The sequence below is a fragment of the Methylobacterium sp. 174MFSha1.1 genome (assembly GCF_900116815.1).
Classification (GTDB): Bacteria; Pseudomonadota; Alphaproteobacteria; order Rhizobiales; family Beijerinckiaceae; genus Methylobacterium.
Window position 1 is genome coordinate 1 of the sequence record NZ_FPCB01000020.1, and the last position, 53,806, is coordinate 53,806.

Consider the following 53,806-nt stretch of genomic DNA (forward strand, 5'->3'; position numbering starts at 1 on the left):
ATCAGCAACTGCGTCGCGGTGTCGGTACCGATCTGGAACACGCCACCATCGTTCGTGCCAGTGAGCACGGCCTTGTTGCTGGCGATCGAGAAGACGACGCTCGATCCGGCGGCCTTGAGCTGGTTGTTGATGGAGGTCGTCAGCGCAGCGGGAGTGGCGTCGTCGATGCCCTTGGTCAGGGTGATGTTGACGCCGTCGAGGCTGACCGTGGTGGAGTTGCCACTGCCAAAGATCGCACCGATGTTGGCGGTGGTGTCCAGGGTGGCGGAGCCGGTGCCGGCGGTCAGCGTCATGGCGAGGTTGCCGGAGGCCGAGCCGATCGCACCATCACTGGTCGCCGAGGTCGGACCGACCGACAGGAGGTTGTTGGCGATGGCGCCGTTGAGCGAGGTCGAGGAGACGCTGGCCTTGGCGGTGAAGGCGTTGGAGGCGGACAGCGCCTGCTGGGCGACGGACTTGAGCTGGTCGGTCAGGCCGCGCAGCTTGGTGATGCCGGTATTGGCGGCCTGGATCGTCTGGATGCCGTTCGACACGCCGTCGAGCAGATACGTCAGGGACGAGGACCGCGAATTCAGGTTCTGGGCGGTGAAGTAGTTCACCGGGCCGTCGAGGGCGCTGTTGACCTTCTTGCCGGTCGAGAGGCGCGTCTGCGTGGTGGAGAGCAGCGCTGCCGTATCCTGGAGCGACAGGAGGTTCTGGCGGGTGGCGGCCGAGAGGGTGATGTCGGACATGGGGCGACCTTTTTGATCGTCGGGCGAGGCGTCTTTTTGACGACGCCGTCACCATCGCCGCGCGGGCCTTTCGTCTTCCTTAAGCCTAACGTTTTCGCCGACCTAGTCCGTCCTGCTATGGTTAATATTGGATAAATCTGTATCTGGGTGGTTTGTTTCGGGCTTCGCTACAGTGAATTCTTAATCGTCCGCACCCTAGCGTCGGCCCCATGTTCACCTATTCCCTCTCTTACGCCCCGCATCGAGGGCAGGCCCGCCGGCCGCTTCCATCTCCGGATGGTGCGGCTCCGGTCGTGCCGCCCACGTGGCGCGGCGGAGCGGCGAAGCGGGACGGACGGCGGGGGGCGGCGCGGTCTCCCGCCGATCCGTCGGGGTGACGGACCGGATGCAACCAGACTCGGAAGGCGCACCCTTCGCCAAGGCTTATACGGACAGACGCCCATGCCCCTGCGCATCCACCTGAAGCCGTTCGAGCGCCTGATCATCAACGGCGCGGCGCTCCGCAACGGCGAGCGCTCGACCAACCTGCTGATCGAGAACACCTGCAAGTTCCTGCGCGAGAGCGAGATCATCCCGGAGAGCGGCGCCGACACCGCCTGCAAGCGGCTGTGCGTCACGCTCCAGCTGATCTACCTCGCCGACCATCCGATGGAGGCCGACGACCTGCTGGTGCGGCAATCGATGGAGATCCTGCGCGGCATGCCGACGAGCGCGCCCTACCTGGTGGCGATCCAGGACGAGCTCGCGAACAAGCAGTATCACCGCGCCTTGAAGGTCGGCCGCGAGCTCGTGGCCTACGAGCGCAGCCTGATGGAGCGCCTGAACGCCGCCGCGACCGACGCCGCCTGAGCGCGGCGTCGTCGCCTTCACCAGGGTTCCGCCCTGGGGCGGCCGCAAAGGGGTGATGGTCTCTCCCCCGTGGGGCCGAGTGTCTCTCACAAAACGCCCGATCTGCGCCACGGCTTGCCGTGGCCGCGACGAAGCGACGGGCATTTCGTGAGGCGCACGAAGGACCGGTCGAGGCCGGCGCCCTTGAGGCGCGGACCCTTGGGCGATACGAATTCGATCGGCTGGACCATTCCGGCGCAACTCGTCGCCCGGCCGGAACGCGGCGCGGGCGAGCCGGCGACCACGTCCCTGCGCGAGGCGGTGGCGGCCTCCCGCGCGGTCGAGGCCGGGAGCGCCTGGATCATCCTCGCCGACGGGCGCATCCTCCGCCCGGGCCAAGTCGCCGAGCTACAAGTCGCCGAACTTCAGATTGCCGAGCGCCGCGCGGCCGAGCCCCGGGCCGGCGGCTGAGCCGCGCGCGTCCGTCCCGCCCCCGACCAAACCGCGGACGCCCCATCCGCGTTGCCCTCCTTCAGATGCGGAGGGGTGATGCTGATCTTTGAATGGATCGCGGGCGTGCTCGTCGTCGCGGTCCTGCTCGCCGGGGTGGCGCGGCGCCTCGGGGCGCCGTTCCCGGCCTTCCTGGCCATCGGCGGGGCGGTGCTGGCCTTCGTGCCGCAGGTCCCGAACCTGCGCCTCGATCCCGACCTCGCCCTGGCGCTGTTCCTCGCGCCCGTCCTGCTCGACGCCGCCTATGACACCAGCCTGCGCGACCTCAAGCGCAACTGGATGCCGGTCGCCGGCCTCGTCGTCGGTGCGGTCGGGGTCACGACGATGGCGGTGGCCCTGGTGGCGCGCTGGCTCGTGCCCGACCTGCCGCTCGCCGCCGGCATCGTGCTCGGCGCCATCGTGGCGCCGCCGGACGCGGTGGCGGCACTCTCGGTCCTGGCCCATGTCCGGCTGCCCCACCGCCTCGTCACCATCCTCAAGGGCGAGAGCCTGTTCAACGACGCCTCGTCGCTGCTGATCTACCGCCTCGCCCTGGGGGCGGTGGCGACGGGCTCGTTCTCGGCCGCCGAGGTCGCCCCGACCTTCCTCGTCGGCGTCGTCGGCGGGATCATAGCCGGGCCGGTCCTGGCGATGCTCTACGTCCGGCTGATGCGCCGGGTGACCGATCCGCCGAGCGCCGTGGTGCTGCAATTCGTCGCCACCTTCGGCCTCTGGATCGCCGCCGAGCGGGTCGGGGTCTCGGGCGTGCTGACGGTGGTGAGCTTCGGGCTGGCCGTGTCGCGGCTCTCGCCCCAGACCATGCCGGCCCACCTACGCGTCACCTCCAACACCGTCTGGGAGACGGCGGTGTTCGTGCTCAACGTGCTCGCCTTCGTGCTGATCGGCGTGCAGATCGGCCCGATCCTCGAGGGCCTGAGCCCGGCCGAGCGCAGCCACTACGCGCTCGTCGCCGCGGCCGTCTTCGCCACCACGGTCGTGGTGCGGCTCGCCTGGGTGCTCGGCGCCCGGGCCTGCGCCCGCCTCGTACACCGCGTCGCCGGGCCCGTGGGGCCGGCGCCGATCGGCCTGCGCTCGGGCACGATCGTGGCGTGGTGCGGCATGCGTGGCGTCATCACCATCGCGCTGGCGCTGGCCCTGCCCGGCGACTTCCCGCACCGCGACCTCATGGTGCTGACGGCGTTCTGCGTCGTGCTCGGCACGCTGGTGATCCAGGGCCTGACCCTGCGCCCGCTGCTCGCCTGGTTCTCGCTGGGCGACGACGACCCGGTCGGGATCGAGATCGGCCGGGCGCGCGCCGCGGCCTACCGGGCGGCCCGCGACAGCCTCGCCGACGACCGCTCGCCCCATGCCGAGGCGCTGCGGCGGGAATTCGACGCGGGCCTGCGCGAGGCGGAGGACCACGAGGAGGGCCTCGCCCCGGCGAGCCTGCCCGCCGACGGGTTGCGCCGCCGCGCCGTCGAGGCCGCCCGGGCCGTCATCCTGGAGTTGCGCGAGCGCGACGAGATCGGCGACGACGCCTTCCTGCGGCTCGAGGAGGAGCTCGACTGGGCCGAGCTCAGCGCCACGCCGCGGGACGAGGTCTCGCCCTGACCGCGCCCGGCGCGGTGCCGGGCCGCGCCGGAGGCACGGCGAAAACGATGGTCAGACCCGAACGGTTGATTGTATCCCGTTCGGGCTTGAGACCAAGAACCTGCGCACCGGACGAGCGAGGTCCCGCGCGGGCGACAAGAGACGGAACGAGCGAGACGCCATGCACGCCACCCGAATGCCCTCGTCGCGGCCGCCGTCCTGGACGTCGCGGTTCTTCACGAGCGGTCCCGTCACCTGCATCGAGGACCTGCGGGTGCTCGCCGAGCGGCGGGTGCCGCGGATGTTCTACGACTACGCCGATTCCGGCTCGTACTCGGAGGGCACCTACCGGGCGAACGAGGACGACTTCTCGCAGATCAAGCTGCGCCAGCGCGTCGCCGTCGACATGACGAACCGCACGCTGGCGAGCACGATGGTGGGCCAGCCGGTGAGCATGCCGGTGGCGCTGGCGCCGACCGGGCTGACGGGGATGCAGCACGCCGACGGCGAGATCCTCGCCGCGCGGGCCGCCGCCAAGGCCGGGGTGCCGTTCACGCTCTCGACCATGAGCATCTGCTCGATCGAGGACGTGGCCGAGAACACCGACGCTCCGTTCTGGTTCCAGCTCTACGTGATGCGCGACCGCGACTTCATCGACCGGCTGATCGACCGGGCCAAGGCGGCGCAGTGCTCGGCGCTGGTGCTCACCCTCGACCTCCAGATCCTGGGCCAGCGCCACAAGGACGTGAAGAACGGCCTGTCGACCCCACCCCGGATGACGATCCCCAACATCGTCAACCTGGCGACGAAGCCGCGCTGGTGCCTCAACATGCTGCGCACGCAGCGCCGCACCTTCCGCAACATCGTCGGGCACGCCCAAGGGGTGGGGGACCTGCGCTCGCTCTCGTCCTGGACCGCCGAGCAGTTCGATCCGCGGCTCAACTGGGACGACGTCAAGCGCATCCGCGACCGCTGGGGCGGCAAGCTGATCCTGAAGGGGATCCTCGATCCGGAGGACGCGGAGCTGGCCGCCCAGAGCGGCGCCGAGGCGATGATCGTCTCGAACCACGGCGGCCGTCAGCTCGACGGGGCGATCTCGTCCATCGCGGCGCTACCCGCCATCGTCGAGGCGGTGGGCGACCGGATCGAGGTGCTGATGGATGGCGGCATCCGCTCAGGCCAGGACGTGATCAAGGCGCTGGCGCTCGGCGCCCACGGCGTCTTCATCGGCCGTGCCTTCCTGTACGGGTTAGGCGCCGGCGGCGAGGCGGGGGTGACCCAGTGCCTCGACATCATCCGCAAGGAGCTCGACGTCACGATGGCGATGTGCGGCCTGCGCGACGTGCGCCAGGTCGACGAGCGGATCCTGGCCGGCAAGCCGGCCCTCGTCAACCGGCCGTTCTGACCAAAAGCTCCGCCCGGTCATGCGCCGGGCGGAGCGGCCTCCGCTACATGCGGTGCATGTGGCGGTGCATCATGCGGTGACGCATCATGTGCCGCCGGTGCATCATGTGGCGGCGATGCATCATATGCCGGTGCATCCGGTGGTGGCGCATCATCCGGCGCTCGCCGCGGGTCATCTGCACGTGCTCGATCATCGGGGCGGCCTGGATGCCGGCCGGGCTCGCCGGGGCGGCGGAGGCCGCGCCGATGCCGAAGGTGAGGCAGCCGAGAACCGCCGCCGCCGCGAGGCCCAGAGTCGTCTTCTTCATCTTTGGTGTCTCCTCTGCGCGGCCCCCGCGTCCGACGGCGGGAACCGGCCCGCCGGCAGCGGGTCACGAACAAGAATTTCCAACGGTGAAGGTTCCGGTGGAAGAATCGTTTTTCGCGAGACGGGCGCCGGAAAAAATTCGATCCTTAAAAAAATGTTGCCGGCTCCCGTATCCCGGCGCGCCGCCGCGCGTTTCTCCCGGCATTCCGGAACGGATGCCGCAACGATTGGGGAGCGCCAGACCATGCACGAGGGCATCCGGATCCAGGCCGACGCCGACGGCACCTTCACGCTTTACAGCGACACCCGGGTCATCCTGCGCGGCCTGACCCGCGAGCGCGCCTATCGCCTCGCCGGTCGCCTCGGCGAGTTCGTGTGGTCCTGAAGGCACCCTCGGCCTACCGCTCCCGTCCTGTCCGGACGAGGCTCGGGTCCTCGCAGCGCCATCACCGGGCCTCGTGCCCGATCCGCGCCGCCAGCGCCGGCGCGAGCCCGGTGCTCGGCTTCGGATCCGGCCGCCGGAACGTCCCGGCGGTCGCCTTGGCGGGCCGCTGCGCCGCCACGGCCTCGGCGAGCTTGACCGCCGCCACCACCTGATCGACCACCGGCACCGGCAGACGGTCGCGCACCCGGGCGCCGAGGCCCGTCAGGGGGGCGCCGGCGAAGATCAGCACGTCGGCGCCGTCCTCCTCGACCGCCACCCGAGCAAGGTCGATCAACTGCGCCTCCTTCTCCTCCTGGACGGCGGACAGGGCGGAGAAGCGTCCCTCCAGCGCCCGCACCCCGGCGCAGCGCTGCTGGAGCCCGTGGGCGGCGACGCATTCCTCGTACCAGGGCACCAGGGCGCGGGCGAAGGTGACGAGGCCGAAGCGCCGGCCGAGCAGGCAGGCCGACAGCATCGCGGCCTCGGCGAGGCCGATGACCGGGCAGTCGAACAATTCGCGGGCACCGAACAGGCCCGGATCGCCGAAGGCCGCGATGATCGCGACATCGACCGGGGGCGCCTCGGCCAGCATCTCGAGGGCGATGGCGCCGCCGATCTGCGCCTCGGCCCGGGTCGCGATGTAGGGCACGCCGCGGGGCGCGGTGGCGGTCAGGATCTCGGTGCCGGGCGCGGCGGCCGCGGCGCCGGTGGCGCGCATCAGCTCGGTCACGTCGTGGCTGGTATTGGGGTTGAGGAGGAGCAGGCGCATCGGGAGCCTCGTCTGGATCAGGCGGCGTCGGGCCGGGCGAGGCCGGCAAGCAGGGCCGTGCCGGTATGGCCGACATGGTCAGCGAGCAGGCGCCCGGCGCCCGCGGCGTCGCGGGCCTCGAGCGCGGCGAGGATCGCCCGGTGCTCGGCGACCGATTCGTCCCAGCGCGCCCGGCTGTCGAGGGCGCGGCGGCGGGCGATCTCGGCCCGGGCGTGCAGCGCCTCGTGCGCCTCCCGCAAGGGGGTGTTGCGGGCGCAGGCGACGATCAGGGCGTGGATCCGCTGGTTGAGGGCGAAGTAGGGGCTCAACTCACCGGCGGCGTGGTGCGCCTCCAGCTCGGACTGGTAGGCGCGTAACCGCTCCAGCTCGGCCGGGGTGATGCGCGAGGCCGCGAGCTCGGCCGCCGCCCGCTCGATGGCGGCGATCGCCTCGAACAGCTCGGTCACCGCGTCCGGCCGCAGCTCCGCCACCCGGGGCGAGCGGTTGGGGCGCAATTCCACCAGCCCCTCGACGGCCAGCAGCTTCAGCGCCTCGCGCAACGGCGTGCGCGAGATGCCGAGCGCCACCGACAGCTCGGTCTCGACCAGGGCGGCACCGGCCGGGAGCGTGCCGTCGACGATCAGCGTGCGCAGGCGCTCCGCCGCCTGGTCGTGCAGGCCGCGCCGGGGCCGCAAGGCCGCGGCTTCCAGCAGTACGGGCTTGCGCGGGCGCCCACGCGGGCGCCGGACCGGATCCATGCCTGTCGTTCTCCCTGGTCGTCGGGATGGGACCATAGCGGCTCCGATCGGACCCGGGCGCATCAATTCCAGGCAATTCTGCTGCCTGCCTCGGCATTTGGCATCAATTGCATGCAGAGCACGATAAATGCGTTGCGCGGGCCCGAAACCCGTCACACCCTGGTCTCGCGGCGGCGTCGAACGGCCCCGCCAGCCCCTTCGAGACGTCCGGATCACGCCCGGACGGCGCGCCCCTCACGAGCGAGGTCACCGACCATGCGCCGCCCTCTCGGCCTCCTGCTGGCCGCCGCCCTCTGGTCCTTCTCGCCCGGATCCCTCGCGCCGGCCTCGGCGCAGGAGGCCCCCGTGAAGGTCGGCTACGCCAAGTGCGCCCATTGCCTGCCGGTCGCCCTGCTGCCGGGCTTGGCCAAAGGCGCGACGATCGACGCCACCGGCTTCAATTCCGGCAACGACGTGCTGACGGCGCTGATCGCCAAGAGCCTCGACGTGGCGCAGGTCACCTACCTCCACTACGTCACCGCCCTCGACAAAGGCTTCGACATCGTGGCGGTGGCCGGCGAGGTGAACGGCGGCTCGGAATGCCTGTCGGCCAAGGCGCTGGACCTGAAGGCCGACGACTGGGCCGGGTTCAAGGCCGCGGTCGAGAAGGCGAAGGCGGCGGGTACGCCGCTCAAGGTCGCGGCCTCCCGCGGCAACGCGCAGGACATCCACATGCGCGGCGCCTTCCTGAAGCAGGGCATCAACCCGAACAAGGACGTGCAGTTCGTCAACATCCCGAACCCGTCCGACCACCTCGCGGCGATGCAGCGGGGCGAGATCGACATGGTCTGCTCGGTCGAGCCCTTCGCCTCGCAGATCCGGATGGCGGGGGCCGCACACCGCTTCGTGCTGCCCTACGACCAGGCCGCCGGCAACCTGACGAACCTCATCGTCACCCGCTCGGACGTGATCGCCAAGAACCGCGCCGGCGTGCAGGCGGTGGTCGATGCCGACGTGGCGCTCGTCGAGACGCTCAAGGCCGACAAGGGCGTGTGGGTCGACGTGATCAACCAGAAGACCGGCCTGTCGAAGGAGGTCGCCGCCGCGGCGATCGCCAACGCCGAGCCGGATTACCGGATGCATCGCGCCAAGACCCTCGCGATCGCCGCGATGATGCGGGACCTGAAATACATCAGCCGCGACGTCTCGGCCGACGTGGAGAAGCACATGGACTTCTCGTTCCTGGAGGCTGCCACCAAGAAGACCCGCGATGGCCTCGGCTACTGAGACCGCGCCGCTGCCGGAGGCGGCGCCGGCTCCCGCCCGCCGGCTGCCCCGGCGCCTCGTGGCCTTCGCCGAGCGGGCGGCCCTGCCGCTCCTCCTCGTCGCCGGCTGGGAGGCCTTCGCCCGCTCCGGCGCCCTGCCGGCGGCCCTGCTGCCGGCCCCGAGCACCGTGCTGCACGCGCTCGGGGACTGGCTCCTCGGCCTCGACGAGAGCACCCAGACCTATTCCGGCCACTGGGTGCCGGATGCGCTCGCGAGCCTGACCCGGGTCGCGGCCGGCTACGCGATCGCTTCCGTCTCGGCGATCCTGATCGGGGTCGCCATCGGCTGGTGGCGCTTCGTCGAGCGCACCGTCGAGCCGACGCTGCAGATGCTGCGGCCGATCCCGCCGGTGTCGTGGATCCCGCTCGCCATCATCTGGTTCGGCATCGCCGACAAGCCGGCGATCTTCCTGGTCTTCCTCGGCGCGTTCTTCCCCGTGCTGATGAACACCATCCACGGCGTGCGCGGGGTCGACCGCAACCTGATCCGGGCAGGCTCCATGATGGGCGCCTCCGAGCGCCAGCTCCTCACCGACATCGTGCTGCCGGCCGCCCTGCCGTCGATCTTCTCGGGCCTGCGCATCGCGATCGGCTCGGCCTGGATGCTGACGGTGACGGCCGAGATGGTCGCGGTGAAGAGCGGGCTGGGCTACGTCCTGTGGGATTCCTACTACTTCCTGCGCTACGACATCGTGCTCGCCGCGATGATCTCGATCGGGCTCCTCGGCTACCTGTCCGATCTCGGCCTCAAGGCGCTGATGGCCTCGGTGCTGCACTGGCAGAAGGGCACGACGGTGCAGGGGCGGTGAGCCGCCCCTCCCCTCCCCCCAGCTGCCCTTCCTCGCGGAGATTCCGATGAGCGCGATCGACCTCGCCGACGTCCAGAAGGTGTTTCGCGACCGCGACGGGCGCGACCTCGTGGCGGTAGACCGCACCCGCGCCACGATCGAGGCGGGCGAGTTCGTCTGCCTGCTCGGCCCCTCGGGCTGCGGCAAGTCCACCCTGCTCAACATGATCGCGGGCTTCGAGGCGCCGAGCGCCGGCGAGGTCCGGGTGGCGGGACGGCGCGTCGAGCGGCCGGGCGCCGACCGCGGCGTGGTGTTTCAGCAGCCGACGCTGATGCCCTGGCTCACCGTCATCGACAACGTCGCCTTCCACCTCAAGCTGAAGGGGATGGCGAAGGCCGAGCGGCACGAGCGGGCGAAGACCTATATCGACCTCGTCGGACTCACCGGCTTCGAGCGGCACTACCCGGCGGAATTGTCCGGCGGCATGAGCCAGCGGGTCGGCATCGCCCGGGCGCTCCTGATGAATCCGGCGGTGATCCTGATGGACGAGCCCTTCGCGGCGCTCGACGCCCAGACCAAGATCGAGATGCAGGAGGAGCTGGTCGCGATCTGGCAGCGGGTCGGCGCCACGGTGGTGTTCGTCACCCACTCGGTCGACGAGGCCCTGGTGCTGGCCAGCCGCATCGCCGTGATGAGCCGGCGGCCGGGCCGCATCCGCGAGTTCATCCCCTTCGATCTCGCCCGGCCGCGGGACGTGACGAGCCCGGACTTCAACGACATGAAGCGCCGCATCCTCGGGCTGATCCGCGAGGAATCGAGCCGCACGATGGCCGCGTGATGGAGGGCCGCGCGATGACCCGCCTCGGGATGCTGACCCCGTCGTCGAACACCCGGTTGGAGCCGGCGACGGCGGACCTGCTGCGCGACGCGCCCGCCATCACCGCGCATTTCTCGCGCTTCCGCGTCACCGAGATCACCCTCTCGGCGGCGGGGCTCGGGCAGTTCGACGAGACGCCGATCCTGAACGCGGCCGCACTGCTGGCCGACGCCAAGGTGGATGCGATCGCCTGGAACGGCACCTCGGCGGCGTGGCTGGGATTTGCCCGCGACGAGGCTCTGTGCGCCCGGATCACCGAAGTGACCGGCATCCCGGCGGCGACCGCGGTGCTGGGTTTCCGCGAGGCCTTCGCCCGTGCCGGCATCCGCCGCGTCGGCCTCGTCACGCCCTATACGGGCGACGTGCAGGCGCGGATCCAGGCGAACTGGGCGGCGGCCGGGTTCGACTGCGCGGCCGAGCGCCATTGCGGGCTCTCCGACAACTTCTCCTTCGCCGAGGTGCCGGAGGCGGAGGTCGCCGCGATGGCGCGAGCGGTCGCGGCGGAAGGCGCGGAGGCGGTGGCGATCGTCTGCACCAACATGGCGGGGGCGGCGATGGTCGAGGATCTCGAGGCCGAACTCGGGATCCCGGTCTACGATTCGATCGCCGTCACCCTGTGGGCGGCCTTGCGCACCGCGGGCGCCGAGCCCAACCGGATCACCGGCCGGGGCGGGCTGTTCCGGCTGTGAGAAGCTGACCGATCCGTCTCTACGGACCCATCCTCCTGCGCGTCATTCCGGGGCCGCGAAAGCGGAGCCCGGAATGACCAGGAGGGTGTCGATACGGCCAGAAAACAGCCAGCAGCCTCCGATGCTTACCGGTCGGCCTTGCCGCCGCTGACCGTCAGCTCGAGGTAGCGGCGCGTCGTCGGCCGCACGAGGTCGGCCATCGTCTGGGCCATCGTCAGCTCTTCCTTCAGCGACATCTCGAAGGCGGGCAGCCGGGCGCTCTCGCCGGCCGCCTCGGCGAGCGTGATCAGCGCGTCGTAGGCCGCCGCCTCGTAATTCTCGAAGGCGCGGTTGGCGAAGGCGTTCTTCAGGATCTCGTCCTGGGCCGGGGTGTGGGCCAAAGCCGCCATGTTGCCCATGAAGCCGAGCACGCCCTCCTTCAGGGTCGAGGGGCTCTCGGACAGCGCCGCCAGGGCCTCGTCGAGCCGGTCGCGCTGGCCATGCGTCTCGGTGATGTGCCGACGCAAGGCCGCCTCCATGTCGGGGTAGCGCTCCAGGCGCTCGACCTGCCGCTCCATGATCTGGAGCGCCTGCAATTCGAGCGCGTGGGTGTTCTTCAGCGCGGTCAAGTACAGCGAACGGACGTCCTCGGCCATCGCGGGGGGCTCCTTGCCAGGGTGGTGTGGGGCAGGCCTGTGCTGCCCGGGCCAACGCCGCCCGGCAGCGCCGGTTCGCGTCCGATACTCATACTGTGACAAAGTATCCGAGCCGGTCGGGCGGGTCAGGAACGCCCGGGAGTGCACGGCGTTGTCCGCCCTCAACGGCGAGGGACATCGCCTCGCCCTCCACTCAGGGAGATCGCCATGACCGCATCACCCCCGCCCGTGCCGCCGGCCAACCGCTCCGACAAGGGCCCCGGCAGTGCCGAGCGCGCCCCGACCGAGACCGGGCCGAAGGGCACCGGCCAGACCGCCGACCCGGACAAGGTCGGCCAATCCGGCAACTCGAAGGTGAACACCACCCACCAAGGCCACCAGCAGGATCGGTGATCGCATGAGCACTTCGGACAAGACCGACGCCGCCAACCGCCACCATGGCGGACCCGGCAGCAGCCACCAGCGTCCCGACCGGCCCGACCCGACGGCCCATGCCGGCCCGAACCCGGGCGAGCCCACCAGCGACAGCCGCTCCCACGTCTCGGGCGGCGGCGGCGAGCGCGACCGGCACCACACCCACGATCCGGACCGCAAGGGGCATTCGCCGCGGTCGCATTGAGGCGAAGGGCGCCTGCATCCCGGAAAACACACCTTTCGTTAAGGGTGTTTCCCGTGAAACGCGGACGCGGGCGCCCTGATCCCGTCACGGCCTCAGCGCGATATCGCCAAGGTCGGGTCGCAGACGAGCATCCCTGACGAACTGCGTGCAGGGAGCCCGCTCGATGTCCATTCCGGTCCTTCTTCAGCCCGGCCTCACCCGCCGCGCCGCCCTGCTCGGTGCCGCCCTCGCCGTCTGCACCCTCCGCAGCGCCTCGGCCGCCGAGGATGCGGTGGCCCGGCTGGCGCAGCTGGAGCGCCGCGACGGCGGCATGCTCGGCGTCGAGGTGCGCGACACCGCCACCGGCCGCCGCTTCGGCCACCGGGCCGACGAGCGCTTCCCGATGTGCTCCACCTTCAAGGCGATCGCCGCTGCCGCGGTGCTCGCCCGGGCCGATGCCGGCAAGGAGGACCTGAACCGTCGGATCGCCTTTAGCCGCGACGCCCTCCTCAGCTACGCCCCGGTCACGACGAAGCACGTCGAGACCGGCATGACCCTCGCCGAACTCTGCGGCGCTGCGGTGGTGTGGAGCGACAACACCGCCGCCAACCTGATGCTCGACACGCTCGGCGGCCCCGGTGGCATCACCGCCTTCGCGCGGGCCCACGGCGACACGGTCACCCGCCTCGACCGCACCGAGCCGACGCTCAACACCGCCATTGCCGGCGATGTCCGCGACACGACGAGCCCGGCGGCGATGGTCGGCCTCCTGGAGAACGTCCTGCTCGGCCGTGCCCTGTCGGCGGAGTCGCGCGACCGGCTGATCGGCTGGATGCACGACAGCCCGACCGGGCTGAAGCGCGTGCGCGCCGGCCTACCTGAGGGATGGCGCACCGCGGACAAGACCGGCACCGGCGACAACGGCACCGCCAACGTGGTGGCGCTGATCCACCGGCCGGACGGTGCGCCGATCCTCGCGGCGGTGTATCTCACCGGATCACCGGCCGAGCCCGCCGCCCGCGACGCCCTGCACGCCGAGATCGGCCGGTTGATCGCCCGGAGCTTTCCGGGCGCCTGACCGCCCCAAAATATCCGCTCGAAGCCCATGTCGAAGACCACCCGTGCCACGCAAGTCCTCGCCCGCGCCGGCATTCCGCACAGCGTTTATGCCTACGACTACGATCCGGAGGCGACCCGCATCGGTCTCCAGGCGGCGGAGGCGATGGGCGTGTCGCCGGGCGAGGTGTTCAAGACCCTGATGGCGGCGATCGACGGCAAGCCGGTCTGCGTGCTGGTGCCGTCCGACCGCGAGGTGTCGCTCAAGAAGCTCGCCGCCGCCTTCGCGGGCAAATCCGCCGCGATGATGCGCCCGGCCGATGCCGAGCGGCTGACCGGCTACCATGTCGGCGGCATCAGCCCGCTCGGGCAGAAGCGCGCAGTCCCGACCCTGGTCGACGCGGCCGCCCTCGGCCTTCCCGAAATCTTCGTCAATGGCGGCCAGCGCGGCCTGCAGCTGCGGCTCAAGCCCGACGACCTGGTGCGCGTGCTCCAGGCCCGGACCGAGGCGGTGACCTGACGGGAACGCGGCGTTAACCACGATCCGCCAAGGCTCTGCAGCGGGATCGGCGATGGGGACGGGCGGATGGATGACGGCGTGCGGTGGCTGGCGGGTCTGATCGTCCCGAGCCTCGTCGTCCTGGGCCTCGCGGGGCCGGCGAGTGCGGCCGACATGCCGGAGCCCGGCACCTGGCCGGTGCCGCGGCCCGCCCAGGCCCCTCCCCCGCCCCTGCGCTACTTCCCGCGCGGCGACAACGACGCCTCGCCCGCCACCCGCGGCGATCCCGCCTGCCAGGGCTTCGTGCCGACCAATGCGCCCGGCGACCCGACCTATGTCGGCTCGCCCTTCGGCATCGGCAAGCCGAGCTATTACGGCTTCCCGCCTCCGCGGGGCGTCGATGATCCCTACGGGCGCCGGATCGCCCGGGGATGCTTCTAGAGCTTGCGTCGAGCCGACTCCCCGACCATGCGCCTTCGCGGCGGAATGATTCGCTCTTGCCGACCCGGCCCCGACGGATAAACCCGGTCTTGCCGCCGCCGGATCTCCGCTCATGACCCGCATCGCCTGCCTCCACACCGTCGCCAGCAACGCCGCGCTCTTCGACGAGGCTGTGCGGGCGGCCGGATCGGCCGATATCGGCCTGCACCACACGGTGCGCGCCGACCTGCTCGCCGCCGCCGAGCGCGAGGGACGCCTCACGCCCGAGATCGCGGCCGAGACCGTCGCGGTCCTGCGCGGCCTGTGCGCAGAGGCCGACGCGGTCCTGCTGACCTGCTCGACCCTGGGCCCCGCCGCCGAGAGCGCGTCCGCCGACGCGCCCGTCCCGGTCATGCGGGTCGATGCGGCCCTGGCCGCGGAGGCGGTGAAGGCGGGAGGCCGGGTGGTGGTACTCTGCGCCGTCGCCACGACGGTCGAGCCGACCCGGCGCCTGTTCGAGGCGGCCGCGCAGGCGACGGGTGCGGAGGTGAGCGTGCAGGTCGTCCCCGGGGCCTGGGAGGCGTTCAAGGCGGGCGAGTCCGACCGCTACCGGACGCTGGTCGCCCGCGCCGCCGGCACCGCGCGGGAGGACGGCGCGACCCAGGTCGCCCTGGCGCAGGCCTCCATGGCCGGCGCCGCCGCCCTGCTCCCCAAGGCGATCCGGCCGCTGACCAGCCCGACGGTCGGCCTCGCGGCGGCGATCGCCGCGTCCCGGACGGCGTAGGCGACGGAAAGCGGCCGGGAGAAGCCCTACTCCGTAGGCACGGCCATGCGCGCTCGCGTCTCCTCGTCGAGTACGGCCCGGATCGCCGCCGTCAGCGGGTGGCGGGCGGTGTGCCGGGCACCGTAATCGAGGTTGAAGCCGTAGTCGAAATCCGGCGGATTGCGGCCCTGGTTGTGCTGGAGGATCGTCTCCAGCTTGTCGAACCCCTTGGCGAGGACCGCCTCCGGCGAGGTGCCGGCCTCGTACTCCTCCCACAATGCCAGGATCTCGTCCCGGCGCGCCGGCGGCAGCGTTGCGGTGAGGGCGAGGAGATCGTGACGCTCCTGCGCGCTCTTGTCCGCCGCGCGGGGATCGGTCGCCGGGATGTCGCCGCCGACCGCCTCGCCGAGGTCGTGGACGAGGCACGTCTTGATGAGCTTGAGCCCGTCGATCCCCGCGACGCCGTCGGCAAGCACCATCGCCATCAGGCAGAGCCGCCAGGTGTGCTCGGCGGTGCTCTCCTGCCGGCCGGACGCGGTGGCGCCGCTGCGCAGGGTGCTCTTGAGTGCTTCGGCCCGCCGCAGGAAATCGAGCGTACCGGCGAGGTCGTCCGGGGTCATGAGCGGGAAGGCTCCTCGCTCAACGCGGTCTCGACTGACCTGAGGACGAGCGCGACGTCCTCCGCCGTGGGATCGGCCGCGAGGTCACCGTGCACGACCCGGTTGCGCAGGGCGACGAGGGATCTCAGCGCGCGCTCGGTTTCCGGATCGATCAGGCCGTTCATGGCGAGGGCTTGCACGACGGTGCTGGGTGGGCTGGCACCACCGGCGTCCTCGCTATATGCCCGCAACGCCGCCTCCAGCAGCGCCCAGGCCATGATGAAGGCCGGCCGGCGGTGCCCCGCGGCGTCGAGCGCCCGGATCTCCGCGATCTGCGCGCGGATCCCTGCCGGATCGGCTTGCGGGATCGTGATCGCCCGGAGCGGGTCGTTCGCGACGAACGCGACGTGGAGGCGCCAGTCGGGATGGCCGTCGAACAGGCGGCGGATCGCCGGCAGCGGCGGATCGGACGGTCCCGGCCCATGCCGCACGTCGATGGCGACGTTGTGCCCGTGCTTCCGGGCCACGGCGTCGGGCCGGTACCCTCCGAGGAAATCGGGGAGTTGATCGGGCTCCGGCTCGGCCTGAAAGGCGAAGCCGGCCTGCTCGTAGCGCGCGCGCAGGGTCTCGATGCAGCGCCGCTCGGCCTCTGTGTCGGGAGATCTCAGGGATGGAGCCATCAGGCTCTCCTCCAGCCGGTCGGATCGTCGTCGATGCGGATATAGACGATGGGCCGGGCATTGCGCAGAGCATGGGCCAGCTGATCGCTCGGCTCAGCGCAGTCCCACTCGACCCCCGGTTCCAGTTTCTGCACGACGACGCGTTCGATCGCGCGATCGTCGTTGTAAGCCAGGTTGATCAGCGCATCCATGATCGGCTTCACGATATTGTCGATATCCCCCACCATGGGCGCATCCGGGAAATAGTAGATCGTGAGGCAGAACGGCCCTTCGTCGACGAATCCGAGTTGGTAGGTCGCGTCGATGCGGTCCCGGGCCGCCTGCCTGACGGTCGCCATCCACCGCGCCTTCGAGACTGCCCGCGCCTGCAGCGAGAGAGGTGTGGCACCGATGAAGAATTCGAGCGGGTAGAGGGTTTCTTGCACGGGCACGGTCCGGCTCGAGGCTGAGCGAATCACGTCATCTTACCCAAAGTCATTGATATTTTCAGAATGCGATCGTCCTGGACGTCCGATCTCTTGCCGTGTCGATGGCGAGGTGGAACGGCGTGGATCTTCCAAAATTCTTCGCACCGCACCACCCTGGCGCCCGATCCCCGCCCCGATTACGCTCCCCGCCCATTCGGCCGCCAGGAGCCCCGCGCGATGACACCACCCCCCTCCCCTTCCGCACTCCTCCGGCTGACCGACGTTCCGGCCCTGCGGGCGCAGGTGCGGGCGTGGCGGGCGGCCGGCGAGGGCGTGGCTCTGGTGCCGACCATGGGGGCCTTGCACGAGGGTCACCTGTCCCTGGTGCGGCAGGCGCAGGCCGGGTCGCGGCGGGTCGTGGTCAGCATCTTCGTCAACCCGACGCAGTTCGGCCCGAACGAGGATTTTTCGCGCTATCCCCGCGTCCTCGAGGCCGATCTCGCCCTGCTGGCGGAGATCGGGGCCGATGCCGCCTTCCTGCCCGACGTGGCGACCATGTACCCGCCGGGCTTTGCCACCACCGTGACGGTGGCGGGGCTGACCGAGGTGCTGTGCGGGCCGGTGCGCCCCGGGCACTTCGCCGGCGTCGCCACCGTGGTGACGAAGCTCCTGCTGCAGGCCCTGCCCGACCGGGCGATCTTCGGCGAGAAGGACTTCCAGCAGCTCCAGGTGATCCGGCGCGCGGTCCGCGACCTCGACATCCCGGTGGCGATCGAGGGCGCGCCGACCCTGCGCGAGCCTGATGGCCTCGCCCTGTCGTCGCGCAACCGCTACCTCTCGGCGGAGGAGCGGCGGGCTGCTCCCACGATGCACGCGGTGCTGCAACGGGTGGCCGAGGCCGTGCGCGGCGGCGCGGACACGGCGCCCGCTTTGGCCGAGGGCCGGGCGGCCCTGGAGGCGGCGGGGTTCGCGCCCGTGCAGTACCTGTCGGTGAACGATGCCGAATCGCTGGCGCCGCTGGAGCGGGTCGCGGGCCCGGCCCGGGTGCTGGCGGCGGCCTGTCTCGGCCGCACGCGCCTCATCGATAACGTCGCGGTCTGAAAGACGACCGCGACGCGCGGATATCTCAATCGCGCAGAAGCTCGTTGATGCCGGTCTTCGCCCGGGTGCCGGCATCGACGCGCTTGACGATGACGGCGCAGTAGAGCGACGGGCCGGGGGTGCCGTCCGGCAGGGCCTTGCCGGGTTGCGTGCCCGACACCACCACCGAGTAGGGCGGCACGCGGCCGTAGGTGACCTCGCCGGTCGCCCGGTCGATGATCTTGGTCGAGGCGCCGATATAGACGCCCATCGAGAGCACGCTGCCCTCGCCGACGATCACGCCCTCGGCCACCTCGGCGCGGGCGCCGATGAAGCAATTGTCCTCGATGATGACCGGGTTGGCCTGGAGCGGCTCGAGCACGCCGGCGATGCCGGCGCCGCCGGAGATGTGGCAGTTCTTGCCGACCTGGGCGCAGGAGCCGATCGTGGCCCAGGTGTCGACCATCGTGCCCTCGCCGACATAGGCGCCGAGATTGACGAAGGAGGGCATCAGCACCGCGCCGGCGGCGATGTGGGCGCCCCGGCGCACCACCGCGCCCGGCACCGCCCGGAAGCCCGCGGCGCGGAAGCGCGCGGCGTCCCAGCCCTCGAACTTCGACGGCACCTTGTCCCACCAGCCACCGCCGCCGGGCCCGCCCGGGATCAGCGCCATGTCGTTGAGGCGGAACGAGAGCAGCACCGCCTTCTTGAGCCACTGGTTGACGACCCAGTCCTGGTTGCCGGACTTCTCGGCAACCCGCGCCTCACCGGAATCCAGCAGCGCCAGGGCGGCCTCGACGGCCTCGCGCACCGGGCCGCTCGTGTCGGCGCCGACGGTCGCGCGGTCCTCCCAGGCGGCTTCGATGGTCCGGGCGAGATCGGCGTGCGACATGAGAGGCGTCCAGGCGGGAGTTCGGTTCGGCTCCCCTCTAGCAAAGCCCTTGGCGTGCTGTCACGTCGGGTCGGCGGCGCGGCTGTCGGCAAAGGCGCGGGTGAGGGCGGCGAGTTCGTCGGCGAGCGCGTCGTGGATCACCGCGGCGGCGTCCGGAAAGACCTCGAGCACCCGGCGCATCACCGCCTGGGTGACGACCATGACCTCGACCGGGCCGCGCCCGGCCCGCGCGGTGGTCGGCCGCTCCACCGGAGAGAACAGGGCGGCCTGGCCGATCAGCGCCGAGGGACCGGCCTCGACCGGGGCGCCGCGGGGGCCGCGGGGCTCCAGCATCACCGTGCCGCGCATCACCACGAAGCCGCCCTCGGCGGTCTCGCCGCGGGTGAACAGCACGGCGCCCGGCTCCAGCCGCCGGCGCTCGGCCGCGAACGAAATCAGCCGCAGGGCGTCCCGGTTCATCAGGCCGAACAGCGGCGCCGCCTCCAGAATCGCGATGTCGTCGTCGAGCGCCAACGGCCCCGCTCTCCCCTCCGGCGCCGGCGTCGGATGCCCGGGCAGCCCGGCCAAGCTCTAGAGCATTTTGCGCCGCGCCGGACACCGGTTCGTCGCAGAAAATGCGGCGCGGCGGAAGCCAGGGCTCCGCGATCCCCCCATGCGCACCGATGCCCTCACGCGACTTGGCTCACGCGACCCGCGCGCCGGCCTCGCGCCCGGGCCGCAGCACGACGCGGTCGCGCCCCTGGCGCTTGGCCTCGTAGAGCGCCGCGTCGGCGGCCGAGAAGACCTGCCCGCCGGTCTCGCCGCCGCCGACCTCGGCGACGCCGAGGCTCACCGTGACGAAGCCGCCTTCGTTGCCGACATGCGGGATCTGCAGGCGGGCCACCGCCCGGCGGATCCTCTCGGCCCGGGCGACGGCCGCCGGGCCGGAGGAGCCCGGCAGCAGCACGGCGAATTCCTCGCCGCCGATCCGGCAGGCGGTCTCCGCCGGCGCCCGGACCTGGCGCTGCAGCACCCGGGCGACGGCGCGCAGCACCTCGTCCCCGGCGAGGTGGCCGTAGGTGTCGTTGTAGCGCTTGAACCGGTCGGCATCGAGGAGGACGAGGGACAGGCGCCCCCCGGTCCGCGCGGAATCCTCGTGCATCCGCGCAAAAGTCTCGTCGAAGTGGCGCCGGTTCGTCAGGCCGGTGAGCCCGTCGGTCTGGGCGAGGCGGGCGAGGTCGCGGTTGGCGGCGAGCGCCCGCTCCTCGGCGCGGGTGCGCCGCTCGAGCTCGCGCTGGAGCACGAGGGTCAGCCCGATCATGCCGGCGCACAGGAACGACACCAGGACGGCGATCACCAGCGCCCTCGGCCACCACAGGTCGGCGATGGCCTGCGTCGGCACCACCACGGTGGCGACGAGCGGATGCGTGCCGATCCGGCTGTAGCTGAACAGGCCCTCGACCGCCTCGGTATAGCCGGTCGCGACGAACCGCCCCGCGCGGTGCTCGAAGAAGCGCCGGAAATGCGGCGCCGCCGTCAGGTCCTTGCCGATCGCCTCCTCCATCATCGGGCTGCGCACCAGGAGCTCGCCGCTCTCGCGGAAGAACGCGATCCGGGTGCGGTCGCCGAGGCTGAGACGGCTGAACAACGCGTTGAAGTAGCCGATGTCGATCGTGCCGACGACGACGCCTGCGAAGGCCCCGTCGGCATAGGCGAGACGGCGGCTGAGCGGGATCACCCAGCGCCCGCCCGGCGTCATCCGGAGCGGCTTGCCGATGTAGAGCCCGACATCCTCCCGCTCCTTGTGGGTCCGGAAGAAGTCGGCGTCGGGAAAGCGCAGCCGGCGGGGCACGATCGCGGTCGAATCGGCGAAGGCCTGCCCCTGCGCGTCGAGGGCCAGGATGGCGCCGAGGCCCTTCGCGGTGGCGGACCGGTCGAACAGCACGGCCTGGCGCAGGGCCGGCGCGATGCCGTCGATCTCCGGATCGTGCAGGCCGTCGACCACGCCCTGGAGCGACAGGTCGTAGAGCTCGATGTTGCGGTCGACCATGTGCTCGACCGATTCCAGCAGGTTCTGCGACACGCGGCCGACCTGCTCCCAGGCGCTGCGGCGCATCTGCATGACGGTCAGGCCCGAGGCGCCGCCGATCACCAGGGTGGCGGCGACGATCGCCCCGGCCAGCGTGCGGGACGCGGCGGACGGTCGCCTGCGGGATCCGGGTTGCATCGACGCTCCGTTGCGCGGTGCCTTGACGATCCCTCCGGTCTAGGACCAGCAGCCTAAGATCGGGTTGCGCCCCAAGGAAAACCGGTCCCAGGGCTAACCGATCGTTAGGCCCGGCTGCTCACGTGGAGGTGGGCGCCCCGTGCCGTTTGCGGATACGATCCCGCGCGGCAGAACCCGAAAGGAGGGACCGCGATGCGTGCCGACACGAGACCGCCCATGATCAGCCGAGGCACGCCGCGATGCTGAGCCCCGCCCTGCGCGAGGAGATCGCCCGCCGCCACGGCACGCCGGCGGTCGTCATCGACCTCGACCGGGTGGCCCGCAACATCGCCCGGCTCCAGGCCGCCTGCGACGCGGCCGGCCTCGCCAACCGCCCGCACATCAAGACGCACAAGAGCCCGGTCCTCGCCCGGATGCAGATCGAGGCCGGCGCCCGCGGCGTGACCTGCCAGAAGATCGGCGAAGCCGAGGTGATGGCCCGGGCCGGGATCGACGACATCCTGATCAGCTACAACCTGATCGGCCCGCACGCGATCGGGCGCCTCGGCCGGCTCCTGCGCGAGAGCGCCGCCCGGATCACGGTCGCGGCCGACAATCCGGTGACGGTGGCGGGCCTGCCCGAGGCGGCGCGCGAGGGCGGACGCAGCCTCGACGTGGTGGTGGAATGCGACACCGGCCGCAAGCGCGCCGGCGTCGAGACCCCGGGCGAGGCGGTGGCGCTCGCCCGCGACATCGCCGGCCGGCCCGGCCTCGCCTTCGCGGGCGTGCTCCTCTATCCCCCGGCCGGCGCCGCCGACGGCGCGCAGGCCTTCCTCGACGCGGCGCGGGCGGGCCTGGCCGAGCACGGGCTTGCCCCCCGCATCGTCTCGACCGGCGGCACGCCGAACCTGCCGGAGCTCGGCCGGGTCCGCGGCGCCACCGAGCACCGGGCCGGCACGGTGATCTTCAACGATCGCATGATGATGGCGGCGGGCGTCGCGACGCTCGAGGATTGCGCGCTGGCGGTGCTCTCCCGGGTGGTGAGCCGGGCCTCCCCCGAGCGCGGCATTCTCGACGCCGGCTCGAAGACGCTCACCAGCGATTCCGGCGGCGGCCTCGACGGGTTCGGGTTGCTGCCGGACCATCCGGGCGCCCGAATCAGCGCCTTCGCGGAGGAGCACGGCTTCCTCGACCTCGCGGCCTGCGCGGAGCGGCCTCCGGTCGGGACGCTGGTCGAGGTGGTGCCCAACCACGTCTGCGTCGTCGTCAACATGGTCGACGAGCTGGTGGCCGTGCGGGGCGGGGACATCGTCGGCACGCTGCCGGTGGAGGCGCGGGGGATGATCGCGTGAGCGCATCCTGACGGCGGGCGCCGCTTCGCGAACGCCGATTCCGCCACCCTCGGGGTCGTCCCGGGGCTCGCCGAAAGGCGAGAACCCGGGATCCGGAAACATATGGGCGAGGATGACGTGGTCCGTCACGGTGCGCGACAGCGGCCTACGTCCAAGCCCAACAGGCGATCGTAAGCCGCCGCCCTTTCCCGGACGACTGGAGCGAGAGCGGAAGGAGATCCGGGATCCAGCACAAGCACTCGCGAAGCGACCGCTTGTCCGCAACGTTTCAATAGACTGAGCCGCTACGCGGCACTTCTCCCCTGGATGCCGGATCTCCTTCCACTTCGTTCCAATCGTGCAGGCCCGTACCGGGCCGGGAAAGGGGAGACTATGAAGCCAGGAGGGGAATGCACGCCAGCCGGGACGGTGTCGAGACGGTTCGAGGACAACCCCCCGCCACAGGCCCGAGCTACGGCAGCAGCTTGTACCCCCCGCCCTCCGTCACCAGGATCGAGGCGGTGGCCGGGTTCGGCTCGATCTTCTGGCGCAGGCGATAGATGTGGGTCTCGAGGGTGTGGGTGGTGACCTGCGCGTTGTAGCCCCAGACCTCGGCGAGCAGCGTGTCGCGCCCCACCACCTGCCGCCCGGCGCGGTAGAGGAAGCGCAGGATCGCGGTTTCCTTCTCGGTGAGCTTCAGCTTCGAGCCGCGCTCGCCGACGAGGAGCTTGGCGCCGGGCCGGAAGGTGTAGGGGCCGATCTGGAACACCGCGTCCTCGCTCGCCTCGTACTGGCGCAGCTGGGCGCGGATGCGGGCGAGCAGCACCGCGAACTTGAACGGCTTCGTCACGTAGTCGTTGGCGCCGGCATCCAGCCCCTGCACGGTGTCGGAATCCGAGGCCTGGCCGGTCAGCATGATCACCGGGCCGCGAAAGCCGCCCTGGCGCATCTGCCGCACCGCCTCGCGCCCGTCGAGGTCGGGCAGGCCGACATCCATCACCACGAGATCGACGCGCTCGGCGGCGACCCGGTCCATCGCCCCGCGCGCGGTCTCGGCGGTGACCACCTCGAAGGCGTCCGACAGGGCGAGCTGCTCGGTCAGGGTGTCGCGCAGGGTCGGATCGTCGTCGACGACGAGCAGGCGGTGGGCGTTCGACATCGAACCGGCACTCTCGAGGGAAGGCGGGCGGGCTCTCGCGATCCCGTCCGCCGGGCCACGGTCCCGGACGGACCGCAGCCTGGCAGCGTGCGGGGCAGAGTAGCGGAGCGACAAGCCGCGGCAAGGGCCGGACCCCGCCCTGTCCACGGCGCTCGCCCTCAGCCCCGGGGCGGCAGAGCGCCCTCCGGACGGGCTGGGACGGGGCGCAGGTTGCTCGGCGCGGCGAGATCCGGGCGCGCGACCGCCACCGGGCAGGCCTGGAGCCAGAGATAGGCCCGCAGCGCCAGCCAGGCATCCTCCAGCGCGCCGTGGTGAGCCCCGGCCCGGGACAGGCCGATGCGCCGGCACACGACGTCGAGGGCCGCCCTCCCCTTCTCGCCCCGGCGGCGATAGGCCTCCATGGTGCAGTACGCCTTCGTGGACACCGGGGCGAGGCCGGCGGCGGCGAATTCGCGGTTGAGGAAGCCGAGGTCGAAGGCGGCGTTGTGGGCGACGATCAGGTCGGCCCCGGCGAGGAGCTCCGCGAGGGCGCCCGCATGGGCGGCGGCCGGGTCCTGGTGGCGCAGCAGCCAGTCGTCGTAGCCGTGCACCGCCTCGGCCCTCGGGTGGCTCGCCCGGCCGGGATCGAAGATCAGGTGATGGCAGGTGATCGCCGGGACGCCCGAGGCGAGGGAGGCGGTGGCGAGGGCGACGGCCCCGACGCTCACCACCCGGTCGGTCTCGGCCAACCCCGTCGTCTCGACGTCGACCGCGACGACGCGCGGCGGCAGCCAGCCGAGCCAGTCCGGCGCGGGGTCGGGGAGCGGGATCGGCGAGGACATCAACGAGGACATCAACGAGGACATGGCGGTCGGGGGACTCGAACGGGGACGGCACGGCATTCTCCGCCGGGCCGGGCGCCCTGTCACGCTCCCCTCGACGGGCCCGGAGCCGGCGCCGTAGAACGGGATCCCATGAAGACCGGGGTCCCATGAAGCGCATCACCCTCCCGCACCTGCGGGTCCGCCCGAACCCCCTCGACCGCCGCCGCGGCACGCTGATCGCCGGTCCGGTCCTGATGCCCTGCGCCCTCGGCAAGGGCGGCCAGACGCGGACCAAGCGCGAGGGCGACGGCGCCTCGCCCCGCGGGACGTTCCGCCTGCGTGGCGGCTTCTACCGGCCGGACCGGCTCGGGGTGCGGCCTGCGACCCCCCTCCCCTTGCGCCGCATCCGCCCGCAGGACGGCTGGTGCGACGAGCCCCGCGACCGGCGCTACAACCGCCCGATCCCCCTCCCCGCCCCCGGCATCAGCGCGGAGACGATGTGGCGCGACGACGGGCTCTACGACCTCGTGATCGACCTCGACTACAACCGCGGCCCGATCCGCCCGGGTCGCGGCAGCGCCATCTTCCTGCACGTTGCCCGCCCCGGCTTCCGGCCGACCGAGGGCTGCGTCGCGCTCCGCCGCCCCGACCTCGTCCGGCTCCTGCGCCGCCTCGGCCCTGGGACCCGCCTCACGATCTAAAACAAGCTGTTCTTCGATAACGCCGAAGATTTGAGAGAATTTTCTTCTCGGTCGATGCTGCGGAGCACAAAAAACTCTTTCATTTTGGTAACGCTGCCACACTCGCGCTGCGGGAAAACATCCTGTAGGGTCCAGCTGCCACACAAAAACCGCATCGGACGCAGGGAGAAGACGCATGCTCGACGCCTACACCGCGACCGAGATCGTTCGAGCCCGACAGATTCACGCGGCGGAGGGCGCCCGCGGCACCCTCTGGGACAGCACCGCCCGCTATCGCGACGGGCTGCCGAACTCCCCGATCCTGCTCACGGACGAGGACCGCGTCCGCTTTCTGGAGCAGGCGCGGGAAGAGATCCGCTGCCTGCACGCCAATTGAGGTGAGGGCCTGGCGTCAGCCCTTCGGCTGGCGCGCCCCGAAGATCGCACTGCCGACCCGCACATGGGTCGCGCCCATCTGGATCGCCGCCGGGTAGTCGGCGCTCATCCCCATCGACAGGATCGGCAGGGCATGGCGGCGGGCGATCGCCGCCAGCAGGCCGAAATGCGCCGAGGGCGGATCCTCCGCCGGCGGGATGCACATCAGCCCCGAGACCGTGAGGCCGTGCGTCTCGCGGCACTCGGCCAGGAAGGCATCGACCGCGCCCGGCGCCACGCCGCCCTTCTGCGGCTCCTCGCCGGTATTGACCTGGACCAGCAGGCGCGGGTGCCGGCCGCTGCGCTGGATCTCCTTCGCCAGGGCGGCCGCGAGCGACGGGCGATCGAGGGTGTGGATCACGTCGAACACCTCCACCGCCTCGCGCGCCTTGTTGGATTGCAGCGGGCCGATCAGGTGCAGCTCGACGTCCGGACACGTGTCGCGCAAGGCGGGCCACTTCGCCTTGGCTTCCTGCACGTAGTTCTCGCCGAACAGACGCTGGCCCGCCTCCAGCGCCGGGCGAATCCCGTCCGCGGGAATCGTCTTCGAGACCGCGATCAGCGCGACGTCGGTGGAATCGCGCTCGCTGTCCTCGGCAGCCCGGGCGATCGCCCCCCGCACCTCGGCCAGATTCGACGTGACGGTCTGCGGGTCGATCATGACCGGCTGCCTTTCCGCTTGATTGTTGACCCTCGGGACCAAACCGTGTCCTAGTCCGCCGGCGCCGCGCCGAGCAAGCTCAACCGTTTGCGGCCGTGACGTTTTCCCTTCATCCCTGCCGCCGGTGCTCACGGCGCCGGCGCCGACCGGTCGCAAAGACGCCGCCATGGCCGAACGTTACAACGCGAAGGATTCCGAGCCCCACTGGCAGCAGGTGTGGGCCGAGCGGGAAATTTTTCGCACCCGCAACGACGATCCGCGCCCGAAATACTACGTGCTCGAGATGTTCCCCTACCCGTCGGGGCGCATCCATATGGGTCACGTGCGCAACTACGCGATGGGCGACGTGGTCGCGCGCTACAAGCGCGCCAAGGGCTTCAACGTCCTGCATCCGATGGGCTGGGACGCCTTCGGCCTGCCGGCCGAGAACGCCGCGATGCAGAACAAGGTCAATCCGCGGGACTGGACCTACGCCAACATCGCGACGATGCGGGCGCAGCTGCAATCGATGGGCCTGTCGCTGGACTGGAGCCGCGAGATCGCGACCTGCGATCCGGAATACTACAAGCACCAGCAGCGGATGTTCCTCGACTTCCTGCAGGCTGGGCTGGTCTCGCGCCGCACCGCGAAGGTGAACTGGGATCCGGTGGACCACACCGTACTCGCCAACGAGCAGGTCATCGACGGGCGCGGCTGGCGCTCGGGCGCGCTCGTGGAGCAGCGCGAGCTGACCCAGTGGTTCTTCAAGATCACCGACTTCGCCCAGGATCTGGACGATCGGCTCGACACGCTGGAGCGCTGGCCGGAGAAGGTCCGGCTGATGCAGCGCAACTGGATCGGCCGCTCGGAAGGCCTGGAGCTGCGCTTCGCCCTGGAGAACGCACCCGAGGGCGCCGCCGGCGACGTCACGGTCTACACGACCCGTCCCGACACCCTGTTCGGCGCGAAGTTCCTGGCGGTCGCCGCCGACCATCCCCTCGCCGCCGCGGTGGCAAAGGGCGAGCCGGCGCTGCAGGACTTCATCGCCGAATGCCGGCGCATGGGTACGGCGCAGGCCGCGATCGACACGGCGGAGAAGCTCGGCTTCGATACCGGCCTCAAGGTGCGCCACCCCCTCGACCCGTCCTGGACCCTGCCGGTCTACGTCGCGAATTTCGTGCTGATGGAGTACGGCACCGGCGCGGTGTTCGGCTGCCCGGCCCACGACCAGCGCGACCTCGACTTCGCCAACAAATACGGTCTCGGCAACACGCCCGTCGTCTGCCCGCCGGACCAGGACCCCTCCGGCTTCGTGATCACCGATACCGCCTATGACGGCGACGGGCGGATGATCAACTCGCGCTTCCTCGATGGGATGGACACCGACACGGCGTTCAAGACCGTCGCCGACCGGCTGGAGGCGGAGACGCTCGACGGCGCGCCCGTCGCCCAACGCCGGGTGCAGTTCCGCCTGCGCGACTGGGGCGTCTCGCGCCAGCGCTACTGGGGCTGCCCGATCCCGGTGATCCATTGCGAAGCGTGCGGCGTGGTACCTGTGCCGGTCGAGGACCTGCCAGTGCGCCTGCCGGAGGAGGTCTCGTTCGACGTGCCCGGCAACCCGCTGGAGCGCGATGCGGCCTGGCGCAACGTGCCGTGCCCGTCCTGCGGCGCGCCATCCCGGCGCGAGACCGACACGATGGACACCTTCGTCGACTCGTCCTGGTACTTCGCTCGTTTCACCGCACCCTGGCTCACGGACGCTCCAACCGACAAGGCGGTCGCCGACCATTGGCTGCCCGTCGACCAGTATATCGGCGGCATCGAGCACGCGATCCTGCACCTGCTCTATTCCCGCTTCTTCATGCGGGCGATGCGCAAGACCGGTTGGGCCGGGCTCGACGAGCCCTTCGCCGGCCTGTTCACGCAGGGCATGGTGGTCCACGAGACCTATCGCGACGAGGGCGGCGCCTGGGTGCAGCCGGTCGACGTCAAGGTGGTGACCGAAGACGGCGCCCGCAAAGCGTTTCACGTGAAAACCGACGCGCCGATCGCCATCGGGGCGATCGAGAAGATGTCGAAGTCGAAGAAGAACGTCGTCGACCCCGACGACATCATCGCCTCCTACGGCGCCGACACCGCCCGCTGGTTCATGCTCTCCGACTCACCGCCGGAGCGCGACGTGATCTGGACCGAGGACGGCGTGCAGGGCGCATCCCGCTTCGTGCAGCGGGTCTGGCGCATGGTGAGCGAGGTGGCCGAAGGCGGAACAGAGCCCCCGGGCACGGACAGCGACACGGCGCTGAAGGCGGCGCACAAGGCGCTGAACGCGGTCGGCGAGGATATCGAGCGGCTCCGCTTCAACCGCTGCGTCGCCCATGTCTACGAGTTGGCGAATAGCCTGCAGGAGGCGGTCAACGCCGAGCGCGGCCACGTCCCCTCCCCTGCCCTGCAGGAGGCGACGCGGATTCTGGTCCAGCTCATCGCCCCGATGATGCCGCATCTCGCCGAGACCTGCTGGACGGCGCTCAAGCAGGACGGTCTCGTGGCGGAGGCCGCTTGGCCCGCGGTCCGGCATGAGTTGCTGGTCGAGGACAGCGTGACGCTGCCGGTGCAGATCAACGGCCGCAAGCGTGCCGACGTCACCGTGCCGCGTGATGCCGACCAGGCCGCCGTGCAAGCGGCCGTGCTGGCGCTGGAGCCTGTGCAGCGGGCGCTCGAAGGCAAGCCGCCGCGCAAGGTGATCGTGGTGCCGCTGCGCATCGTCAACATCGTGGTCTGATCGATCGCGTATCCCGGACGGGTTCAAGGCCCGGCGATCCTCCGATCGCCGGGCCCTTTGTTTATCCGCGACATCCCCGATTTCCCGCCCTGCTCCGATCTGCGCCCTGCTGCTGCCGCAGAGACTCTTTAGGTCCCCTCCGCTAGTCTGAGGCGCGACCCGGGAGGCCCCGTTTGCCTCTTGGCAGGGCCTCAGCGTAGCGGTAACGGCATCGGCGTCGCGACGGGATCTTTGGTGGCAGGACGGACCTTCATGGCAGGCAGCACGGCGAAGACGGCGCGAAACCTTACCCTCGTCGCCACCCTGGCGCTCGGCCTCTCGGCCTGCTTCCGGCCGCTCTACGGGCCGACCGCCTCCGGCGCCCCCTTGAGCGCCGTGCTGGCCTCGATCCAGGTCGATCCGGCGAAGACCGCGCAAGGGCAGGAGCGCCTCGGCCACTACCTGCGCAGCGAGCTGGTCTTCGATCTCGACGGCTCGGGCCAGCCGTCGGAGAAAAAGTACCGCCTGACCCTCGCGGCGAGCGAGACGGTGCAGACGCCGATCGTCAGCTCGATCACCGGCCGGGCCGAATCGGCGACGTTGCTCGGCACCGCCTCCTACAAGGTGCAGACGCTCGTCGGCGACCGCATCATCACCGAGGGCGTCGCCCAGGGCACCGCGACCTACGACCGCTCGGCCCAACGCTTCGCCAGCCTGCGCGCCGCCCGCGACGCCGAGATCCGGCTCGCCAAGCTCCTCTCCGAGCAGATCAAGACCCGCGTCGCCGCGATCCTGGCGACCCAGCCCTGAGCCCGCGCGCGATCGCCGGAGGCGTGTCATGACCGCCGTGAAGGCCGGCGAGGTCGAGGGGCTGCTGCGTCGCGGCCCCGACCCACGCATCGCCGTGATCCTGGTCTACGGCCCGGATACCGGCCTCGTCACCGAACGCGCCCGTCTGCTCGCAGAGAAGGCGGTCGACGACCCTTCCGACCCGTTCGCGCTTGTGAAGATCGATGGCGACGTGCTGGCGGCTGATCCCGGCCGCCTGATCGACGAGGCCGGCACGGTCGGGCTGTTCGGCGGCAAGCGGGCGGTCTGGGTGCGGCCCGGCAGCCGCAACTACGCGCCCGCGGTCGAGGCGGTGCTGAAGCAGGACGGCCTCGACACCCGCATCGTGGTCGAGGCCGGCGACCTCGCCAAGTCGGCCCCGCTGCGGGTCGTCTGCGAGCGCTCGCCCAAGGCGCTGGCGATCCCCTGCTACCCGGACGATGCCAGCACCCTGGCCGACCTCGTCGAGCGAACCCTGCGGGCCGACGGCTTGCGCATCACCCGCGACGCCCGCGACCTCCTCGTCGGCGGCCTTGGCGGCGACCGGCGAGCGAGCCTCGGCGAGATCGAGAAGCTGGCGCTCTACGCCCGCGGCCAGGGTGAAATCGGCATCGACGACGTCGAGGCAATCGGCAGCGACGTGTCGGGATCGATGCTCAACGCGCTCATCGACGCCGCCTTCGCCGGCCGGGTCGCGGAAACCGAGCGCGCCTATCGCCGCTTCCAGATCGAGGGCATGGACGCCTCGGTGATGCTGGGGGGTGCGCTCCGCCACGCCCTCACCCTCCTCGCCACCCGCCTCGACGGCGAGGGCAAGAGCCCAAGCGCGATGGTGGCGGGCTGGCGCAGCCTGCATTTCCGGCGCCAGAAGATCGTCGAGACCCAGCTCGCCCGCTGGAGCCCGGCCTCTTTGCGCCGGGCGGTGTCGCTGCTGCAGGAGGCGGTCCTCGGGGCCCGCCGGGCCGGCGGCGACTTCTCGCACGCCATCGCGGCCGATCTCTTCCTGCGGCTTGCCAGCGAGGCGGCGCGGCGGGGCTGACAGGCCCCCTGCTCTCTTCGGGGCCGGGCTCGTTGCCCGGCCCGATCCTTCACATCTCCAGGCGGCGGCACAGCCCGTCGAGCTGATCGAGGCTGGTGTAGCGCAGGCGCACCTCGCCGCCGGCGCCCTTGGCATCGATCGACACCACGACCCCCAAAATATCCTCCAGGCGGCGCTCGAGAGCGCGGGTATCGGCGTCCTTCTCCACCGCGGCCTTGCGCGGCCGGCCGGGACGCGGGCCGGTGCCGGTCTGCTCGCCGGCGGCCAGGGCCTCGACCTCGCGCACGGTCATGCCATCGTCGATCACCCGGCGGGCGACGGCCTCCGGATCCTTGACGGCGAGAAGCGCCCGCGCGTGACCGGCGGTGAGCGTGCCGGCGATGACGTGATCCTGCACCCCGGGCGGCAGCTGCAGCAGGCGCAGGGTGTTGGCGAGGTGGCTGCGGCTCTTGCCGATGATCTCGGCGAGCTCGGTCTGGGTGTAGCGGAACTCGCTCATCAGCCGCTCGTAGCCCGCCGCCTCCTCGATGGCGTTGAGGTCGGCGCGCTGGACGTTCTCCAGGATGGCGTATTCGAGCGAGGTGCGGTCGTCGATCTCGACCGTGACGACCGGAACCTCGTGCAAGCCGGCCCGCTGCGCCGCGCGCCAGCGCCGCTCGCCGGCGACGATCTCGAACGCGTCCGGCACGTTGGCGAGCGCCCGGACGACGATCGGCTGGATTACCCCGCGGGTGCGGATCGAGGCCGACAACTCCTCGAGCTCGGTCTCGGCGAAGTGACGGCGCGGGTTGCGCGGGTTCGGCCGCAGGAACTCGATCGGTACGCGCCGCTGGCCGGCCTTCGGCTTCTCGGGAGCGGCCGGAGTTTCCTCGCCGAAATCACCGATCAGCGCCGCGAGACCCCGCCCCAGGCGCGGTCGCGCTCCCTCCTCCGCCATACCCTTCATCCTCTCCATAGCTCCACTGTGTACGCCGTCAGGCGGCGGCCGGCAGGCGGCCTTCCCGCTGGATGATCTCGGAGGCGAGCCGCAGATAGGCCTGCGAGCCAGCGCATTTGAGATCGTAGAGCAGCACCGGCTTGCCGTGAGACGGCGCCTCGGAGACGCGCACGTTGCGGGGGATCATGGTCTCGTAGACCTTGTCGCCCATGAACTCGCGCACGTCGGCCACGACCTGGGCCGACAGGTTGTTGCGCGGATCGAACATCGTCAGCACCACGCCCTGGATCGCCAGGCGCGGGTTGAGCGCGCCCTTGACCTGCTCGACGGTGCGCAGGAGCTGGCTCAGGCCCTCTAGCGCGAAGAACTCGCATTGGAGCGGCACCAGCACCGCGTGTGCCGCCGCGAGGGCGTTGAGCGTGAGCAGGTTGAGCGAGGGCGGGCAGTCGATCAGCACGTAGGTGAAACGCTGGTCCTCGGACGCCTCGTTCCGGTCGAGTGGTTCGAGCGCCCGGCGCAGGCGCTGCGCCCGGTCCGGCGCACTCGCCATCGCCATCTCGAGACCCAGCAGGTCCATGGTCGAGGGGATGAGCGAGAGCCGCGGCACCGCCGTGGCCTGCACTGCATCGGCGAGCGGGGCCTCGCCGGCAAGCACGTCGTAGGTCGAGAGACGGCGCTGGCGCCGGTCGATGCCGAGGCCGGTCGAGGCGTTGCCCTGGGGGTCGAGATCGACGATCAGCACGCGCTCGCCGATCGCCGCGAGCGCAGTGCCGAGGTTGATCGCCGTCGTGGTCTTGCCGACGCCGCCCTTCTGGTTGGCGAGCGCGATGATGCGCAGGGGTCGCGGGCTGCCGCTCGCCTGCGACTCGGGGGATTCCGCGATCATGGGAGAAGGCCGCTCACTCTGGAGACGCGGACGATTCTGGCTTCAGAATCGGTCCGGCTCGGGATCAGATCCGCAGTGAATCTCCACCTTTCCTCTGCCTCGGTCAATTCGGTTAAGACATCACGCCCTTTCGGAAAAAGCCCGGTGGCGCTTTTTTTCAACAAGGGTTCCGTCCAGGTGAGGAGTTGCGACAGCGGCGCGAGGGCCCGCGCCGTCACGATCTGCGAATCAGTGAAGCCCGCGATCACGCTCTCGATCCGGGCGACATGGATCTTCGCCGGTGCGCCGGTGAGCCGGGCGGTCTCCTGCAGGAAGGCGCCCTTGCGACCGTTGCTCTCGACGAGGTCGACGCGGAAACCCGGCCGTTCGCGGCCGGCAATCGCCAGGATCAATCCCGGGATACCGGCGCCACTGCCGAGATCGAGCCAGCGCGTCGCCTCCGGGGCGAGGGTCAGAAGCTGGAGCGAGTCGGCGACGTGGCGTGTCCAGACCTCGGCCAGCGTCGAGGGGCCGACGAGGTTCTTGATCGATTGCCAGCGCGTGAGCTGCGCGACGTAGAGATCGAGCGCCGCGGCTGTTTCACGTGAAACGCCGGCCTCGCGCAGGACAGCGTCACGACCGGGAGGTGAAGACTTCATTCGGCCGGGACCTGCGTGGACGTGCCCCGACGGGCATGGGCGGCAAGGAGGGTGAGCGCGGCCGGGGTAACCCCTTCGATCCGAGCAGCCTGGCCGAGCGTGAGGGGTCGGACCTTGTCGAGCTTCAGCCGCAACTCGTTCGACAATCCTGCGATGCTGCCGTAATCGAGCAGAGCCGGCAGAGCCACGGCCTCGTCGCGCCGGAACGCCGCGATGTCGGCCTGCTGCCTGTCGAGGTAGACCGCGTAGGTCGCGTCGGTACACAGGCGGTCGGCGAGGGCAGGGGGGACGGTCCGGAGTTCGGGCCACACCTCGGCGAGCCGGTCCCACGTGATCTCCGGATAGGAAAGGAGCTGGAAGGCCGACCGACGGATGCCGTCGCGGTTGAGGGCGATGCCGTGGCGCTGCGCCTCCGTCGGCGTCAGGCTCAACTCGTCCAGCCTCTGCCGCGCGCCCTGGAGCGCTTCACGGCGCGCCGCATCATGGGCGGCACGAATCGGCGAGACGCAGCCGAGGGCGAGGCCGCGGCCGGTCAGGCGCTCGTCGGCATTGTCGATCCGGAGACTGAGCCGGTACTCCGAGCGCGAGGTGAACATTCGATACGGCTCGCTGACCCCGTGGGTCACGAGGTCGTCGATCATCACGCCCAGATAGGATCCGGCCCGGTCGAACACCGCGAGGTCCGCCGCGCCGGCGAGCCGGGCGGCGTTGAGCCCGGCCACCAGTCCCTGGCCGGCGGCCTCCTCGTAGCCTGTGGTCCCGTTGATCTGGCCGGCCAGGAACAGGCCAGCGATCCGGCGGGTCTGCAAGGTCGGATCGAGTTCGCGCGGATCGACGTAGTCGTACTCGATCGCGTAGCCTGGGCGCAGGATCACCGCCCGCTCGCAACCGGGCAGCGACCGGACGATGCCGGCCTGGACATCTTCGGGCAGGGAGGTCGAGATCCCGTTCGGGTAGACCGTCGGATCGTCGAGGCCTTCCGGCTCCAGGAAGATCTGATGCCCGTCGCGGTCACCGAAGCGCACCACCTTGTCCTCGATCGACGGACAGTAGCGCGGCCCGCGGCTGGTGATGCCGCCGGAATACATCGCCGAGCGATGAAGATTGGCGCGGATCAGGTCATGCGCCACTTGGCCCGTCCGGGTCACGCCGCACTCGATCTGCGGCGTCGTGATGCGTTCGGTCAGGGTCGAGAACGGCACCGGTTCGTCATCGGCGGCTTGCTTGTCGATGCCGTGCCAGTCGATGGTGCGGCCGTCGAGACGTGGCGGCGTCCCGGTCTTGAGGCGGCCGAGGGCGAAGCCGTGCCGGTCGAGGGTCGCCGAAAGGCCGAGCGCCGGTCCTTCGCCGATCCGGCCAGCTGGTGTTGTGAACTCGCCGATATGGATCAGGCCACGCAGGAAGGTGCCGGTGGTGAGGACCACGGCACGACAGGGGAGGGTGCGGCCGTCGGCGAGCACGACGCCCGCCACCCGCCCGCCGGCGATGGTGAGATCCGCGACCTCGCCCTCGACGATCGTCAGGTTGGGCGTGTCGCGTAAGGCGGCCTGCATCGCCCGCGCGTAGAGTTTGCGGTCGGCCTGCGTGCGCGGTCCGCGTACGGCCGGGCCCTTGCGGCGGTTGAGCAGACGAAACTGGATCCCGGCCCGGTCGGCGACGCGGCCCATCAGCCCGTCGAGGGCGTCGACCTCGCGCACGAGGTGACCCTTGCCGAGGCCACCGATGGCCGGGTTGCAGGACATCGCCCCGAGCGTGTCGCGGCGGTGCGTGACCAGGGTCGTGCGAGCGCCGTAGCGCGCGGCCGCCGCGGCCGCCTCGGCGCCCGCATGCCCGCCGCCGACGACGATCACGTCGCGGGGGAGAGAATCGTCAGTGAGCATGCGGTGATTAGGCGGTCTCCTGCGGCCGCGTCAATCTCGCTGCCGTCCGATCCCGCGTTTCACGTGAAAACACTACGGACAGACCGCTCACTTGCCGATGCAGAAGCTAGAGAAGAGCCGGTCCAGCATCTCCTCGACGCCAACGCGGCCGGCCACCTCGCCCAAGGCTCGCACGGCGAGGCGCAGATCCTCGGCTACCAATTCGGCCGGCAGCTCGGCGCCATGCGTGACGACGCGATCGAGGTGATGGAGACAGCGTTCGAGAGCGAGCCGCTGCCGCTCGCGCGTCACGAGCGCGTCTCCGCTGCCGAGGGAGGTTTCCGCCCGGCGCTCGATCTCGCCAAGGAGCCGGTCGAGACCGGCGCCTGTCCGGGCCGAGATCGGAAGCTCATCGGCCACGAACGGTCCTGGCAGGTCGCGCTTGGTGGCGACGACGAGCACCGGGACGGAGAGGGAAGGGGGCGCCTCGCCGTCCGGCTCGCGCAGCCATAGGACAAGATCGGCCTGATCGATGCGCCGCCGGCTGCGCGCCACGCCCTCCGCCTCGATCGCGTCCGTACTGTTGCGCAAGCCCGCCGTGTCGACCAGCAGAACCGGCAAACCGCCGAGATCGCATCGAACCTCGATCGCGTCCCGCGTCGTCCCGGGAATCGCCGAGACGATCGCGACGTCGCGTCGGGCCAGCGCGTTGAGCAGGGTCGACTTGCCGGCATTCGGCGCGCCGGCGAGCACCACCGTGAATCCGTCCCGCAGGCGCTCGCCCCGGCGGCTGTCGGCGAGGGCGGACCGGATCGCCTCGCGGATGCGCGCCGCGGCGTCCCGCCCGGATGCGGTCAGAGCCTCGTCGTCGATATCGCCTTCATCGGAGAAGTCGAGCGCGGCCTCGGTTCCGGCGAGAATGTCGAGAAGGGACGTCCGCCAGCCTTCAACGGCGCGGCCGAGGGCGCCGTCGAGCTGGCGGACGGCCTGACGCCTCTGGGCCTCGGTCTCGGCCTCGATGAGGTCGGCCAGTCCCTCGACGGCGGTCAGGTCCATGCGGCCGTTGAGGAAGGCGCGCCGGGTGAAGGCACCCGGCTCGGCCGGCACGAGGCCGGGCATCCCCCCGAGGCTGCGCAGGACCGCCGCCCGTACCGCCGGACCGCCGTGGAGGTGCAGCTCCACCATGTCCTCGCCAGTGGCGGTGCCGGGGCCGGGCAGCCAGGCGACGAGGGCGTGATCGAGCAGCTCCGCGGTCTCGGGCTCGCGCAGGGTACGCAGAGAGAGACGCCGCGCGGCGGGCAGCGGTGCCCGGATCAGCGCCCTTAGGGCCGAGCCGGCCTGTGGCCCGCTGATCCGTACGACGGCAACGGCTGTGCGGCCGTAGCCGGTGGCGGGAGCGAAGATGGTGTCGGGGGCATGCATCGGGCGTGAGGGCAGCAGGCTTTGGGGGAGCGCCGGATCGGGGATCCGCGTGCCGTCGCTAAGCACGGATCCAGGCACGATGCCGAACGGGTGCTTCGATCTCGATGCGCCGATGCTGCTTTGCAAGCGACGCTCCGGAACGCAACCCCGAACCGCTTCCAATCCAGGATATCTCCTCCCACCCACGCCCTCATCCTGAGGGCGTGGGTGGGAGGAGAGAAGAGGGGAGGGGGCGCAGATATCAATCTTACGCACCCTATCCAAACGAGAACGGCGCCCTTCTCGGGGCGCCGCGCAAGTCGTTCGGGTGACCGCGACCAGCGGTCGGGTCAGGTGTTCATCGAGTCGAAGAAGTCGCCGTTGCTCTTGGTCTGGCGCAGCTTGTCGAGCAGGAACTCGATCGCGTCGGTGACGCCCATCGGGTTGAGGATGCGGCGGAGCACATAGGTCTTCTTGAGCGAGTCCGGCGGGACCAGCAGCTCCTCCTTGCGGGTGCCGGAGCGGGTGATGTCGATCGCCGGGAAGATGCGCTTGTCGGAGACCTTGCGGTCCAGGATGATCTCGGAGTTGCCGGTGCCCTTGAACTCCTCAAAGATTACCTCGTCCATCCGCGAGCCGGTGTCGATCAGCGCGGTCGCGATGATGGTGAGGGACCCACCCTCCTCGATATTGCGGGCGGCGCCGAAGAAGCGCTTGGGCCGCTGCAGGGCGTTGGCGTCGACGCCGCCGGTCAGCACCTTGCCGGAGGACGGCACCACGGTGTTGTAGGCGCGGCCGAGGCGCGTGATCGAGTCGAGCAGGATGACGACGTCGCGGCCGTGCTCGACCAGGCGCTTCGCCTTCTCGATCACCATCTCGGCGACCTGGACGTGGCGGGTCGCCGGCTCGTCGAAGGTCGAGGCGATCACCTCGCCCTTCACCGAGCGCTGCATGTCGGTGACCTCTTCCGGCCGCTCGTCGATGAGCAGGACGATGAGGTAGCACTCGGGGTGGTTCAGGGTGATCGACTGGGCGATGTTCTGCATCAGCACCGTCTTGCCGGTCCGCGGCGGCGCCACGATGAGGGCGCGCTGGCCCTTGCCGATCGGCGCGACGATGTCGATGATCCGGGGAGAGAAGTCCTTGCGGGTCGGCTCCGACAGTTCGAGCTTGAAGCGCTGCGTGGGGAACAGCGGCGTCAGGTTGTCGAAGTGGACCTTGTGCTTGATCTTGTCCGGGTTCTCGAAGTTGATGGTGTTGACCTTGAGCAGCGCGAAGTAGCGCTCGCCGTCCTTCGGGCCGCGGATCGGGCCCTCGACGGTGTCGCCGGTGCGCAAGCCGAAGCGGCGGATCTGCGTCGGCGAGATGTAGATGTCGTCGGGGCCGGGCAGGTAGTTCGAGTCGGAGGAGCGCAGAAAGCCGAAGCCGTCCTGCAGTACCTCGACCGTGCCGGCGCCGATGATCTCGACGTCCTTGGCAGCGAGCTGCTTCAGGATCGCGAACATCAGCTCCTGCTTGCGCATGGTCGAGGCGTTCTCGACCTCGACCTCCTCGGCGAAGGTGAGGAGTTCGGTCGGTGTCTTCGACTTGAGATCCTGCAGCTTCACCTCGCGCATGGCGGGGGCGGCGGGGGTCTCGATCGGGGCGAGGGTGTCTTCGATCATGGGATATCGGGGTGCGGGGGCGAAGCGGGGAGCGTCATGTCAGGACAGGTCCGGCCGCCGCAGGACGCGGCGTTGAGCGGAGAGCAACGGGGCGGCCGAAGCGGGCACCGGTCGCGAAATCGTCGCCTGAGTGTCCCGGAGGTCGCGTGGAGGAGCCGAGAGGCCCTGGATGCGACGTGACGTGACGATGGAGGAGGGAACGACTTTATGTAACGGGTCCTCGTCGTCGACTCAAGTCCGCGACTGCGGAAAAGTGGGGAGAGGCGCGGTGCGGCGGCATCTTAGAGACGGCGGACCCGATGCGGATGCTCCGGCCGCACCCGAAGCATGGTGAACTATCGGCGCAGTCGTCGCGAGCCCGCATTAACATATGGAAGGTTTAACCCCCAGGTCACGACCGGCGATCATCCCAGCCCCGCCGAGCTTCAGGCTTGTTCCGACCGGTGTCGAGGTATTGCGACGGAAAAGCCCAGTATCGCGGGTGGCTGCATCAGCAATGATGCGGTTGCCGGCGTGCGGCTCAGCGGCGGCGCAGCCGGATATAGAGCGCGCCACCGCCACCGTGATGGTGGGCCGCCTCCTCGAAGCCGACGACCAGGGGGCGCAATTCGGGCAGGCGCAGCCAATGCGGCACGCTGCGGCGCAGCACGCCGCGCTCGCCGTAAGGATCGCCGCCGGCCCCGCCCTTGCCGGTGACGACCAGCACCACTGCGTGGCCCTGGGCCCGGGAGCGGTGCAGGAAGCCGATCAGCGCCGCATGGGCCTCGCTCTGGCGCATCCCGTGCAGGTCGATCGACGCGTCGACGCTGCGCGAGCCGCGGCGCAGGGCGGTGCGCACCCGCCGCTCAAGGGGCGCCAGCGGCGGCAGGGCCGGCGCGGGCGGAGGGGGCGTCGGGACCGGACTTGGCTTCGAGACCGGAGTTGGCTTCGAGACCGAACTTGGCTTCGGAGCCGGCGTCTTCGCGGCGGGACGACCGGGTCGCACCGTCACGGCGAGCGGGGCCGGCGCGGAGACAGGCTCCGGCGGCGGGGGAGGGGAGGAGGGGACGGCCCGCCCACGCAAGGGGGTGACCAGGCGGGAGATCTCCGCCCAGAGCCGCGTCTCCTCGGCGGAGAGCCGGCGCCGACGCCGGAAACGGGGCGGCTCGGTCACGGCGCGGCTCCCGCATCGCCCTGCTTCGGCAGCAGCACGACGAAGCGCGCGGGATCGCGCAGCAGGCCGGCGACCGCGCCCGCCCGGGCGCCGGTGCCGAGATAGAGGTCGCCGCGGGCCGGCCCGAGGATCGCCGAACCGGTATCCTGCGCCACGACGAGGCGGCGCAAGGGCGTGCTGCCTCCCTCCGGGTCGGGCAGCGAACCCTCCAGCCAGAACGGCAGGCCGTAGCGCCACAGGGTAGAATCGACCGCGAGGCTGCGCCCGGCGGTCAGCGGCACGCCGGCCCCGCCACGGGGGCCGGCCCCCTCGGTCACGCTCTCGTCGAGGCGGAAGAAGACGTAGGACGCATTGCGGCGGATCAGGTCGCGGGCGAGGCCTGGATTGGCGCGCAGCCAGCCGGTCCAGCGGGCGAGCGTCAGGCCCTCGAGCGGCAGGTGGCCGCCCGTGACGATCAGGCGGGCGACCGAGGTGTAGGCCCGGCCGTTGCGACCGTCATAAGCGAGGCGGACGGAGCGGCCGTCGGGCAGGCGCACCCGGCCGGAGCCCTGGACCTGCAGCACCAGGAGGTCGACGGCGTCGCGCAGCCAGAGGAGCGGGCGGGCGCGGGCGCCGAGCGCGCCGTCCTCGATCGCCGCCCGGTCCGGATAGGGCCCGAAGGCATCCCCGTCGCGGCGCGCGGCGCGAAGCGAAGGGTCGAGGCCGGGCCGGGTCTCGCCGGGCTCCAGCGAGACGAGGTCGTCCGGGCGCGCGAGCGCCGGCACGGTGAAGTCCGGCGTGGCGACCGGCGAACCGGTGAGTTCGGGCTCGAAATAGCCGGTGAGGAAGCCGTTCGTGCGCTCAGGGATCGCGTCGCGGTTCGGCCGCAGGACGCGGTAGGCTGAGAAGTTCCGCTCGAAGAAGGCGCGGGCCGCCTCCGGCGCCACGTCGGCCGCGGCCTTGCAGGCACTGGCGAGGTCCTGGCTCGGCGCGCCCGGCGCCGCCTCGGAGAGAACCGGGCCGGCAGGGGCCGCGCAGGTCGCCCGGAAGGTCGTGAGAGCCGCCGCGAGGTCGTCGCCGGAAAAACCCGGCAGGGCGGCGAGGGGGACGGGTTCGAGGATGGCCTCGCCGACCCGCAGGGGGGCCGCATCCGCCGGGACGGCGCCGCCGGCGAGGAGGGCGGCGAGGGCCAGCCCGGCGGACGCGCGTCCGATCGCGGAACTGGCGGCGGGAAAGGGGCCGAAGGCCGGTGGCATGGGCTTGTCGGGCTCCGGCCCCGGGAATGCTGTGCTCTGGTCGCGTCGCGCAGGACTTGAAGGAGCCTTCGCGACGGAGGGAGTGTCGCCGAGGGCCGGCGGCCGATCAAGCCGCCGGCGCCGTCAGTGGCCGGCTTCCGTGGCGACGAGTTGCCAGTTCGGGTCGCGGCTGCCCAGCGTCCGGGCGAAGGTCCAGACGTCGGTCACGTCGACGACCTTCTCGGGGCTGCCGTCGACGACCTGGCCCTGCGGCCCGCGGGTGGCGGTGATCAGCTTCGAGAGGTAGCGCACGGTGACCTGGGCCACGCGGTTGCGCACGTCGACCCCGACGATCTCGGCCCGGTCGATCGACACGAAGGTGGTCTCGACGGTCTGGCCGGCGCGCTCGCGGCCCTGGATCGCCCGTTCGAACCCGTCCGCGACCTCGCGCGAGAGCAGGGTCTTGAGCGTCTTGCGGTCGCCCTTGGCGAAGGCCGTCACGATCGTCTCGTAGGCGACCTTGGCGCCGTCGGTGAAGCCGCGCGGATCGAAGGTCGGCTCCTGCTGGATGATCAGGTCGAGGCCGCGGGCGGCGGGCGAGTTCGGCTCGATCACGCCCTTCCAGTTGCGCGGCACCGCGGTGGCGACCGGCGCGGCGGCGCCGCGCTCGGGGCCGGCACCGGGCAGCCGCACGACGTTGTCGCCGTCGCGGGGGGCCGCCGGGGGCTCCTCGCGCCGGGCCAGCGGGTTGAACGGCGGCCGCTCGCTCCCGGTCTTCTGGCCGAGGACCGAGCGCAGCTTCCAGATCACGAAGACCGCAAGCCCGAGGAAGATGAGGGTCGTAAGGTCGAGGGAGTCCTGCATCATCGATCCGTTCATCGATCCGTTCTTGGCGGCGTCCTTGGCGGCTTCCTTGGCGGCGTCACGCGTGGCATCCCCGACCGCCCCGGCACAGCTTGCGACATCTGCGGCGCATCGACGGCTTTGGCACCGGGACCGGGGCGTGGCAAGCGTCCGGCCGGCGCCGCACCGCGGGCCATTCGGTTGATATGGGGCCGGGGCCCTGCCGTATCCAGGCGCCCGCGCGCGACGATGCAGTGTTCCTTGGCGGTGTTCCTTGGCGGTGTTCCTTGGCCGTGTTCCCGGCCTCGATCCCGCTGGGCTTTGCCGGAGAAGCCGGCCTGCCGCTGTATCGGGAAGGCCGGGGTTGTGGCGCAAAAGGGATGATCGGCGCCTCTGCTTGTTCGCGGCCTGCGGGCATGATAGCCGCAACGCCGCCGACGCGCGCGCCGTTTTTCGCGCCAGCGCGCGCCGGCCCGTCGTTTACGTCCAGCCCTCGAAGGAACCCTCCGCCATGGCCGATTCCCCGCTCCCGAACGGCAACGGTGGCGCCGCGGCGCAGCCCGAAGACTTCACCCCGACCCTCAACGCCCTGGCGCAATACGCCAAGGACCTCTCCTTCGAGAACCCGAACGCCCCGCGCTCGCTGCAGCCGCAGGAGCAGGGCCCGCAGATCAACATCCAGGTCAACGTCAACGCCCGGCAGCTCGCCGAGGAGGATTTCGAGGTCGAGCTGCGCCTCGAGGGCGACGCCCAGACCGGCGGCGACGTGCTGTTCGCGTTCGAGCTGACCTATGCGGGCATCTTCCGCCTGCGCAACATCCCGCAGGACCAGATGCACCCGGCGGTGATGATCGAGTGCCCGCGGCTGCTGTTCCCGTTCGCCCGCCAGATCATCGCCGACGCGGTGCGCAACGGCGGCTTCCCGCCGCTCTACATCGACCCGATCGACTTCGTCGGCCTCTACCGTCAGAAGGCCGCCGAGGCCCAGGCGCAGGGCGGCGTGGCGTAACATGGTGATCGCGCGGGCCGGGAGTCCCGGCTCGCGCACCCTCGAAAAGTGTTTCACGGGAAACGCGGCCGTTATCCCTAATCCCTCAGGGTCGGCACCAGGGATGCCACCAGCAGCCCCGCCATCGCGAGGTTGAACACCCGCAAGGCGCGCCGCGTCCTCAGCACCCGGGCGGTACCGACGCCGATCAGCGTCCAAAAGCCCAAGCAGGGCAGGGCGACGAGCCCGAACAGGATCGCGAGCGCGAGCGTCGCGGCGAGTGGGGCGGCCTCCGCTTGCGCCGTATAGGTGGCGAGCGCGCCCGCGGCGATGATCCAGGCCTTCGGATTCACCCACTGGAACAGGGCCGCCTGCAGGAAGCCGAGCGGACGACTTGCCGTCGTCGCGGGGTCGGCCGGATCGGAATCGGAGCTCGCGATCTTCCAGGCGAGCCAGAGCAGGTAGGCCGCACCCGCCCATTTCAGCACCGCGTGGACTCGTGGGTCGGTGAGCAGCGGCAGGCCGGCGGTGCCGAGGACAACCAGCATCACGGGGAAACCTGCCGCGATGCCGAGCATGTGCGGTACGGTGCGGGCAAAGCCGTAGGTCGCGCCGGACGCCACCACCATGGTGTTGTTCGGGCCGGGCGTCGCCGACATCGCGACCGCGAACGCGCCCGCCGAGAGAAACCAGGTCCAGTCCACGCTCGATCCGCTCCGCGCCGTCATAGGCCGCCGGTGCGATGATACACGGTTCCGAGGCCGTGCTCGCGGCATCGGCGATCGGGTCGGCGATGCTCTCGCGCCCTGCTGTCAGTCCACACTCCAGGTCGCGGCCGGGCTGCCGGCCATTTCGATGAACCCTGGGTCAGGTGACCGCAGGACGACCCGGCCCTGCCCCCTGGACTCCCGCCCCCGGATCGGGCGATGGGGGCCGTGCGCGCTGCCACCTTCGATCGGTTTGGCGCGCGAGAACATCTGCGCGTCGCGCGAGAGGAAGACGACGGGATGGCGTACTGGCTCTACAAGTCCGAGCCCTCGGTCTGGTCGTGGGACGACCAGGTCGCCGCCGGCGCGGCGGGAACGTTCTGGAACGGGGTGCGCAACCACGTCGCCCGCAAGAACCTCGAGGCGATGCGGCTCGGCGAGCAGGGCTTCTTCTACCACTCGAACGAGGGCAAGGCGGTGGTCGGCATCGTGGAGGTGATCCGCACCTACTACCCCGACCATACCGACGAGAGCGGCCGCTTCGGCATGGTCGATGTGAGGGCGGTCGCAGGCCTGCCCCATCCCGTCAGCCTGGAGGCGATCAAGGCCGAGCCCGCTCTGCGCGAGATGGTGCTCGTCAACAATTCGCGCCTGTCGGTTCAGCCGGTCAGCGAGGCGGAGTGGGCGCTGGTGCGCCGCATGGGGGGCCTCTGATCGATGAGGCGGCTGGCGTGAGGCGCATTCTCGCCGGGTGCGGACTGCTCGTCCTCGCGCTGCTGGCGCAACCGGCGGGCGCCCAGCAGAAGCCCAGAACTCCGGACCCCAAGGCACCGGCCAAGCCCGCCGGGCCCGAGAAGGTCCTGACCTGCGGGGCGCTGTCGAACCTGCGCATCCTGATGGCGGAGACGGGGGGCAACCCCGCCGCGATCCGCACGCGGCTCTCCGATCCGAAGGCCGACCATCTCGGCTGCACGCGGGTCGGCCGCGACCGGATCGAGGGCAATGCCGAGCGGGTGGTGGTCGGCGGCACCGCCTACGATTGCCTGAAGGTCAAGGAGACGAGCCTGTGCCGCTGGACCCTGTCGGGGGTGCCGGCGGAGGCGCCGTGAGAGGCTGCCTCCGCCGATAAGCGTCATACGATTTCCGATTGATCGCTCGGCGATTGCTGCGCAATCGCTTTCGCGATGCGGAAATCAGCCTCGCTCACGTGTGTGGAGCCGGAGGCTCCACCGCGCGGGCTGGCGATACAATTTCCGAACTGATCGTTCGGAACTCGCATCAGATGCTCCAGTACGGCGTGGCGTTGAAATACTGGTGGACGTGCTCCTCCCACTTCCGGTCGTAGGAGGGGTCGTTGCCCTCCGCCGAGGCCGGCGGCGCGGCGCGGAGCTGCTCCTCGGTGAGGTCGAGGACGTAGGCGTCGAGCTCCGGCGCGAAGCGCAGGGTCGACCACGGGACGGTGTGGTAGCCCTCGCCGATGCCGAGGAAGCCGCCGAAGCTCATCACGGCGTAGACCACCTTGCCGGTGGCCTTCTCGATCATCAGGCGCTCGATGCGGCCGATGCTGTCGCCGTTCGGACGGCGCACGGCGGTGCCCTCGACCCGGTCGCTGGCGATCAGCGCGTTGGTCTCGCTGGTGGTGGTGCTGCCCATGTCGGAGCGATCGCCGACGGTCGGTGCGACGGTGGTCATCGGAACTCTCCAGATCCGTTCGTTTCTTCCCCGGCAACGCTGCCGCGGGGGAGCCTGTTCCGGAGCCGGGCCCGGAGGGAACGCTGCGGCGAATGGCGGGCAGCGGGGCAGTTCCCCCCGGGCGATCGGGGCGCTAGGCTGCGGCCATGCTCCTGCGCTCCTTCCTTCCGCGGTCCATGCCGATTCGCCGTGCCGCCGTCCTGACGGCCCTCCTCGCGCTCGTCGCGCCCGCCCTGGCGCAGGATCGCGGCACCCTCACCCCGAAGCCGCTGCCGCCGCTCGCCAACCCGGACGATCCCTCGACGCCGGCCAAGGCCCTGTTCGGCCGCGCGACGACGCCCGCCGCCCTGCCGCCGCAGGCGATCGGCGGCTACGCGCGCGGCTGCGTGGCCGGCGCCGAGGCGCTGCCGATCGACGGCGCGACCTGGCAGGTGATGCGCCTGTCGCGCAACCGGAACTGGGGCCATCCGCGGCTCGTCAATTTCCTGGAAAAGATCGCCACCGAGGCGCCGCGCAAGGCAGGCTGGCCGGGGCTCCTCGTCGGCGACATGTCCCAGCCCCGGGGCGGGCCGATGCTGACCGGCCACGCCTCGCACCAGCTCGGCCTCGACGCCGACATCTGGCTGACCCCGATGCCGGACCGGCGCCTGACCCGGGCCGAGCGCGAAGAGATGTCGGCCACCAACGTCGTGCGGCCGGACCGGCGCGACATCGACCCGGCCGTGTGGCTGCCCGAGCACCTGCGGCTGATCAAGATGGTGTCGCGCGAGCCGGAGGTGGCGCGGATCTTCGTCAACCCGGCGATCAAGCGGGCCCTGTGCCGCGAGGCGGGATCGGACCGGAGCTGGCTCACCAAGGTGCGGCCGATCTACGGCCACAACTACCACTTCCACATCCGGCTCGACTGCCCGGCGGGCGAGTCAGCCTGCCACGACCAGGACCCGCCGCCCGCCGGCGACGGCTGCGGCGCCGAGCTCGATTACTGGTTCACGGACGCGGTGCTGAACCCGAAGCCCCGCCCGCCCGGCAAGCCGCGCCCGCCGATGACGCTCGCCGGCCTGCCGGATGCGTGCCGCACGGTGCTGAAGGCGCGGTGACGGCCAGCCGGGACCGGCAACGCTCCGGTCCCGCTACCCAAGCCCCGGTTCGCGCGCTTACTCCGCCGCGACGCCGACCCCGATCGGGCAGGACACGCCGGTGCCCCCGAGGCCGCAATAGCCGCCGGGGTTCTTCGCCAGGTACTGCTGGTGGTACTCCTCGGCGAAGTAGAACGGGCCGCCGTCGCGGATCTCGGTGGTGATCGGGCCGTAGCCGCGGGCCTTGAGGGCGGCGGCGTAAGCGTCGCGCGAGGCCTCGGCCTCGGCCCGGCGGGTCTCGTCGGGCAGGTAGATGCCCGAGCGGTACTGCGTGCCGACATCGTTGCCCTGGCGCAGGCCCTGGGTCGGGTCGTGGCTCTCCCAGAAGGTCTTGAGCAGGGCGGAGAACGGGATCACGCGCGGATCGTAGGCGACGAGCACGACCTCGTTGTGGCCGGTGAGCCCCGAGCAGACTTCCTCGTAGGTCGGGTTCGGGGTGGTGCCGGCGGCGTAGCCCACGGCGGTGACGAAGACGCCGTCACCCAGTTGCCAGAACTTGCGCTCCGCGCCCCAGAAGCAGCCGAGGCCGAAGACAGCCGTCTCGACGCCGTCCGGGTAGGGGCCCTTGAGGGGATGGCCGTTGACGAAGTGCCGCTCCGCCGTCGGCAGGGGGGTGGGCCGCCCCGGCAGGATCTGGTCGGGGCTCGGCATCTCGGCGCGCTTGCGGAAGAACAGCATCGGGTCGCTCCGGTACGGATACGGAGCCTCGCGGCTCCGGAGGCGAGACGCCTCTGAACACGACCTGATGTGGGGTGCGGCGCCTCTGATCTGAAGGGCGTCGCGTCAGCGCAGGTATCGGTGACGAGGGGTCAGCGAAGAACCGCCGCCTGCGCGGCCGGCGCGTCCGTGGCGGCGACGCGGGCAGGGGCGTCGGGCCCGAAGGCGGTGCTCGGATCGAAGAAGGCGCCGCGGGCGGTGATCAGCCCGGCTGCCAGGGCCCAGAACAGCACGACACCGACGATCCGCCGGGTCCGGACCGGACGGCGGCGTGCGGCCGCCTGCCCGGTCTCCTGCGGGGAACGCAGGTCCAGACGCTCGCCGAACGGATCGAAGATGGCAGGACGCATGGTCGATTCCGGGATGACGCACGGCTCCGCGGAGCGAAGCTTCGGCCTTGTAGATAGGTCTGGCGGGGGCCTCGCAGCAATAGACGCAGTTTTCTATTTTTAGCTGCAACAGAGAAGATGTTTGCTGCCAGAAAGCTCGCAGAGAGAAATTTTGTCTTTGTTCCCCGACGTGCCGCCGACCCGCCGCTGCGCCGTGACGCAGGCGGGCCGTACCGCCCCCGTCGATCGTGGGCGGACACGACGATGCGGGCTTCGACGCGCCACCGACGGATGGCGGACCTGGGGACTGCGCAGGCCGCGATGCGACTTCCGTGACTCACCCACGCATGGTTGATCGGCCGGGATCATCTGGCCTACAATCCCATGACTTTGCGGCATGTCGGCCTATTCGCGCCCGGTCGCGACAGCTGAAATTAGGAAAATTTGCCTTGGAGAGCGGAATTCGGACGTGCGGCGCACGGGCGGATCGCGGCTTGCGGCGGCAGCGCCGTCCAGGCCGGCGACCCGGCACAGGGTGGATCGAGACCCGGACCGGCGCCCGATGACCCTGTACTCGTTGGATCCTCGCGTCACTCCCCGGCCAGCGGAGCTGTCGTCGAACGATTTCATGCGCCTGATCGAGGCGTTCGGTCTGACCGGCGCCTGGCGCTGGGACTTCGTCACCGGCCGGCAGGTCTGGTCGGCGGGGCTCTACCGGCTGCTCGGCCTCCCGGAGCGCGAGCCGGCGAGCTACGAGCGCCTGCTCGGCCTCGTCCACCCGGCCGATCGCGACGTGCTCGAGGACGCCGCCCAGATCGTCCAGGCCGGGATCCTCGGCAGCCACACCGTCCGGCTGATCCGGCCGGACGGGACGGCGCGCACGGTGGTGAGCCGCGGCGAAGTCTTCTTCAGCCCGGAAGGGCACCCGATCGCGGCGACGGGCGTGCTCCTCGACGTGACCGACCGCGAGCGCCTGGCCGAGATGCACCGCCTGGAGCAGCAGCGCCGGGCCAGCCTGGCGCGGGAGGCGCAGGTCTTCATCCACACCGAGCCGAGCCTGCCGCTGACCGAGTACGGGGCGGATTTCCTGGCCCTCGTCGGCCTGCGCCGCGAGGAGGTGCGGGCGGACTGGCTCAGCCCGATCGTGCCGGAGGAGCGTCCGCGCTGGCGCGACGAGCTGCCCCGCCTCGCCGCCCTGGGCCAGCCGTTCAGCATCGCGCCGACCCTGCGGCTCGCCGAGGGCGGGACGGCGCGGTTCCGCATGACGCTGGTGCCCCTGCGCGACGGCACCCCCGATCCGGTCTGCTGGACCGCCGTGATCACGCCCCTCGCGGCCGAGGCCGACCGGGACGTCGCGCCGCGCCAGGTCGAGGCGGCGATCCCGGTCGAGCGGGCGATCGAGGGCTGCCACCTGCGGGCGGCCCGCGGCCTCCTCGACTGGACGCTGAACGACCTCGCGCGGGAGAGCGGCCTGTCGCTCTCCACCGTGCGGCGCCTGGAGGAGGAATCCGACGGGCCGTCCTCGCGCTCCCGTCCGCACGTGCTCACGGCCCTGCGCCGGGCCGGCATCGTCTTCACCCTGGTCGAGGGCGCAGTGGCGGTGGCGCTGGCGGAGTGACGGGGTCACCCGACCCGGAACACCGAGAGCGCCACGTGGTCCGGCGCCCGGGCCCCGGTGGCGAGGAACAGGCTGGTCTGCATCCAGGCGAGGTGCGGGCAGGCGGTCTCGAACCGGGGCGCGGTGCGGAAGTAGATCAGGCCCGGATCGACCGGCTCTCCTCGGCGCAGGCGCTCCAGCGCCTCGGGCGGCCCGAAGCGCAGGCCCGTATTCTCGACGTAGATCCGGGCGCCGTCCGCGGCCTCGATCACGTAGCGGGCGTGGAGCTGGGTGAGCCCGTCCGCCGCGATGGTCTGGTAATCGGCCCCGCCGGGCAGGACCCGGCCGGACAGGGCAGGCCCCGACACGGTGCCCCCGGTGATGGCGATGACGCGCCGGGCCCCGGCGCTCGTCGCGCCGACCTCGTAGGGGGTCGCGACCGCGATGCGGGCGTCGAAGACGTGCTCCAGGGTGGGGACGGGGAGCATCACGGCCTCTCCACTCTCAGCGTCGCCACCCTCACTTGCCCCTCACCAGCGGGCAGTCGCTCTCTCCGATCGGCCGGAAGGCGTCGTCGCCCGAGAGCGTCGCGACCCGCTCCATCACGTCCCACTCGCCCTTCGAGTCCTCCGGGCGCTTGACCCGGAACAGCGAGACGTCGCGGATCACCCGCCCGTCCGGCCGCAGGCGGCCGCCCCTGGTCATGACGTCGTCGATCGGGATCTCGCGCATCTTCGCCATTACGGGTTCGGCCGCGTCGGTGCCGGCGGCCCTGACGGCTTTCAGGTAGTGCGTCACCGCCGAATAGACGCCGGCCTGGTAGCTGTTCGGCATCGCCCGCTGGCGCTCGTAGAACCGTTTGGCGAAGGCGCGGGCGGCGTCGTCCTGGTCCCAGTAGAAGGCTTCCGCGAGGTAGAGCCCGCCCGCGACCTTGAGGCCGAGCGCGTGGACATCGACCGCCGTCATGTAGAAGCCGGCGAGCTTCTGCTTGCCGCCGAGCACCCCGAACTCGGAGGCCTGCTTGACCGCGTTGATCGCGTCGCCGCCGACATTGAACAAAGCGATCACCCCGGCGCCCGAGGCTTGCGCCTGCAGGATCTGCGACGACAGGTCGGGCGAGAGCAGGGGGTGGAAGACCTGGCCCACAACCTTGCCGCCGCCCTTCGTCACCACCGGCGTCACGTCGGCGACGAAGGATTTGCCGAGGGTGATGTCGGCGACGACGTAGAACCAGGTCTTCTCGCCCGATTCGACCAGGGGTTTCGCGATGGCGCGGGACAGCGCAAAGGTGTCGATGACCCAGAGCGCGCCGTTCGGCGAGCATTGCGCCCCGGTGATCACCGTCGAGCCCGATCCGGTGATGAGCGCCAGCCGGCCCTTCTCCCTCGCGAGCGCCTGGACGCCCAGCGCCACCGCCGAGTTGCCGAGGTCGGTGATCATGTCGACCCCCTCGACGTCGTACCAGCGCCGGGCGAGCGTGCTCGCCACGTCCGGCTTGCTCTGGTGGTCGGCGGCGACGATCTCGATCGGCTTGCCGAGAACCGTCGCGCCGAAATCCTCGACCGCGAGGCGCGCCGCGGTGACGCTGCCGGTGCCGTAATTGTCCGACATCGCGGTCGACATGTCGGCGAGCACGCCGATCTTGACGCGGTCGCCGGAGACGGCGCCCTCCGCCCCGGCGACGGCCGGCGCGAAGGCGATCAGGCCCGCGAGGAGGGCGGAGCGGAGGGCGCGCATCCTGTCCTCCCCTCAGACGGCCTTGAGGCCGAGGATCTCCCGGGCCTCGCCCGGGCTCGCGACCTCGTGGTTGAGCTCCTTGATGATCCGCACCGTGCGGGCGACGAGCTGCTCGTTGGTGGCGAGCTGGCCGCGGGAATAGTAGTTGTTGTCCTCGAGCCCGACCCGGACATGGCCGCCGAGCAGGATGGCTTGCGTCGTCGCCGGCAGCTGCGCCGGGCCGATGCCGGAGACGCAGAAGATCGATTGCGGCGGCAGCATCCGGATCATCGCCGCCAGGATGTCGTGCGAATAGGGCATCGCGCCCTGGAAGCCCTTGTCGGCGCCGAGCACCATGTTGATGTAGTAGGGCGGCTTGTCGTAGCCCTTCTCGATCAGCCGGGTCACGTCCTGCAGGATGTGCTGGGGCCCGAACACCTCCCATTCCGGCTTGATGCCGCGCTCCTGCATGCGCTTGGCCAGCGCCTCGCAGCGGCTCGGCGTGGTGATGACGACGATCTCGCGGCCGCCATGCACGTCCGCGAAGGTCATGCCGTCGAAGGTCGCCATCTCGGCCCCGGCCTCGCAGCCCTTCAGCCGCTCCTCGAAGCTCGATTCGAACAGTCCGTCGGGACGCGGCACCAGCATGTCGCCGCTCGATCCGCCGCCGGTCGAGTTGTTGAGGATGATGTCGCAGCGCTCGCGGATGCGCCGGTTGATGTCGCGATAGATCTCGTCGTTGCAGGTCGCCTCGTCGTCGGGCCGGCGGGCGTGCAGCGCCGCGATCGCCGCGCCCTCCTTCCACGACTTATGCACCGAATCGGCAATTTCCTGCGGCTGGGTCGGCAGGTTGTGGTTCTGCGCCTTCGAGGCCATGCCGCCCGTCGGCGCCACCGTCACGATCACCTTGGCCATGTTGTCCTCCCTGGTTGAACTTCTGGTTACGGCAGCTCCGGCGCGTCGCGCTTCTGCCGCACGAGGTCGACGAGCAGCCGGTCGCGCTCGGCCACCATCGCGTCCTGGTCGCGCCCGTCGAGGGCCTGCTCCAGGCCGCGCACGAGGGTGGCCTTGAGTTCCGGCGTCAGGCGCGGGTCGCCGAGATCGGCCCACATCGCCTCCATCAGCGGCCCGAGATGGTCGAGGGTGTGGGCGAGCCCCCCGGGACCGCCGGACAGGTGGTTGAGCAGGCACGGCCCCATCAGCGCCCAGCGCAGGCCCGGCCCGTGGGCGATGGCCGCGTCGATGTCGGCGACCGTCGCGGCGCCGGTGCCGACGAGGTGGAACGCCTCGCGCCAGAGCGCCGCCTGGAGCCGGTTGGCGACGTGGCCGACGAGCTCGCGCCGCAGCCGGATCGGCCGCTTGCCGATGCGTGCGTAGAAGCCCATCGCGGCCGCGACGGCGCCCTCGTCGGTCTTGGCTCCGCCGAGGACCTCGACCAGCGGCACGAGATGGGGCGGGTTGAAGGGATGGCCGAGCACCACCCGGCCGGGATGGTGGCAGGAATCCTGGATCGCGCTCGGGGTGAGGCCGGAGGAGCTGGTCGCCAGCACCACGTCGGGCGCCGCCGCGGCGTCGAGGCGGCGGTAGGTCTCGCGCTTGATCTCCAGGCGCTCGGGCCCGTTCTCCTGCACGAAGTCGGCGTCCGCCACCGCCGCTTCCGGCTCGGCCACGAAGGTCAGGCGCTCGGGCGAGGCGCCGGGCTGAAGGCCGATGCGTTCGAGCACCGGCCAGTGCCGGGCGACCGTCTCGCGCAGGCGGGCTTCCGCGCCGGGGCCTGGGTCGGTGGCGGTCACGTCGAGGCCGGCGCCTAGGAACTGCGACACCCACGACGCCCCGATGACGCCGGTGCCGATCACCGCCACCCGTCCGATGGCCGTGCGATACACGCCGGCCGGCTCGCTCGCGTCATCCATCGCGGCGCCCTCCCTGATCGGGTCGGTTGTCAGGGCTCGACGCCCGATTGACCCGTTGAGATAGTTATATCACATTACAAATCAGGTTTGGCAATCCGGCGCGAACAGGCCGGAGCGAGAATCGGAGGAACGCCACGATGGCGGAGGACCTGTCGGGCCTCGGCACCGAGTCCCTGGTGGTCACCAGGCGGGACGCGGTGGCGATCGTCACCCTGAACCGCCCGCACAAGCGCAACGCCCTCGACGACGGCATGGTGCTGGGTCTGGAGCGCATCGCGAGAGGCCTGCCCGACGACGTGCGGGCGCTGGTGATCGCGGCGGAGGGCCCGCATTTCTGCGCCGGGCTCGACCTCGCGGAACTGACCGAGCGCGACGCGCCGGCCGGGATGCTGCATTCGCGCATGTGGCACCGGGCCTTCCACGAGATCGAGTTCGGCCGGGTGCCGGTGGTGGCGGCGCTGAAGGGCGCGGTGATCGGCGGCGGGCTGGAGCTGGCGCTCTCGGCGCATCTGCGGGTGGCCGAGGCGTCCGCCTTCTTCGCTCTGCCGGAGGGCCAGCGCGGCATCTTCGTCGGCGGCGGCGCCTCGGTGCGGCTGCCGCGGCTGATCGGCGTCTCGCGGATGCGCGACATGATGCTGACCGGCCGCGTCCACGACGCCGAGAGCGGCGAGCGCCTGGGCCTGTCGCATTACGTCGTGCCGGCGGGCGAGGGGCTGGAGCGGGCGATCGCACTCGCCGCCCGGGCGGCCGAGAACGCGCCGCTCACCAACTACGCCCTGATCCACGCCCTGCCGCGCATCGCCGAGGCCGACCCGGCGACGGGCTACCTCACCGAGGCGCTGATGACCGCGGTGGCCCAGAGCGACGCCGAGGCGAAGCGCCGGCTGGCGGAGTTTCTGGAGGGGCGGGCGAAGAAGGTGAGGGAATAAGGGGGGGCCGTCTGCCCCCTCGTCTCACCAGGCCTCTGACACCCTCCGCGTCATTCCGGGGCCGCGAAAGCGGAGCCCGGAATCCAGAACCTCAGGATGTTCAGGACAGAGCGGGACGCGCCCGCCTCATTCGGCACCATCCGCGGTTCTGGGCGTGCCTTCGGCACCCCGGGCTCTCGCCTTCGGCGAGCCCCGGGATGACCCCGAGAAGCGGAAGCGACGTGGATAACAAGTCAAGCACTGTTCCCCTCTCCCGTGTGGGAGAGGGGTTAGGGGTGAGGGTGCTACGGTTCCGAGTCTAGCACAAAGCTTAGAGCTGCGAGCACGACGACCAGCGCTCTATACTGAAGCGTAGCACCCTCACCCCTACCCCTCTCCCACACGGGAGAGGGGATCCCGCGACTTCTTATGCTTCGTTGTGTCAATAAAAAACATCACAAAGACAATACGAACCCACAGAACCCGGCACCAAGACCGGCCCAATCACCCCCGGAGGAACCCATGCCCCGCCACGCCATCCGCCGGCTCGCCCCGGCCCTCGCCGCCCTCCTCGCCCTCCTCGCCCCCGCGACCGCCGCCGAGCGGGCGGTGAAGATCGGCGTCCTCAACGACATGTCGGGCCCCTATGCCGACTACCAGGGCCAGGGCTCGGTCATCGCCGCCCAGCTCGCGATCGAGGATTTCGCCAAGCAGGCCGGGCGGCCGGTCGAGCTGGTCTCGGCCGACCACCAGAACAAGACCGATATCGGCGCCTCGATCGCCCGGCGCTGGTTCGACCAGGACGGCGTCGACCTGATCCTCGACGTGCCGAACTCAGCCGTGGCGCTGGCCGTGGCGAACCTGGCGCGGGAGAAGAACAAGGTGTTCATCGGCTCGGGCGCCGGCACCGCCGAGCTCACCGGCAAGCAATGCTCGCCCAACACCGTGCACTGGACCTACGACACCTGGTCGCTCGGCCACGCGCTGGCGAAGGCCCTGGTGCAGCAGGGTGGAAAATCCTGGTACTTCCTCACCGCCGACTACACCTTCGGCAAGGACCTCGAAGGCTCGGCCGCCGACGAGG

59 protein-coding genes and 1 pseudogene (1 of these 60 cut by a window edge) are annotated in these 53,806 nt (G+C 70.9%); 29 read left to right on the top strand and 31 right to left on the bottom strand.

What is annotated here, in order from left to right; all coding sequences use genetic code 11:
* A pseudogene (locus BM430_RS17940) lies at nt 1–731 on the bottom strand (flagellar hook protein); the annotation flags it as partial.
* A gap of 441 nt (nt 732–1,172) precedes the next feature.
* Here BM430_RS17940 and BM430_RS17945 point away from each other — a divergent pair.
* The 4 genes from BM430_RS17945 to BM430_RS17960 all read left to right on the top strand — a co-directional run bounded on the left by BM430_RS17945 (nt 1,173) and on the right by BM430_RS17960 (nt 5,043).
* Entirely contained in the window at nt 1,173–1,580 is a 408-nt protein-coding gene (locus tag BM430_RS17945) for a flagellar biosynthesis repressor FlbT (RefSeq protein ID WP_093568621.1), read from the top strand.
* Between the two features lie 198 nt (nt 1,581–1,778).
* Nucleotides 1,779–2,030, top strand: a complete 252-nt coding sequence (locus BM430_RS17950) for a hypothetical protein (protein ID WP_244539538.1) — start codon at nt 1,779–1,781, stop codon at nt 2,028–2,030.
* 78 nt (nt 2,031–2,108) lie between these two features.
* Entirely contained in the window at nt 2,109–3,659 is a 1,551-nt protein-coding gene (locus BM430_RS17955) for a Na+/H+ antiporter (protein WP_093568622.1), read from the top strand.
* Nucleotides 3,660–3,834: 175 nt separating this feature from the next.
* Nucleotides 3,835–5,043 carry an alpha-hydroxy acid oxidase gene (locus tag BM430_RS17960; RefSeq protein ID WP_093568765.1) on the top strand — a complete coding sequence of 403 codons (1,209 nt, stop codon included), beginning with the start codon at nt 3,835–3,837 and terminating at the stop codon, nt 5,041–5,043.
* Nucleotides 5,044–5,086: 43 nt separating this feature from the next.
* Here BM430_RS17960 and BM430_RS17965 read toward each other — a convergent pair whose 3' ends face one another.
* On the bottom strand, nt 5,087–5,350 hold the full coding sequence (locus BM430_RS17965; protein WP_093568623.1) for a hypothetical protein: 264 nt from the start codon (nt 5,348–5,350) through the stop codon (nt 5,087–5,089).
* A 243-nt stretch (nt 5,351–5,593) separates the two neighbouring features.
* On the opposite strand from BM430_RS17965, the gene BM430_RS34790 reads away from it, so the two are divergent.
* Nucleotides 5,594–5,734: a hypothetical protein gene (locus BM430_RS34790; RefSeq protein ID WP_177303092.1), complete on the top strand. Its 141-nt coding sequence runs from the start codon at nt 5,594–5,596 to the stop codon at nt 5,732–5,734.
* Between the two features lie 61 nt (nt 5,735–5,795).
* On the opposite strand, the gene BM430_RS17970 is transcribed toward BM430_RS34790, so the two are convergent.
* A complete protein-coding gene (locus BM430_RS17970) occupies nt 5,796–6,542 on the bottom strand; it encodes an aspartate/glutamate racemase family protein (protein ID WP_093568624.1) in 747 nt (248 codons plus the stop codon).
* 17 nt (nt 6,543–6,559) lie between these two features.
* Nucleotides 6,560–7,279, bottom strand: a complete 720-nt coding sequence (locus BM430_RS17975) for a GntR family transcriptional regulator (protein WP_093568625.1) — start codon at nt 7,277–7,279, stop codon at nt 6,560–6,562.
* 255 nt (nt 7,280–7,534) lie between these two features.
* Between BM430_RS17975 and BM430_RS17980 the strand changes: the two genes are divergently transcribed.
* From BM430_RS17980 to BM430_RS17995, 4 genes are read left to right on the top strand one after another with little or no spacing between them, the layout of a single operon-like run.
* Nucleotides 7,535–8,545 carry an ABC transporter substrate-binding protein gene (locus BM430_RS17980; protein ID WP_093568626.1) on the top strand — a complete coding sequence of 337 codons (1,011 nt, stop codon included), beginning with the start codon at nt 7,535–7,537 and terminating at the stop codon, nt 8,543–8,545.
* Nucleotides 8,529–9,392 (top strand): ABC transporter permease, encoded by an 864-nt coding sequence (locus BM430_RS17985; protein WP_093568627.1) that lies wholly within the window; start codon nt 8,529–8,531, stop codon nt 9,390–9,392. The genes BM430_RS17980 and BM430_RS17985 overlap by 17 nt, the downstream gene beginning before the upstream one ends.
* A 46-nt stretch (nt 9,393–9,438) precedes the next feature.
* On the top strand, nt 9,439–10,209 hold the full coding sequence (locus BM430_RS17990) for an ABC transporter ATP-binding protein (protein WP_093568628.1): 771 nt from the start codon (nt 9,439–9,441) through the stop codon (nt 10,207–10,209).
* A 14-nt stretch (nt 10,210–10,223) separates the two neighbouring features.
* Nucleotides 10,224–10,937 carry a maleate cis-trans isomerase family protein gene (locus tag BM430_RS17995; RefSeq protein ID WP_244539539.1) on the top strand — a complete coding sequence of 238 codons (714 nt, stop codon included), beginning with the start codon at nt 10,224–10,226 and terminating at the stop codon, nt 10,935–10,937.
* Between the two features lie 125 nt (nt 10,938–11,062).
* On the opposite strand, the gene BM430_RS18000 is transcribed toward BM430_RS17995, so the two are convergent.
* Nucleotides 11,063–11,572 (bottom strand): ferritin-like domain-containing protein, encoded by a 510-nt coding sequence (locus BM430_RS18000; RefSeq protein ID WP_093568630.1) that lies wholly within the window; start codon nt 11,570–11,572, stop codon nt 11,063–11,065.
* A gap of 207 nt (nt 11,573–11,779) precedes the next feature.
* Between BM430_RS18000 and BM430_RS18005 the strand changes: the two genes are divergently transcribed.
* The 6 genes from BM430_RS18005 (at nt 11,780) to BM430_RS18030 (ending at nt 14,929) form a co-directional block, all read left to right on the top strand.
* Entirely contained in the window at nt 11,780–11,965 is a 186-nt protein-coding gene (locus tag BM430_RS18005; protein ID WP_093568631.1) for a hypothetical protein, read from the top strand.
* 4 nt (nt 11,966–11,969) lie between these two features.
* Nucleotides 11,970–12,191 (top strand): hypothetical protein, encoded by a 222-nt coding sequence (locus tag BM430_RS18010; RefSeq protein ID WP_093568632.1) that lies wholly within the window; start codon nt 11,970–11,972, stop codon nt 12,189–12,191.
* 163 nt (nt 12,192–12,354) lie between these two features.
* The gene (bla, locus tag BM430_RS18015) at nt 12,355–13,248 is read left to right on the top strand and encodes a class A beta-lactamase (protein WP_093568633.1); all 894 of its coding nucleotides are present in this window, start codon (nt 12,355–12,357) and stop codon (nt 13,246–13,248) included.
* 27 nt (nt 13,249–13,275) lie between these two features.
* Nucleotides 13,276–13,746, top strand: coding sequence for a Cys-tRNA(Pro) deacylase (gene ybaK / locus BM430_RS18020; protein WP_093568634.1), 471 nt, complete (start codon nt 13,276–13,278; stop codon nt 13,744–13,746).
* A gap of 66 nt (nt 13,747–13,812) precedes the next feature.
* Entirely contained in the window at nt 13,813–14,166 is a 354-nt protein-coding gene (locus BM430_RS18025) for a hypothetical protein (protein ID WP_093568635.1), read from the top strand.
* A 112-nt stretch (nt 14,167–14,278) separates the two neighbouring features.
* Nucleotides 14,279–14,929: an aspartate/glutamate racemase family protein gene (locus BM430_RS18030; protein WP_093568636.1), complete on the top strand. Its 651-nt coding sequence runs from the start codon at nt 14,279–14,281 to the stop codon at nt 14,927–14,929.
* Between the two features lie 26 nt (nt 14,930–14,955).
* Here BM430_RS18030 and BM430_RS18035 read toward each other — a convergent pair whose 3' ends face one another.
* Genes BM430_RS18035 through BM430_RS18045 form a run of 3 tightly spaced genes read right to left on the bottom strand, consistent with a single transcriptional unit; the run spans nt 14,956 to nt 16,612 of the window.
* A complete protein-coding gene (locus tag BM430_RS18035) occupies nt 14,956–15,528 on the bottom strand; it encodes an HD domain-containing protein (RefSeq protein ID WP_093568637.1) in 573 nt (190 codons plus the stop codon).
* Nucleotides 15,525–16,187: a HepT-like ribonuclease domain-containing protein gene (locus BM430_RS18040; RefSeq protein ID WP_093568638.1), complete on the bottom strand. Its 663-nt coding sequence runs from the start codon at nt 16,185–16,187 to the stop codon at nt 15,525–15,527. The genes BM430_RS18035 and BM430_RS18040 overlap by 4 nt, the downstream gene beginning before the upstream one ends.
* Nucleotides 16,187–16,612 carry a RusA family crossover junction endodeoxyribonuclease gene (locus BM430_RS18045; RefSeq protein WP_093568766.1) on the bottom strand — a complete coding sequence of 142 codons (426 nt, stop codon included), beginning with the start codon at nt 16,610–16,612 and terminating at the stop codon, nt 16,187–16,189. The genes BM430_RS18040 and BM430_RS18045 overlap by 1 nt, the downstream gene beginning before the upstream one ends.
* A gap of 219 nt (nt 16,613–16,831) precedes the next feature.
* On the opposite strand from BM430_RS18045, the gene panC reads away from it, so the two are divergent.
* Entirely contained in the window at nt 16,832–17,695 is an 864-nt protein-coding gene (gene panC / locus BM430_RS18050; protein WP_093568639.1) for a pantoate--beta-alanine ligase, read from the top strand.
* Between the two features lie 25 nt (nt 17,696–17,720).
* Here panC and dapD read toward each other — a convergent pair whose 3' ends face one another.
* The 3 genes from dapD to BM430_RS18065 all read right to left on the bottom strand — a co-directional run bounded on the left by dapD (nt 17,721) and on the right by BM430_RS18065 (nt 20,772).
* Nucleotides 17,721–18,566: a 2,3,4,5-tetrahydropyridine-2,6-dicarboxylate N-succinyltransferase gene (dapD, locus tag BM430_RS18055; protein WP_093568640.1), complete on the bottom strand. Its 846-nt coding sequence runs from the start codon at nt 18,564–18,566 to the stop codon at nt 17,721–17,723.
* Nucleotides 18,567–18,626: 60 nt separating this feature from the next.
* Nucleotides 18,627–19,079: a cyclic nucleotide-binding domain-containing protein gene (locus BM430_RS18060; RefSeq protein WP_093568641.1), complete on the bottom strand. Its 453-nt coding sequence runs from the start codon at nt 19,077–19,079 to the stop codon at nt 18,627–18,629.
* Nucleotides 19,080–19,248: 169 nt separating this feature from the next.
* On the bottom strand, nt 19,249–20,772 hold the full coding sequence (locus BM430_RS18065; protein WP_093568642.1) for a sensor domain-containing diguanylate cyclase: 1,524 nt from the start codon (nt 20,770–20,772) through the stop codon (nt 19,249–19,251).
* Between the two features lie 239 nt (nt 20,773–21,011).
* Between BM430_RS18065 and BM430_RS18070 the strand changes: the two genes are divergently transcribed.
* Nucleotides 21,012–22,103, top strand: a complete 1,092-nt coding sequence (locus tag BM430_RS18070) for an alanine racemase (RefSeq protein ID WP_093568643.1) — start codon at nt 21,012–21,014, stop codon at nt 22,101–22,103.
* A 451-nt stretch (nt 22,104–22,554) separates the two neighbouring features.
* On the opposite strand, the gene BM430_RS18075 is transcribed toward BM430_RS18070, so the two are convergent.
* Nucleotides 22,555–23,241 carry a response regulator transcription factor gene (locus BM430_RS18075; protein WP_093568644.1) on the bottom strand — a complete coding sequence of 229 codons (687 nt, stop codon included), beginning with the start codon at nt 23,239–23,241 and terminating at the stop codon, nt 22,555–22,557.
* 158 nt (nt 23,242–23,399) lie between these two features.
* The gene (locus BM430_RS18080) at nt 23,400–24,062 is read right to left on the bottom strand and encodes a 3'-5' exonuclease (RefSeq protein WP_093568645.1); all 663 of its coding nucleotides are present in this window, start codon (nt 24,060–24,062) and stop codon (nt 23,400–23,402) included.
* 149 nt (nt 24,063–24,211) lie between these two features.
* Here BM430_RS18080 and BM430_RS18085 point away from each other — a divergent pair, with 149 nt between their 5' ends.
* Nucleotides 24,212–24,745: a L,D-transpeptidase family protein gene (locus BM430_RS18085; protein ID WP_093568646.1), complete on the top strand. Its 534-nt coding sequence runs from the start codon at nt 24,212–24,214 to the stop codon at nt 24,743–24,745.
* Between the two features lie 175 nt (nt 24,746–24,920).
* On the top strand, nt 24,921–25,121 hold the full coding sequence (locus BM430_RS18090; protein WP_093568647.1) for a hypothetical protein: 201 nt from the start codon (nt 24,921–24,923) through the stop codon (nt 25,119–25,121).
* A 15-nt stretch (nt 25,122–25,136) separates the two neighbouring features.
* Here BM430_RS18090 and BM430_RS18095 read toward each other — a convergent pair whose 3' ends face one another.
* The gene (locus BM430_RS18095) at nt 25,137–25,820 is read right to left on the bottom strand and encodes a YggS family pyridoxal phosphate-dependent enzyme (RefSeq protein WP_093568648.1); all 684 of its coding nucleotides are present in this window, start codon (nt 25,818–25,820) and stop codon (nt 25,137–25,139) included.
* Nucleotides 25,821–25,986: 166 nt separating this feature from the next.
* Between BM430_RS18095 and leuS the strand changes: the two genes are divergently transcribed.
* The 3 genes from leuS (at nt 25,987) to holA (ending at nt 30,424) form a co-directional block, all read left to right on the top strand.
* Entirely contained in the window at nt 25,987–28,578 is a 2,592-nt protein-coding gene (gene leuS / locus BM430_RS18100) for a leucine--tRNA ligase (protein ID WP_093568649.1), read from the top strand.
* Nucleotides 28,579–28,830: 252 nt separating this feature from the next.
* Complete coding sequence (lptE, locus tag BM430_RS18105; RefSeq protein ID WP_093568650.1) at nt 28,831–29,367, top strand: LPS assembly lipoprotein LptE; 537 nt, start codon at nt 28,831–28,833, stop codon at nt 29,365–29,367.
* Nucleotides 29,368–29,395: 28 nt separating this feature from the next.
* Nucleotides 29,396–30,424: a DNA polymerase III subunit delta gene (holA, locus tag BM430_RS18110; RefSeq protein ID WP_093568651.1), complete on the top strand. Its 1,029-nt coding sequence runs from the start codon at nt 29,396–29,398 to the stop codon at nt 30,422–30,424.
* A gap of 49 nt (nt 30,425–30,473) precedes the next feature.
* On the opposite strand, the gene BM430_RS18115 is transcribed toward holA, so the two are convergent.
* The 9 genes from BM430_RS18115 to BM430_RS18155 all read right to left on the bottom strand — a co-directional run bounded on the left by BM430_RS18115 (nt 30,474) and on the right by BM430_RS18155 (nt 41,040).
* Entirely contained in the window at nt 30,474–31,361 is an 888-nt protein-coding gene (locus BM430_RS18115) for a ParB/RepB/Spo0J family partition protein (protein WP_093568652.1), read from the bottom strand.
* 37 nt (nt 31,362–31,398) lie between these two features.
* Entirely contained in the window at nt 31,399–32,247 is an 849-nt protein-coding gene (locus BM430_RS18120) for a ParA family protein (protein WP_093568653.1), read from the bottom strand.
* Nucleotides 32,244–32,885: a 16S rRNA (guanine(527)-N(7))-methyltransferase RsmG gene (gene rsmG, locus BM430_RS18125; protein WP_093568654.1), complete on the bottom strand. Its 642-nt coding sequence runs from the start codon at nt 32,883–32,885 to the stop codon at nt 32,244–32,246. Before rsmG ends, BM430_RS18120 begins: the two co-directional genes overlap by 4 nt.
* On the bottom strand, nt 32,882–34,765 hold the full coding sequence (gene mnmG / locus BM430_RS18130; protein ID WP_093568655.1) for a tRNA uridine-5-carboxymethylaminomethyl(34) synthesis enzyme MnmG: 1,884 nt from the start codon (nt 34,763–34,765) through the stop codon (nt 32,882–32,884). Before mnmG ends, rsmG begins: the two co-directional genes overlap by 4 nt.
* 87 nt (nt 34,766–34,852) lie before the next feature.
* Nucleotides 34,853–36,166 (bottom strand): tRNA uridine-5-carboxymethylaminomethyl(34) synthesis GTPase MnmE, encoded by a 1,314-nt coding sequence (gene mnmE / locus BM430_RS18135; RefSeq protein WP_093568656.1) that lies wholly within the window; start codon nt 36,164–36,166, stop codon nt 34,853–34,855.
* Between the two features lie 329 nt (nt 36,167–36,495).
* A complete protein-coding gene (rho, locus tag BM430_RS18140) occupies nt 36,496–37,809 on the bottom strand; it encodes a transcription termination factor Rho (RefSeq protein WP_093568657.1) in 1,314 nt (437 codons plus the stop codon).
* Nucleotides 37,810–38,329: 520 nt separating this feature from the next.
* The gene (locus BM430_RS18145; protein ID WP_093568658.1) at nt 38,330–38,962 is read right to left on the bottom strand and encodes a Smr/MutS family protein; all 633 of its coding nucleotides are present in this window, start codon (nt 38,960–38,962) and stop codon (nt 38,330–38,332) included.
* Nucleotides 38,959–40,197, bottom strand: a complete 1,239-nt coding sequence (locus tag BM430_RS18150; protein WP_093568659.1) for a murein transglycosylase A — start codon at nt 40,195–40,197, stop codon at nt 38,959–38,961. Before BM430_RS18150 ends, BM430_RS18145 begins: the two co-directional genes overlap by 4 nt.
* Before the next feature lie 123 nt (nt 40,198–40,320).
* Complete coding sequence (locus BM430_RS18155; protein ID WP_177303099.1) at nt 40,321–41,040, bottom strand: Tim44/TimA family putative adaptor protein; 720 nt, start codon at nt 41,038–41,040, stop codon at nt 40,321–40,323.
* A gap of 490 nt (nt 41,041–41,530) precedes the next feature.
* On the opposite strand from BM430_RS18155, the gene secB reads away from it, so the two are divergent.
* Entirely contained in the window at nt 41,531–42,028 is a 498-nt protein-coding gene (secB, locus tag BM430_RS18160; RefSeq protein WP_093568660.1) for a protein-export chaperone SecB, read from the top strand.
* 77 nt (nt 42,029–42,105) lie between these two features.
* On the opposite strand, the gene BM430_RS18165 is transcribed toward secB, so the two are convergent.
* The gene (locus tag BM430_RS18165) at nt 42,106–42,711 is read right to left on the bottom strand and encodes a LysE family translocator (RefSeq protein WP_244539540.1); all 606 of its coding nucleotides are present in this window, start codon (nt 42,709–42,711) and stop codon (nt 42,106–42,108) included.
* Nucleotides 42,712–43,014: 303 nt separating this feature from the next.
* Between BM430_RS18165 and BM430_RS18170 the strand changes: the two genes are divergently transcribed.
* Together BM430_RS18170 and BM430_RS18175 are read left to right on the top strand one after the other, a co-directional pair.
* The gene (locus BM430_RS18170) at nt 43,015–43,428 is read left to right on the top strand and encodes an EVE domain-containing protein (RefSeq protein WP_093568662.1); all 414 of its coding nucleotides are present in this window, start codon (nt 43,015–43,017) and stop codon (nt 43,426–43,428) included.
* A 17-nt stretch (nt 43,429–43,445) separates the two neighbouring features.
* Nucleotides 43,446–43,823 (top strand): hypothetical protein, encoded by a 378-nt coding sequence (locus BM430_RS18175; RefSeq protein ID WP_093568663.1) that lies wholly within the window; start codon nt 43,446–43,448, stop codon nt 43,821–43,823.
* A 169-nt stretch (nt 43,824–43,992) separates the two neighbouring features.
* Here BM430_RS18175 and BM430_RS18180 read toward each other — a convergent pair whose 3' ends face one another.
* Nucleotides 43,993–44,367, bottom strand: coding sequence for a PRC-barrel domain-containing protein (locus tag BM430_RS18180; protein ID WP_244539546.1), 375 nt, complete (start codon nt 44,365–44,367; stop codon nt 43,993–43,995).
* Between the two features lie 215 nt (nt 44,368–44,582).
* Between BM430_RS18180 and mepA the strand changes: the two genes are divergently transcribed.
* Entirely contained in the window at nt 44,583–45,503 is a 921-nt protein-coding gene (mepA, locus tag BM430_RS18185) for a penicillin-insensitive murein endopeptidase (protein ID WP_093568768.1), read from the top strand.
* A 57-nt stretch (nt 45,504–45,560) separates the two neighbouring features.
* On the opposite strand, the gene msrA is transcribed toward mepA, so the two are convergent.
* Both msrA and BM430_RS18195 read right to left on the bottom strand, forming a co-directional pair.
* Nucleotides 45,561–46,220 (bottom strand): peptide-methionine (S)-S-oxide reductase MsrA, encoded by a 660-nt coding sequence (gene msrA / locus BM430_RS18190; RefSeq protein ID WP_093568665.1) that lies wholly within the window; start codon nt 46,218–46,220, stop codon nt 45,561–45,563.
* Between the two features lie 131 nt (nt 46,221–46,351).
* Entirely contained in the window at nt 46,352–46,609 is a 258-nt protein-coding gene (locus BM430_RS18195; protein WP_093568666.1) for a hypothetical protein, read from the bottom strand.
* Nucleotides 46,610–47,216: 607 nt separating this feature from the next.
* Here BM430_RS18195 and BM430_RS18200 point away from each other — a divergent pair.
* On the top strand, nt 47,217–48,206 hold the full coding sequence (locus BM430_RS18200; protein ID WP_177303093.1) for a PAS domain-containing protein: 990 nt from the start codon (nt 47,217–47,219) through the stop codon (nt 48,204–48,206).
* Nucleotides 48,207–48,211: 5 nt separating this feature from the next.
* Here BM430_RS18200 and BM430_RS18205 read toward each other — a convergent pair whose 3' ends face one another.
* Genes BM430_RS18205 through BM430_RS18220 form a run of 4 tightly spaced genes read right to left on the bottom strand, consistent with a single transcriptional unit; the run spans nt 48,212 to nt 51,814 of the window.
* Nucleotides 48,212–48,673, bottom strand: coding sequence for a DUF3237 domain-containing protein (locus BM430_RS18205; protein ID WP_093568668.1), 462 nt, complete (start codon nt 48,671–48,673; stop codon nt 48,212–48,214).
* Between the two features lie 31 nt (nt 48,674–48,704).
* The gene (locus tag BM430_RS18210; protein WP_093568669.1) at nt 48,705–49,922 is read right to left on the bottom strand and encodes an ABC transporter substrate-binding protein; all 1,218 of its coding nucleotides are present in this window, start codon (nt 49,920–49,922) and stop codon (nt 48,705–48,707) included.
* 12 nt (nt 49,923–49,934) lie between these two features.
* Nucleotides 49,935–50,816 carry a beta-keto acid cleavage family enzyme gene (locus BM430_RS18215; RefSeq protein ID WP_093568670.1) on the bottom strand — a complete coding sequence of 294 codons (882 nt, stop codon included), beginning with the start codon at nt 50,814–50,816 and terminating at the stop codon, nt 49,935–49,937.
* Nucleotides 50,817–50,842: 26 nt separating this feature from the next.
* Nucleotides 50,843–51,814: a 3-hydroxyacyl-CoA dehydrogenase NAD-binding domain-containing protein gene (locus BM430_RS18220; protein WP_093568671.1), complete on the bottom strand. Its 972-nt coding sequence runs from the start codon at nt 51,812–51,814 to the stop codon at nt 50,843–50,845.
* 137 nt (nt 51,815–51,951) lie between these two features.
* On the opposite strand from BM430_RS18220, the gene BM430_RS18225 reads away from it, so the two are divergent.
* Together BM430_RS18225 and BM430_RS18230 are read left to right on the top strand one after the other, a co-directional pair.
* A complete protein-coding gene (locus BM430_RS18225) occupies nt 51,952–52,743 on the top strand; it encodes a crotonase/enoyl-CoA hydratase family protein (protein WP_093568672.1) in 792 nt (263 codons plus the stop codon).
* Between the two features lie 501 nt (nt 52,744–53,244).
* Nucleotides 53,245–53,806 carry the 5' end (the start) of an ABC transporter substrate-binding protein gene (locus BM430_RS18230; protein WP_093568673.1) on the top strand. Its footprint extends 653 nt past the window's final position, so the window shows 562 of its 1,215 coding nt (coding positions 1–562); its start codon is at nt 53,245–53,247; its stop codon lies off the right edge, out of view.

Bases quoted from the DNA above. Each gene is read 5' to 3' on its own strand.
- BM430_RS17945 (WP_093568621.1), top strand. From the start codon at position 1,173: ATGCCCCTGCGCATCCACCTGAAGCCGTTCGAGCGCCTGATCATCAAC.
- BM430_RS17955 (WP_093568622.1), top strand. From the start codon at position 2,109: ATGCTGATCTTTGAATGGATCGCGGGCGTGCTCGTCGTCGCGGTCCTG.
- BM430_RS17960 (WP_093568765.1), top strand. From the start codon at position 3,835: ATGCCCTCGTCGCGGCCGCCGTCCTGGACGTCGCGGTTCTTCACGAGC.
- BM430_RS17965 (WP_093568623.1), bottom strand. From the start codon at position 5,350: ATGAAGAAGACGACTCTGGGCCTCGCGGCGGCGGCGGTTCTCGGCTGC.
- BM430_RS34790 (WP_177303092.1), top strand. From the start codon at position 5,594: ATGCACGAGGGCATCCGGATCCAGGCCGACGCCGACGGCACCTTCACG.
- BM430_RS17970 (WP_093568624.1), bottom strand. From the start codon at position 6,542: ATGCGCCTGCTCCTCCTCAACCCCAATACCAGCCACGACGTGACCGAG.
- BM430_RS17975 (WP_093568625.1), bottom strand. From the start codon at position 7,279: ATGGATCCGGTCCGGCGCCCGCGTGGGCGCCCGCGCAAGCCCGTACTG.
- BM430_RS17980 (WP_093568626.1), top strand. From the start codon at position 7,535: ATGCGCCGCCCTCTCGGCCTCCTGCTGGCCGCCGCCCTCTGGTCCTTC.
- BM430_RS17985 (WP_093568627.1), top strand. From the start codon at position 8,529: ATGGCCTCGGCTACTGAGACCGCGCCGCTGCCGGAGGCGGCGCCGGCT.
- BM430_RS17990 (WP_093568628.1), top strand. From the start codon at position 9,439: ATGAGCGCGATCGACCTCGCCGACGTCCAGAAGGTGTTTCGCGACCGC.
- BM430_RS17995 (WP_244539539.1), top strand. From the start codon at position 10,224: ATGACCCGCCTCGGGATGCTGACCCCGTCGTCGAACACCCGGTTGGAG.
- BM430_RS18000 (WP_093568630.1), bottom strand. From the start codon at position 11,572: ATGGCCGAGGACGTCCGTTCGCTGTACTTGACCGCGCTGAAGAACACC.
- BM430_RS18005 (WP_093568631.1), top strand. From the start codon at position 11,780: ATGACCGCATCACCCCCGCCCGTGCCGCCGGCCAACCGCTCCGACAAG.
- BM430_RS18010 (WP_093568632.1), top strand. From the start codon at position 11,970: ATGAGCACTTCGGACAAGACCGACGCCGCCAACCGCCACCATGGCGGA.
- bla (WP_093568633.1), top strand. From the start codon at position 12,355: ATGTCCATTCCGGTCCTTCTTCAGCCCGGCCTCACCCGCCGCGCCGCC.
- ybaK (WP_093568634.1), top strand. From the start codon at position 13,276: ATGTCGAAGACCACCCGTGCCACGCAAGTCCTCGCCCGCGCCGGCATT.
- BM430_RS18025 (WP_093568635.1), top strand. From the start codon at position 13,813: ATGGATGACGGCGTGCGGTGGCTGGCGGGTCTGATCGTCCCGAGCCTC.
- BM430_RS18030 (WP_093568636.1), top strand. From the start codon at position 14,279: ATGACCCGCATCGCCTGCCTCCACACCGTCGCCAGCAACGCCGCGCTC.
- BM430_RS18035 (WP_093568637.1), bottom strand. From the start codon at position 15,528: ATGACCCCGGACGACCTCGCCGGTACGCTCGATTTCCTGCGGCGGGCC.
- BM430_RS18040 (WP_093568638.1), bottom strand. From the start codon at position 16,187: ATGGCTCCATCCCTGAGATCTCCCGACACAGAGGCCGAGCGGCGCTGC.
- panC (WP_093568639.1), top strand. From the start codon at position 16,832: ATGACACCACCCCCCTCCCCTTCCGCACTCCTCCGGCTGACCGACGTT.
- dapD (WP_093568640.1), bottom strand. From the start codon at position 18,566: ATGTCGCACGCCGATCTCGCCCGGACCATCGAAGCCGCCTGGGAGGAC.
- BM430_RS18065 (WP_093568642.1), bottom strand. From the start codon at position 20,772: ATGCAACCCGGATCCCGCAGGCGACCGTCCGCCGCGTCCCGCACGCTG.
- BM430_RS18070 (WP_093568643.1), top strand. From the start codon at position 21,012: ATGCTGAGCCCCGCCCTGCGCGAGGAGATCGCCCGCCGCCACGGCACG.
- BM430_RS18075 (WP_093568644.1), bottom strand. From the start codon at position 23,241: ATGTCGAACGCCCACCGCCTGCTCGTCGTCGACGACGATCCGACCCTG.
- BM430_RS18080 (WP_093568645.1), bottom strand. From the start codon at position 24,062: ATGTCCTCGCCGATCCCGCTCCCCGACCCCGCGCCGGACTGGCTCGGC.
- BM430_RS18085 (WP_093568646.1), top strand. From the start codon at position 24,212: ATGAAGCGCATCACCCTCCCGCACCTGCGGGTCCGCCCGAACCCCCTC.
- BM430_RS18090 (WP_093568647.1), top strand. From the start codon at position 24,921: ATGCTCGACGCCTACACCGCGACCGAGATCGTTCGAGCCCGACAGATT.
- BM430_RS18095 (WP_093568648.1), bottom strand. From the start codon at position 25,820: ATGATCGACCCGCAGACCGTCACGTCGAATCTGGCCGAGGTGCGGGGG.
- leuS (WP_093568649.1), top strand. From the start codon at position 25,987: ATGGCCGAACGTTACAACGCGAAGGATTCCGAGCCCCACTGGCAGCAG.
- lptE (WP_093568650.1), top strand. From the start codon at position 28,831: ATGGCAGGCAGCACGGCGAAGACGGCGCGAAACCTTACCCTCGTCGCC.
- holA (WP_093568651.1), top strand. From the start codon at position 29,396: ATGACCGCCGTGAAGGCCGGCGAGGTCGAGGGGCTGCTGCGTCGCGGC.
- BM430_RS18115 (WP_093568652.1), bottom strand. From the start codon at position 31,361: ATGGCGGAGGAGGGAGCGCGACCGCGCCTGGGGCGGGGTCTCGCGGCG.
- BM430_RS18120 (WP_093568653.1), bottom strand. From the start codon at position 32,247: ATGATCGCGGAATCCCCCGAGTCGCAGGCGAGCGGCAGCCCGCGACCC.
- rsmG (WP_093568654.1), bottom strand. From the start codon at position 32,885: ATGAAGTCTTCACCTCCCGGTCGTGACGCTGTCCTGCGCGAGGCCGGC.
- mnmG (WP_093568655.1), bottom strand. From the start codon at position 34,765: ATGCTCACTGACGATTCTCTCCCCCGCGACGTGATCGTCGTCGGCGGC.
- mnmE (WP_093568656.1), bottom strand. From the start codon at position 36,166: ATGCATGCCCCCGACACCATCTTCGCTCCCGCCACCGGCTACGGCCGC.
- rho (WP_093568657.1), bottom strand. From the start codon at position 37,809: ATGATCGAAGACACCCTCGCCCCGATCGAGACCCCCGCCGCCCCCGCC.
- BM430_RS18150 (WP_093568659.1), bottom strand. From the start codon at position 40,197: ATGCCACCGGCCTTCGGCCCCTTTCCCGCCGCCAGTTCCGCGATCGGA.
- BM430_RS18155 (WP_177303099.1), bottom strand. From the start codon at position 41,040: ATGCAGGACTCCCTCGACCTTACGACCCTCATCTTCCTCGGGCTTGCG.
- secB (WP_093568660.1), top strand. From the start codon at position 41,531: ATGGCCGATTCCCCGCTCCCGAACGGCAACGGTGGCGCCGCGGCGCAG.
- BM430_RS18170 (WP_093568662.1), top strand. From the start codon at position 43,015: ATGGCGTACTGGCTCTACAAGTCCGAGCCCTCGGTCTGGTCGTGGGAC.
- BM430_RS18180 (WP_244539546.1), bottom strand. From the start codon at position 44,367: ATGGGCAGCACCACCACCAGCGAGACCAACGCGCTGATCGCCAGCGAC.
- mepA (WP_093568768.1), top strand. From the start codon at position 44,583: ATGCCGATTCGCCGTGCCGCCGTCCTGACGGCCCTCCTCGCGCTCGTC.
- msrA (WP_093568665.1), bottom strand. From the start codon at position 46,220: ATGCTGTTCTTCCGCAAGCGCGCCGAGATGCCGAGCCCCGACCAGATC.
- BM430_RS18195 (WP_093568666.1), bottom strand. From the start codon at position 46,609: ATGCGTCCTGCCATCTTCGATCCGTTCGGCGAGCGTCTGGACCTGCGT.
- BM430_RS18200 (WP_177303093.1), top strand. From the start codon at position 47,217: ATGCGCCTGATCGAGGCGTTCGGTCTGACCGGCGCCTGGCGCTGGGAC.
- BM430_RS18205 (WP_093568668.1), bottom strand. From the start codon at position 48,673: ATGCTCCCCGTCCCCACCCTGGAGCACGTCTTCGACGCCCGCATCGCG.
- BM430_RS18210 (WP_093568669.1), bottom strand. From the start codon at position 49,922: ATGCGCGCCCTCCGCTCCGCCCTCCTCGCGGGCCTGATCGCCTTCGCG.
- BM430_RS18215 (WP_093568670.1), bottom strand. From the start codon at position 50,816: ATGGCCAAGGTGATCGTGACGGTGGCGCCGACGGGCGGCATGGCCTCG.
- BM430_RS18220 (WP_093568671.1), bottom strand. From the start codon at position 51,814: ATGGATGACGCGAGCGAGCCGGCCGGCGTGTATCGCACGGCCATCGGA.
- BM430_RS18225 (WP_093568672.1), top strand. From the start codon at position 51,952: ATGGCGGAGGACCTGTCGGGCCTCGGCACCGAGTCCCTGGTGGTCACC.